Origin of the sequence: Haloprofundus salinisoli, assembly GCF_020097815.1 — an archaeon.
GTDB lineage: Archaea > Halobacteriota > Halobacteria > Halobacteriales > Haloferacaceae > Haloprofundus > Haloprofundus salinisoli.
The window spans coordinates 1256191-1308863 of sequence record NZ_CP083663.1 but is presented as its reverse complement, the minus strand read 5'-3'; the positions used below and the strand labels follow the sequence as shown (position 1 = coordinate 1308863).

63 protein-coding genes, 1 tRNA gene and 1 pseudogene (2 of these 65 only partly in view) are annotated in these 52673 nt (G+C 66.3%); 32 read left to right on the top strand and 33 right to left on the bottom strand.

Annotation, left to right across the window (positions count from 1 at the left end):
- Positions 1 to 77: the 5' portion of a threonine synthase gene (gene thrC / locus LAQ73_RS07030; protein ID WP_224270519.1), read on the bottom strand. It extends 1105 nt beyond the left edge of the window; the window shows 77 of its 1182 coding nt (coding positions 1-77); it begins with the start codon at positions 75 to 77; its stop codon lies off the left edge, out of view.
- Positions 78 to 178: 101 nt separating this feature from the next.
- On the opposite strand from thrC, the gene LAQ73_RS07025 reads away from it, so the two are divergent.
- Positions 179 to 661, top strand: coding sequence for a hypothetical protein (locus tag LAQ73_RS07025; RefSeq protein ID WP_224270518.1), 483 nt, complete (start codon positions 179 to 181; stop codon positions 659 to 661).
- A 7-nt stretch (positions 662 to 668) separates the two neighbouring features.
- Here LAQ73_RS07025 and sufS read toward each other — a convergent pair whose 3' ends face one another.
- Positions 669 to 1946 carry a bifunctional cysteine desulfurase/selenocysteine lyase SufS gene (gene sufS, locus LAQ73_RS07020; protein WP_224270517.1) on the bottom strand — a complete coding sequence of 426 codons (1278 nt, stop codon included), beginning with the start codon at positions 1944 to 1946 and terminating at the stop codon, positions 669 to 671.
- A 164-nt stretch (positions 1947 to 2110) separates the two neighbouring features.
- Here sufS and LAQ73_RS07015 point away from each other — a divergent pair, with 164 nt between their 5' ends.
- The gene (locus LAQ73_RS07015) at positions 2111 to 2512 is read left to right on the top strand and encodes a CBS domain-containing protein (protein ID WP_224270516.1); all 402 of its coding nucleotides are present in this window, start codon (positions 2111 to 2113) and stop codon (positions 2510 to 2512) included.
- A gap of 38 nt (positions 2513 to 2550) precedes the next feature.
- On the opposite strand, the gene LAQ73_RS07010 is transcribed toward LAQ73_RS07015, so the two are convergent.
- The 3 genes from LAQ73_RS07010 to uvsE are packed head-to-tail and all read right to left on the bottom strand — an operon-like array spanning position 2551 to position 4621.
- Positions 2551 to 2853, bottom strand: a complete 303-nt coding sequence (locus LAQ73_RS07010) for a DUF424 domain-containing protein (RefSeq protein ID WP_224270515.1) — start codon at positions 2851 to 2853, stop codon at positions 2551 to 2553.
- The gene (locus LAQ73_RS07005; protein WP_224270514.1) at positions 2853 to 3593 is read right to left on the bottom strand and encodes a tetratricopeptide repeat protein; all 741 of its coding nucleotides are present in this window, start codon (positions 3591 to 3593) and stop codon (positions 2853 to 2855) included. Before LAQ73_RS07005 ends, LAQ73_RS07010 begins: the two co-directional genes overlap by 1 nt.
- A 50-nt stretch (positions 3594 to 3643) precedes the next feature.
- Positions 3644 to 4621: a UV DNA damage repair endonuclease UvsE gene (gene uvsE, locus LAQ73_RS07000; protein WP_224270513.1), complete on the bottom strand. Its 978-nt coding sequence runs from the start codon at positions 4619 to 4621 to the stop codon at positions 3644 to 3646.
- A 201-nt stretch (positions 4622 to 4822) separates the two neighbouring features.
- Here uvsE and radA point away from each other — a divergent pair, with 201 nt between their 5' ends.
- Together radA and thpR are read left to right on the top strand one after the other, a co-directional pair.
- Complete coding sequence (gene radA, locus LAQ73_RS06995) at positions 4823 to 5854, top strand: DNA repair and recombination protein RadA (RefSeq protein WP_224270512.1); 1032 nt, start codon at positions 4823 to 4825, stop codon at positions 5852 to 5854.
- 215 nt (positions 5855 to 6069) lie between these two features.
- Complete coding sequence (gene thpR / locus LAQ73_RS06990) at positions 6070 to 6624, top strand: RNA 2',3'-cyclic phosphodiesterase (RefSeq protein ID WP_224270511.1); 555 nt, start codon at positions 6070 to 6072, stop codon at positions 6622 to 6624.
- Between the two features lie 25 nt (positions 6625 to 6649).
- On the opposite strand, the gene LAQ73_RS06985 is transcribed toward thpR, so the two are convergent.
- The gene (locus LAQ73_RS06985; RefSeq protein ID WP_224270510.1) at positions 6650 to 6904 is read right to left on the bottom strand and encodes a hypothetical protein; all 255 of its coding nucleotides are present in this window, start codon (positions 6902 to 6904) and stop codon (positions 6650 to 6652) included.
- Between the two features lie 155 nt (positions 6905 to 7059).
- On the opposite strand from LAQ73_RS06985, the gene LAQ73_RS06980 reads away from it, so the two are divergent.
- The 7 genes from LAQ73_RS06980 to LAQ73_RS06950 all read left to right on the top strand — a co-directional run bounded on the left by LAQ73_RS06980 (position 7060) and on the right by LAQ73_RS06950 (position 11106).
- Positions 7060 to 7212, top strand: coding sequence for a 50S ribosomal protein L39e (locus LAQ73_RS06980; protein WP_058583304.1), 153 nt, complete (start codon positions 7060 to 7062; stop codon positions 7210 to 7212).
- Complete coding sequence (locus LAQ73_RS06975; RefSeq protein ID WP_224270509.1) at positions 7212 to 7490, top strand: 50S ribosomal protein L31e; 279 nt, start codon at positions 7212 to 7214, stop codon at positions 7488 to 7490. Before LAQ73_RS06980 ends, LAQ73_RS06975 begins: the two co-directional genes overlap by 1 nt.
- 3 nt (positions 7491 to 7493) lie before the next feature.
- A complete protein-coding gene (locus tag LAQ73_RS06970) occupies positions 7494 to 8159 on the top strand; it encodes a translation initiation factor IF-6 (RefSeq protein ID WP_224270508.1) in 666 nt (221 codons plus the stop codon).
- A 98-nt stretch (positions 8160 to 8257) separates the two neighbouring features.
- Entirely contained in the window at positions 8258 to 8434 is a 177-nt protein-coding gene (rpl18a, locus tag LAQ73_RS06965; RefSeq protein ID WP_224270507.1) for a 50S ribosomal protein L18Ae, read from the top strand.
- The gene (gene pfdA, locus LAQ73_RS06960) at positions 8434 to 8904 is read left to right on the top strand and encodes a prefoldin subunit alpha (RefSeq protein ID WP_425601129.1); all 471 of its coding nucleotides are present in this window, start codon (positions 8434 to 8436) and stop codon (positions 8902 to 8904) included. Before rpl18a ends, pfdA begins: the two co-directional genes overlap by 1 nt.
- Positions 8905 to 8919: 15 nt before the next feature.
- Positions 8920 to 10257 carry a signal recognition particle-docking protein FtsY gene (ftsY, locus tag LAQ73_RS06955; RefSeq protein ID WP_224270505.1) on the top strand — a complete coding sequence of 446 codons (1338 nt, stop codon included), beginning with the start codon at positions 8920 to 8922 and terminating at the stop codon, positions 10255 to 10257.
- A 69-nt stretch (positions 10258 to 10326) separates the two neighbouring features.
- Complete coding sequence (locus tag LAQ73_RS06950; RefSeq protein ID WP_224270504.1) at positions 10327 to 11106, top strand: hypothetical protein; 780 nt, start codon at positions 10327 to 10329, stop codon at positions 11104 to 11106.
- A gap of 65 nt (positions 11107 to 11171) precedes the next feature.
- On the opposite strand, the gene LAQ73_RS06945 is transcribed toward LAQ73_RS06950, so the two are convergent.
- Complete coding sequence (locus LAQ73_RS06945; protein WP_224270503.1) at positions 11172 to 11495, bottom strand: hypothetical protein; 324 nt, start codon at positions 11493 to 11495, stop codon at positions 11172 to 11174.
- A gap of 162 nt (positions 11496 to 11657) precedes the next feature.
- Between LAQ73_RS06945 and LAQ73_RS06940 the strand changes: the two genes are divergently transcribed.
- On the top strand, positions 11658 to 13040 hold the full coding sequence (locus LAQ73_RS06940) for a signal recognition particle protein Srp54 (protein WP_224270502.1): 1383 nt from the start codon (positions 11658 to 11660) through the stop codon (positions 13038 to 13040).
- 7 nt (positions 13041 to 13047) lie between these two features.
- Here the strand turns inward: LAQ73_RS06940 and LAQ73_RS06935 are convergent, their stop codons facing one another.
- Positions 13048 to 13440 carry a hypothetical protein gene (locus LAQ73_RS06935; protein ID WP_224270501.1) on the bottom strand — a complete coding sequence of 131 codons (393 nt, stop codon included), beginning with the start codon at positions 13438 to 13440 and terminating at the stop codon, positions 13048 to 13050.
- Between the two features lie 115 nt (positions 13441 to 13555).
- Between LAQ73_RS06935 and LAQ73_RS06930 the strand changes: the two genes are divergently transcribed.
- The 6 genes and pseudogenes from LAQ73_RS06930 to LAQ73_RS06905 all read left to right on the top strand — a co-directional run bounded on the left by LAQ73_RS06930 (position 13556) and on the right by LAQ73_RS06905 (position 17857).
- Positions 13556 to 14773: an MFS transporter gene (locus LAQ73_RS06930; protein WP_224270500.1), complete on the top strand. Its 1218-nt coding sequence runs from the start codon at positions 13556 to 13558 to the stop codon at positions 14771 to 14773.
- A gap of 127 nt (positions 14774 to 14900) precedes the next feature.
- A complete protein-coding gene (locus LAQ73_RS06925) occupies positions 14901 to 15479 on the top strand; it encodes a magnesium transporter (RefSeq protein ID WP_224270499.1) in 579 nt (192 codons plus the stop codon).
- Between the two features lie 42 nt (positions 15480 to 15521).
- Positions 15522 to 16040, top strand: coding sequence for a magnesium transporter (locus LAQ73_RS06920; RefSeq protein ID WP_224270729.1), 519 nt, complete (start codon positions 15522 to 15524; stop codon positions 16038 to 16040).
- An 84-nt stretch (positions 16041 to 16124) separates the two neighbouring features.
- Positions 16125 to 16295 (top strand): annotated as a pseudogene (locus LAQ73_RS06915) (alpha-hydroxy-acid oxidizing protein); the annotation flags it as partial.
- Positions 16296 to 16347: 52 nt separating this feature from the next.
- Positions 16348 to 16818, top strand: a complete 471-nt coding sequence (locus LAQ73_RS06910) for a hypothetical protein (protein WP_224270498.1) — start codon at positions 16348 to 16350, stop codon at positions 16816 to 16818.
- Positions 16819 to 16879: 61 nt separating this feature from the next.
- A complete protein-coding gene (locus tag LAQ73_RS06905; RefSeq protein ID WP_224270497.1) occupies positions 16880 to 17857 on the top strand; it encodes a nucleoside recognition protein in 978 nt (325 codons plus the stop codon).
- Positions 17858 to 17884: 27 nt separating this feature from the next.
- Here LAQ73_RS06905 and LAQ73_RS06900 read toward each other — a convergent pair whose 3' ends face one another.
- The 4 genes from LAQ73_RS06900 to LAQ73_RS06885 all read right to left on the bottom strand — a co-directional run bounded on the left by LAQ73_RS06900 (position 17885) and on the right by LAQ73_RS06885 (position 20217).
- On the bottom strand, positions 17885 to 18547 hold the full coding sequence (locus tag LAQ73_RS06900) for an AIM24 family protein (protein ID WP_224270496.1): 663 nt from the start codon (positions 18545 to 18547) through the stop codon (positions 17885 to 17887).
- Positions 18548 to 18635: 88 nt separating this feature from the next.
- Positions 18636 to 19232 (bottom strand): HPP family protein, encoded by a 597-nt coding sequence (locus LAQ73_RS06895; RefSeq protein WP_224270495.1) that lies wholly within the window; start codon positions 19230 to 19232, stop codon positions 18636 to 18638.
- Positions 19232 to 19639, bottom strand: a complete 408-nt coding sequence (locus LAQ73_RS06890) for an RNA-binding domain-containing protein (RefSeq protein WP_224270494.1) — start codon at positions 19637 to 19639, stop codon at positions 19232 to 19234. Before LAQ73_RS06890 ends, LAQ73_RS06895 begins: the two co-directional genes overlap by 1 nt.
- On the bottom strand, positions 19636 to 20217 hold the full coding sequence (locus LAQ73_RS06885) for an AAA family ATPase (RefSeq protein WP_224270493.1): 582 nt from the start codon (positions 20215 to 20217) through the stop codon (positions 19636 to 19638). Before LAQ73_RS06885 ends, LAQ73_RS06890 begins: the two co-directional genes overlap by 4 nt.
- Positions 20218 to 20307: 90 nt before the next feature.
- Here LAQ73_RS06885 and LAQ73_RS06880 point away from each other — a divergent pair, with 90 nt between their 5' ends.
- A complete protein-coding gene (locus LAQ73_RS06880) occupies positions 20308 to 20685 on the top strand; it encodes a YccF domain-containing protein (protein WP_224270492.1) in 378 nt (125 codons plus the stop codon).
- A 76-nt stretch (positions 20686 to 20761) separates the two neighbouring features.
- Positions 20762 to 20836, top strand: a tRNA-Arg gene (locus LAQ73_RS06875).
- Positions 20837 to 21171: 335 nt separating this feature from the next.
- Here the strand turns inward: LAQ73_RS06875 and LAQ73_RS06870 are convergent.
- The 3 genes from LAQ73_RS06870 to LAQ73_RS06860 form a co-directional block, all read right to left on the bottom strand.
- Positions 21172 to 22341: a zinc-dependent alcohol dehydrogenase gene (locus tag LAQ73_RS06870; RefSeq protein WP_224270491.1), complete on the bottom strand. Its 1170-nt coding sequence runs from the start codon at positions 22339 to 22341 to the stop codon at positions 21172 to 21174.
- Positions 22338 to 23120: an SRPBCC family protein gene (locus LAQ73_RS06865; RefSeq protein ID WP_224270490.1), complete on the bottom strand. Its 783-nt coding sequence runs from the start codon at positions 23118 to 23120 to the stop codon at positions 22338 to 22340. Before LAQ73_RS06865 ends, LAQ73_RS06870 begins: the two co-directional genes overlap by 4 nt.
- A 238-nt stretch (positions 23121 to 23358) precedes the next feature.
- Complete coding sequence (locus LAQ73_RS06860) at positions 23359 to 23568, bottom strand: dodecin family protein (protein WP_224270489.1); 210 nt, start codon at positions 23566 to 23568, stop codon at positions 23359 to 23361.
- Between the two features lie 161 nt (positions 23569 to 23729).
- Between LAQ73_RS06860 and LAQ73_RS06855 the strand changes: the two genes are divergently transcribed.
- Positions 23730 to 24056: a PepSY-associated TM helix domain-containing protein gene (locus LAQ73_RS06855; RefSeq protein ID WP_224270488.1), complete on the top strand. Its 327-nt coding sequence runs from the start codon at positions 23730 to 23732 to the stop codon at positions 24054 to 24056.
- An 83-nt stretch (positions 24057 to 24139) separates the two neighbouring features.
- Positions 24140 to 24697 (top strand): YciE/YciF ferroxidase family protein, encoded by a 558-nt coding sequence (locus LAQ73_RS06850; RefSeq protein WP_224270487.1) that lies wholly within the window; start codon positions 24140 to 24142, stop codon positions 24695 to 24697.
- A gap of 81 nt (positions 24698 to 24778) precedes the next feature.
- Here LAQ73_RS06850 and LAQ73_RS06845 read toward each other — a convergent pair whose 3' ends face one another.
- From LAQ73_RS06845 to eif1A, 9 genes are all read right to left on the bottom strand, one after another.
- A complete protein-coding gene (locus LAQ73_RS06845) occupies positions 24779 to 24943 on the bottom strand; it encodes a hypothetical protein (RefSeq protein WP_224270486.1) in 165 nt (54 codons plus the stop codon).
- A gap of 151 nt (positions 24944 to 25094) precedes the next feature.
- On the bottom strand, positions 25095 to 26735 hold the full coding sequence (thsA, locus tag LAQ73_RS06840) for a thermosome subunit alpha (protein ID WP_224270727.1): 1641 nt from the start codon (positions 26733 to 26735) through the stop codon (positions 25095 to 25097).
- A 183-nt stretch (positions 26736 to 26918) separates the two neighbouring features.
- Positions 26919 to 27458: a KH domain-containing protein gene (locus LAQ73_RS06835; RefSeq protein WP_224270485.1), complete on the bottom strand. Its 540-nt coding sequence runs from the start codon at positions 27456 to 27458 to the stop codon at positions 26919 to 26921.
- 72 nt (positions 27459 to 27530) lie between these two features.
- The gene (locus LAQ73_RS06830; RefSeq protein WP_224270484.1) at positions 27531 to 28460 is read right to left on the bottom strand and encodes a DMT family transporter; all 930 of its coding nucleotides are present in this window, start codon (positions 28458 to 28460) and stop codon (positions 27531 to 27533) included.
- A gap of 96 nt (positions 28461 to 28556) precedes the next feature.
- Positions 28557 to 29711: a tryptophan--tRNA ligase gene (locus LAQ73_RS06825; RefSeq protein ID WP_224270483.1), complete on the bottom strand. Its 1155-nt coding sequence runs from the start codon at positions 29709 to 29711 to the stop codon at positions 28557 to 28559.
- Between the two features lie 207 nt (positions 29712 to 29918).
- On the bottom strand, positions 29919 to 31238 hold the full coding sequence (locus LAQ73_RS06820) for an MFS transporter (protein WP_224270482.1): 1320 nt from the start codon (positions 31236 to 31238) through the stop codon (positions 29919 to 29921).
- A gap of 94 nt (positions 31239 to 31332) precedes the next feature.
- Entirely contained in the window at positions 31333 to 32229 is an 897-nt protein-coding gene (locus tag LAQ73_RS06815; protein ID WP_224270481.1) for a winged helix-turn-helix domain-containing protein, read from the bottom strand.
- Positions 32230 to 32277: 48 nt separating this feature from the next.
- Positions 32278 to 33135 (bottom strand): serine/threonine-protein kinase Rio1, encoded by an 858-nt coding sequence (rio1, locus tag LAQ73_RS06810; protein WP_224270480.1) that lies wholly within the window; start codon positions 33133 to 33135, stop codon positions 32278 to 32280.
- 100 nt (positions 33136 to 33235) lie between these two features.
- Positions 33236 to 33520 (bottom strand): translation initiation factor eIF-1A, encoded by a 285-nt coding sequence (gene eif1A / locus LAQ73_RS06805; RefSeq protein ID WP_117593569.1) that lies wholly within the window; start codon positions 33518 to 33520, stop codon positions 33236 to 33238.
- 119 nt (positions 33521 to 33639) lie between these two features.
- Between eif1A and LAQ73_RS06800 the strand changes: the two genes are divergently transcribed.
- Positions 33640 to 33816, top strand: coding sequence for a DUF7470 family protein (locus tag LAQ73_RS06800; protein WP_224270479.1), 177 nt, complete (start codon positions 33640 to 33642; stop codon positions 33814 to 33816).
- A 9-nt stretch (positions 33817 to 33825) separates the two neighbouring features.
- On the opposite strand, the gene LAQ73_RS06795 is transcribed toward LAQ73_RS06800, so the two are convergent.
- The 4 genes from LAQ73_RS06795 to rnz form a co-directional block, all read right to left on the bottom strand.
- Positions 33826 to 34821 carry a tyrosine--tRNA ligase gene (locus LAQ73_RS06795; protein WP_224270478.1) on the bottom strand — a complete coding sequence of 332 codons (996 nt, stop codon included), beginning with the start codon at positions 34819 to 34821 and terminating at the stop codon, positions 33826 to 33828.
- Between the two features lie 214 nt (positions 34822 to 35035).
- Complete coding sequence (locus LAQ73_RS06790) at positions 35036 to 36064, bottom strand: AI-2E family transporter (RefSeq protein WP_224270477.1); 1029 nt, start codon at positions 36062 to 36064, stop codon at positions 35036 to 35038.
- Positions 36065 to 36156: 92 nt separating this feature from the next.
- Positions 36157 to 38130: a DUF460 domain-containing protein gene (locus tag LAQ73_RS06785; protein ID WP_224270476.1), complete on the bottom strand. Its 1974-nt coding sequence runs from the start codon at positions 38128 to 38130 to the stop codon at positions 36157 to 36159.
- A gap of 86 nt (positions 38131 to 38216) precedes the next feature.
- Positions 38217 to 39146, bottom strand: coding sequence for a ribonuclease Z (rnz, locus tag LAQ73_RS06780; protein ID WP_224270475.1), 930 nt, complete (start codon positions 39144 to 39146; stop codon positions 38217 to 38219).
- Between the two features lie 106 nt (positions 39147 to 39252).
- Here rnz and LAQ73_RS06775 point away from each other — a divergent pair, with 106 nt between their 5' ends.
- Together LAQ73_RS06775 and LAQ73_RS06770 are read left to right on the top strand one after the other, a co-directional pair.
- Complete coding sequence (locus LAQ73_RS06775) at positions 39253 to 40311, top strand: AAA family ATPase (protein WP_224270474.1); 1059 nt, start codon at positions 39253 to 39255, stop codon at positions 40309 to 40311.
- A complete protein-coding gene (locus LAQ73_RS06770) occupies positions 40312 to 40941 on the top strand; it encodes a protein sorting system archaetidylserine decarboxylase (protein WP_224270473.1) in 630 nt (209 codons plus the stop codon). It begins immediately after the preceding gene.
- 32 nt (positions 40942 to 40973) lie between these two features.
- Here the strand turns inward: LAQ73_RS06770 and LAQ73_RS06765 are convergent, their stop codons facing one another.
- Complete coding sequence (locus LAQ73_RS06765) at positions 40974 to 41939, bottom strand: methyltransferase domain-containing protein (protein WP_224270726.1); 966 nt, start codon at positions 41937 to 41939, stop codon at positions 40974 to 40976.
- A 176-nt stretch (positions 41940 to 42115) separates the two neighbouring features.
- Here LAQ73_RS06765 and LAQ73_RS06760 point away from each other — a divergent pair, with 176 nt between their 5' ends.
- Positions 42116 to 42676 carry a TATA-box-binding protein gene (locus LAQ73_RS06760; RefSeq protein ID WP_117593554.1) on the top strand — a complete coding sequence of 187 codons (561 nt, stop codon included), beginning with the start codon at positions 42116 to 42118 and terminating at the stop codon, positions 42674 to 42676.
- On the opposite strand, the gene LAQ73_RS06755 is transcribed toward LAQ73_RS06760, so the two are convergent.
- Complete coding sequence (locus LAQ73_RS06755) at positions 42677 to 43147, bottom strand: hypothetical protein (RefSeq protein WP_224270472.1); 471 nt, start codon at positions 43145 to 43147, stop codon at positions 42677 to 42679.
- A gap of 120 nt (positions 43148 to 43267) precedes the next feature.
- Between LAQ73_RS06755 and LAQ73_RS06750 the strand changes: the two genes are divergently transcribed.
- Together LAQ73_RS06750 and LAQ73_RS06745 are read left to right on the top strand one after the other, a co-directional pair.
- Positions 43268 to 43639, top strand: coding sequence for a DUF7473 family protein (locus LAQ73_RS06750; protein WP_224270471.1), 372 nt, complete (start codon positions 43268 to 43270; stop codon positions 43637 to 43639).
- A gap of 260 nt (positions 43640 to 43899) precedes the next feature.
- Positions 43900 to 44880 carry a CPBP family intramembrane glutamic endopeptidase gene (locus LAQ73_RS06745; RefSeq protein ID WP_224270470.1) on the top strand — a complete coding sequence of 327 codons (981 nt, stop codon included), beginning with the start codon at positions 43900 to 43902 and terminating at the stop codon, positions 44878 to 44880.
- A 43-nt stretch (positions 44881 to 44923) separates the two neighbouring features.
- Here the strand turns inward: LAQ73_RS06745 and hisG are convergent, their stop codons facing one another.
- The gene (gene hisG, locus LAQ73_RS06740) at positions 44924 to 45784 is read right to left on the bottom strand and encodes an ATP phosphoribosyltransferase (RefSeq protein WP_224270469.1); all 861 of its coding nucleotides are present in this window, start codon (positions 45782 to 45784) and stop codon (positions 44924 to 44926) included.
- 98 nt (positions 45785 to 45882) lie between these two features.
- On the opposite strand from hisG, the gene LAQ73_RS06735 reads away from it, so the two are divergent.
- Positions 45883 to 46986, top strand: a complete 1104-nt coding sequence (locus LAQ73_RS06735; protein WP_224270468.1) for a hypothetical protein — start codon at positions 45883 to 45885, stop codon at positions 46984 to 46986.
- On the opposite strand, the gene LAQ73_RS06730 is transcribed toward LAQ73_RS06735, so the two are convergent.
- Positions 46983 to 47372 carry a hypothetical protein gene (locus tag LAQ73_RS06730; RefSeq protein WP_224270467.1) on the bottom strand — a complete coding sequence of 130 codons (390 nt, stop codon included), beginning with the start codon at positions 47370 to 47372 and terminating at the stop codon, positions 46983 to 46985. The genes LAQ73_RS06735 and LAQ73_RS06730 overlap by 4 nt on opposite strands.
- A 123-nt stretch (positions 47373 to 47495) precedes the next feature.
- Between LAQ73_RS06730 and LAQ73_RS06725 the strand changes: the two genes are divergently transcribed.
- The 3 genes from LAQ73_RS06725 (at position 47496) to LAQ73_RS06715 (ending at position 51517) form a co-directional block, all read left to right on the top strand.
- Positions 47496 to 48785: an amidohydrolase gene (locus LAQ73_RS06725; protein ID WP_224270466.1), complete on the top strand. Its 1290-nt coding sequence runs from the start codon at positions 47496 to 47498 to the stop codon at positions 48783 to 48785.
- A 147-nt stretch (positions 48786 to 48932) separates the two neighbouring features.
- A complete protein-coding gene (locus LAQ73_RS06720) occupies positions 48933 to 49994 on the top strand; it encodes a hypothetical protein (RefSeq protein WP_224270465.1) in 1062 nt (353 codons plus the stop codon).
- 236 nt (positions 49995 to 50230) lie between these two features.
- Entirely contained in the window at positions 50231 to 51517 is a 1287-nt protein-coding gene (locus tag LAQ73_RS06715; protein WP_224270464.1) for an adenosylhomocysteinase, read from the top strand.
- Positions 51518 to 51535: 18 nt separating this feature from the next.
- Here the strand turns inward: LAQ73_RS06715 and LAQ73_RS06710 are convergent, their stop codons facing one another.
- Positions 51536 to 52673: the 3' portion of a sensor histidine kinase gene (locus LAQ73_RS06710; RefSeq protein WP_224270463.1), read on the bottom strand. Its footprint extends 374 nt past the window's final position; the window shows 1138 of its 1512 coding nt (coding positions 375-1512); its start codon lies beyond the right edge, outside the window; the stop codon is at positions 51536 to 51538.

Here is a 52673-nt window from a genome sequence, read left to right as displayed (position 1 = left end):
AGCGGTTCGCCGCAGTCACAGTGCGTCGCGGGGGCGTCGGCCGTCGCGCCGCAGGCGTAGCAGGTGCGCTCGGTCATGAGTAATCGGTGTCGGGCGAGGCGGGATAAGCGACGCGTTCGAGCCAACTGCTGATCGACGAGGGCGGAACGCTCATTCTCCAGACGATTGTACCGAGCGTATGGTCCTCGAAAGTACGGTCCCCGCTCGCGGCGAGTCCATCTCCGTGTCGCGCGTCGTCGAAGAGGACCACCCCGAACGGTTCGACTACGACGAGGAGACGGGCGAGTTCCGGTATCCGGCGGCGATAGGTGGAGGTGGCCGTGTCGCCAGATACGGTACCACGTCGTACAAGACGTTAGCTGGCGGGAAGGCGGCCGAACTAGCACTGTGGAGCGCACTCGACGTGACGAAAAAGCGGCTTGGAGACGGCGTAGAGGGCCTGGGGAGTAGCGGCGTCGTGTACGTCGACGACGAACGAACCATCATACTCGCGCTCCAGTCGTCGCTGGACCGCGAGGGGAGAGTCGTCTTCGAACCGAACGTCACCCTCGACGAGGTAGTCGAAGTTGCACCCAGAGAAGTCCACTCAACCGTCGAGTGGTTGAGTCGAACCTACGAAGCGGTCGTCCCGGTCGTCGTAGAAGAGACTGCGATTCAGTGACCCAGAATCAGCCGAACAGCTGTCGCGCCTCGTCCACTGCGTTGACCAAGACGTCTATCTCCTCGCGCGTGTTGTACAGATAGAACGACGCGCGCGTGGAGGCCGCGATGCCGAGCGTCTGGTGCAGCGGTTGCGTACAGTGGTCGCCCGCGCGGATGGCGACGCCGTAGTCGTTGACGATGCTGGAAAGGTCGTGGGCGTGGACGCCGTCGAGGTTGAACGCGACGAGGCCGCCGCGGTCGTCGCCCGGCGGGCCGTAGATCTCCACGTCGTCGAACGCGGTCAGTTCGTCGTAGGCGTACTCGGCCAGTTGCTCCTCGTGGGCCTGGATGTTCTCCATCCCGATGTCGTCGAGGTAGTTGATGGCGGCGTGGAGGCCGATTCCCTGAGCGATGACGGGCGTGCCGGCTTCGAACTTCCACGGGAGGTCCTCCCACGAGGCGTCGTCGTAGCTGACGCGCCGAATCATGTCGCCGCCGTACAGATACGGCTCCATCGTTTCGAGAATCTCCTGCTTCCCGTAGAGGACGCCGATACCGGTCGGGCCGCACATCTTGTGCCCAGAGAAAGCGAAGAAGTCGGCGTCGATGGCCTGCACGTCGACCGGTCGGTTCGGCACCGACTGCGCGCCGTCGACGAAGATGTACGCGCCGTGGTCGTGCGCGAGGTCGGCGAGCTCCGAGACCGGGTTAATCGTTCCAAGCGTGTTCGAGACGTGGACGACGCTCACCATCTTCGTCGAGTCGTCGACGAGTTCGCGCGCGTGGTCCATGTCGAGTCGGCCCTCGTCGTCGACGCGGATGAATCGGACGTCAGCGCCCGTCTTCTTGCCGATCTGCTGCCACGTGACGAGCGAGGCGTGGTGCTCCATCTGCGTGAGGACGACGCTGTCGTCGGGGCCGAGTTCGTTCAGCCCCCACGCGTAGGCGACGAGGTTCTCGCTCTCGGTGGTGCTCTTCGTGAAGATGACCTCTTCTCGACCCTCCGCGCCGATGAACTCCGCGACGCGGTCGTGTGCTTCCTCGTACGCCACCGACGCTTCCTGACTGAGGTGGTGGATGCCGCGGTGGACGTTCGAGTTGTAGGTGCGGTAGTAGTCGGCGATGGCGTCGACGACCTGGTCGGGCTTCTGACTCGTCGCGCCGTTGTCGAGGTAGACCAACGGCGTGTCGTCGCCCTCGTCGGGACCGGGTATCGTCACGTCGCCGCCGACCTTCCGCTTCAGGATGGGAAAGTCCTCGCGGATCGCGTCGACGTCGATGGGGTACGACTCCTGCGTACTCATTGTCGGATTGCAGGGGACCGAGCACTAACATCCCTTCGGTCTGGTGGGGACGCGTAACCGTTCGTCGTTACGTTCCGGACCGTCGTGGCGGCCCCGTCGGCACGCGAGCCGTCGGGTGCTTCCGCCACGACAACTCTTATCACTTATACAACCGATGATACTTCATGGACGATATCTTCGCCGCTCGGCTGATGTCAACGTCGCTGTGCACGGTCACGCCCGACACGCTCGTCGAGGAGGCGGCCAAGACGATGATGGACAGCGACATCGGCTCGGTGCTCGTCGTCGACGAGGAGAACCATCTCGAAGGCATCCTCACCTCCACCGACTTCGTCCAGATCGTCGCCGAGCGACAACCGAAAGACGAGACTCCGGTGTCGGCGTACATGTCGCGCGACCCCATCACGACGACCGCGCAGACGCCGATCAGAGACGTCGCCGACAGTATGATCGAACACGGCTTCCATCACCTGCCGGTCGTCGACGGCGACGACCTCATCGGTATCATCACCACGACGGACTTCGCGGCGTACCTCTCGCAGGCTCGGACGCCGAGTCCGACGTAGTCGCGCGCGCGAAGAGTCGACTTTTCTCGGAACCGGCGTTACCGCATCCAGAGCAGCTGCGCGTGGCGCGTCTCGCCGACGTCCAACACCGTCTCTTCGTCGATGATACCGGCATCGACGGCGACGCCGACGGCCTCCTCGCCGACGATGTTCGCCACCGTCGCTCGGGTGAGGCTGTCGACGACGCCCTCGGCGTCGGTCTCTTCGGCGTCGTCGCCGCCGTAGAACTCCTCGGTGACGGTCAGCGACACGCGCCCGTTCTCGTACGTCTCGCCGATGCAGTCGGGGTCGCAGACGGAGACGAGCAGTCCTTCCGGCGTCTGGCGTTCGCGGACCAGCATCAGAACTCCTCGACCATCTCCTGTTCGACCTGCTCGCGGAGTTCGTCGGCCTCCGCTTGCACCTCTTCGGCTTCCTCCAACTGGCCGATCTCTTCGAGCGCCATCGCCTTCTCCTCTAAGATGTCGGCGTTGCGCATGCCGAGACGGAGCGCGTTGTCGTAGGCGTTGATGGCGTCCTCGTAGAGGCCGCGCTCCGAGAGGAAGAAGCCGCGGTTGTACCACGCCTGGGGGAACCGCGGGTCGATTTCGACGGCGCGCTCTGCGTGGTCGAGCGCGTCTTCGACCTCGCCGAACTCCCAGAGCGCGTACGCGAGGTTCGTCTCGGCGGTGGCGGCGTGTTCGGAGCGCTCGTCGATGCGGAGCGCCTCGCGGTACGCGCCGATGGCCTCGTCGAACTCCTCGAGTTCCGCGTGGGCGACGCCCTTGTTCACCCATGCCTCCTGAGCTTCGAGGCTCTCTTCCTCGGCGAACTGCGCCGCGCGGGCGAACGTCTCGGTCGCCTCCTCGAAGCGGTTGATCTGCATGTAGGAGAGGCCGACTTCCATCAGACTCGTCACATCGACGTCGTCGCGGTCGACGTTCCGTCGGTCGAGGATGTCTGAGAGGACGCGGGAGTCGACAGGGTCGACTTTCGAGGGGTCGACTTTCAACTCCGGCGGGTCGAGCGTGAAGTCGTCGTAGGCATCGTCGAACCCCTGGCCCTCGGAGTAGCGATGCTCTCGGTCGCCGTCGTCGGTCATAACCCGGCTTTGGCGACGGCGCTGGTTAAGCGCTACGTCCCGCCGGCGTCTCAGCGCGACACATCGCCGTCTCCGCTCGCCGCGGTACGTCGCTCCCGATACCGAAGCACCGCACGCTCTTTCATCTTCGCCTCTATCATCACGTCGGCACCGGTACCGTAGGTCCGAATCGGACCGCGGACGTAGTCGCTGTGGCTCTGCGGGCGGACCGTCGGGTCGCCCGCGTGGAGTCGTCGCGATTCGCTGTAGTGGATGATCGGCGTCGTCTCCCACGTGTCGGCGGCCAACCGCGCCGCTTCTCGCCGGCTCAGCCCGCGGTGCGTGAACTGGTGGTGGAGTTCGTCGTACGTCACCGGAATGCCGGCCTCGTCGGCGACGTCATCGGACGACGTCCGATGGGCTGTCGGGCTCCGTCCGGCGACGACGTCGACCAGTTCGGAGACGCTCCACAGCGACTCGGTGTCGTCGTTCTCGACGGTCAGCCGGCTCCGGACCGACTCCGAGAGACGGTCGAGGTTCTCGCAGAACCGTCGGCCGGTCGCCTCCTTGTCGCCGTAGTGAGCGCCGATGTGGACGTTGATCGCGTTGTACGGCGTCCGCGATAGCCCCATGGCGTCCATGAGCGCGCCGTGGTTTTCGAGGTCGACGACCGCGTTGTCGACGACGGAGCCGTCGGGACTCGCCAGTTTGACGAAGTGACTCGGATGGAAAGTCAACCGGACGTCGTGGTCGGCGGCGAGCGCGCCGACGGCCTCGAGTTCCTCGCGGACGGCGGCCGCGTTCGGGAGGTCGCCGAGGTCGTACTGGCTGTACCACGGCAGGAGGTCCGAGGTGATTCGGTAGAACCGGATGTCGTGGTCGAGATTCCACTCGACGATTCGCCGCAGGTCGCGGCAGTTTCGCTCGGCCAGCTCCCCGGCGTACGGGAGGCCGCGCTCCTCGAACGTCGCCTGTCGCATCCCGCGGTTCGCTCTGACGCCCTCCTCGCGGAGGGTCGTGTTCATCGCGGCGTAACCGTATCTGGTCATCGTGGTGGGTGCGGTCGAAGAACCGCTACACTCTCCAGTAGGGCCGCGCGCGGGTAAGTTCACTGTCGCCCCGAATCGAAAGTGAACCTCGACGCCGATTTCGGGCGATTTAGGCGCGGTAACGTGCGTCTCTCGACCGGCTCGTTCACTTTCACCCCCCAGTTACCGACGATTTATCCCCGGTGGGTGGTAACCGGTTACATGGCAGCGACGAACCTCGAACGGCTCCCGGGCGTCGGCCCGGCGACGGCCGAGAAACTGAACGCGGCCGGCTACGACTCCTACCGAACGCTGGCGGTTGCGAGCCCCGCCGAAATCGCTGGAGCGGCCGACATCGGCGAGACCGCCGCCGGCGACATCGTCCACGGCGCACGCGAGTTCGCAGACGTCGGTCGATTCGAGACCGGCGTCGAGATGCTCCGACACCGAAAGCAGGTCGGCAAACTCCGGTGGGGAGTGCCCGAGGTCGACGACCTCCTCGGCGGCGGCGTCGAAACGCAGTCCATCACCGAGGCGTACGGCGGTTACGGCGTCGGCAAATCGCAGGTCACTCACCAACTCACCGTCAACGTACAACTGGCGCGCGACCACGGTGGCCTCGAAGGCAGGGCCCTGTTCGTCGACACCGAGAACACGTTCAGGCCCGAACGCATCGACGAGATGGTCCGCGGGCTCGACGACCGGACGCTTTCGGCCGAACTCGACCGCCGCGGCATCGGCGGGTCGCCGACGGACGACTGGGCGATGGACGCGCTCGTCGGCGACTTCCTCGACCGAATCCACGTCGCGGAGGCGTACAACTCCGACCACCAGATGTTGCTGGCCGAGAACGCCCGGGAGCTCGTCTCGGAGGCCGAAGACACCGAGTGGCCGGTTCGACTGCTCTGTGTGGACTCGCTGACGGCACACTTCCGTGCCGAATATCTCGGGCGCGGGGCGCTCGCAGCGCGACAGCAGAAGCTCAACCGCCACATCCACGACCTGCTCCGTATCGCGCACCTCTACAACGTAGCGGTCGTCGTCACGAACCAAGTCCAGAGCAACCCCGACGCGTTCTTCGGCGACCCGACTCGGCCCATCGGCGGGAACATCCTCGGCCACGCCTCCTCGGTTCGCCTCTACCTGCGGAACGCCAGAGGTTCGAAGCGGGTCGTCAAACTGGTCGACGCGCCGAATCTCCCGGACGGCGAAGCGGTCATGCGTGTCGAGGGGTCGGGACTGTGCGCCGAGTGAGCCGACCGGCAACGACTCGTAGCGAACAGACGGTGCGTCGATATCGTGCCGTCCGCGGGGGGCGCACCGCGCTCTCGCCTCGACCGCCCCGCGGCCGCGCCTAGCTCACGGTCGGTGGTGGTCCCGTCACCGCGGATAAACGTTCGTCCGAAACGACGCCCGTCGTCCGCGCTCGGCCCCCGACGCTTAACGCGCTCCTCGTCGCACGTTCGCACATGCGACTGTTCGTCAGCATCGACCTACCTCGTTCGTTCGCCGACGCCGTCGCCACCGTCCAAGCCGACCTCCGCGACGCCGAGGGGTTGCGCTTCGTCGACCCGACGCAGGCGCATCTCACGTTGAAATTTCTCGGCGAAACCGACGAGAACCGGCTTGAGGAGGTAGAGGAAGCGCTCGAATCGGCCGTCGACGCCGCGGGCGTCGACCCGTTCGAGGCGACGGTCGGCGGGTTGGGCGTCTTCCCGTCGCTCGACTACATCAGCGTCGTCTGGCTCGGTCTCGAAGCGGGCGGCGAGGAGACGACGCGCCTCGCCGAGGCCATCGAGCGAGCGACGACCGCCATCGGCTTCGAACCGGAGTCCCACGAGTTCACGCCGCACGCCACCCTCGCGCGGATGGACGACGCCCGCGGGAAAGACGTCGTCCGCCGCGTCGTCCGCGAGACGGACCCGACGGTCGGCACGTTCCGCGTCGAGCAGATTCGACTGAAGGAGAGCGTGCTCGGCCCTGACGGTCCGGAGTACTCGACGGTGAGTCGATTCTCGCTCTGAGCGCGGCGTCGTGGCCGCTTGCCTCTCACCCGTGCCGTTCCTGCGGTTCTTTCAGGCGCACCTCCTCGTCGTTCATCTCCATGACGTGCTCGCGGTGGAGTCTGCTGTCGTCGTCGGACTCCCACCCGAGCATCTGCATCAGTCCCTCGGTGATGCTGCTCCCGCGCTCGACGTCCGCGTACTCGTCGTTGTCGCCAACGAGTTCGATAGTGCCGACGTCGTTGCCCTCGTGGTCGACGACGCGCTTTCCCTCGTCTTCGCCGCGGAAGTTACGCGACATATCGTGGGTTCGGTCGCGACCCAAATGTATCTAATGACATCGAATGACACACCGACGCTGGCAGCACATCGCACAGTTCGCCTCTCCGACGGATTCGCGGGAGGCGGGGCCAAAGGAACAAGATTTTATGTCGCGCAGCGGAATCCACTGCTACTATGAGTAAAAAATCGAAGGCCAAGAAGAAGCGGCTGGCGAAACTGGAGCGCCAGAACAGCCGCGTCCCGACGTGGGTCATGCTGAAGACGGACATGCAAGTCACGCGAAACCCCAAGCGCCGCAACTGGCGGCGAAGCGACACTGACGAATAATGAGCGCGAGTGATTTCGAAGAGCGGGTCGTCACCGTCCCGCTCCGCGGCGTCAAGAAAGTCGCCGTCCAGAAGCGCGCCGACCGCGCGATGAGCATCATCCGCCAGCACCTCGCGAAGAACTTCAACGTCGACGAAGACGCCGTCCGACTCGAACCCTCGCTCAACGAGGCCGTCTGGTCGGAGGGTCGACAGAACCCGCCGCGGAAGCTCCGCGTCCGCGCCGCGCGGTTCGACGAGGACGGCGAGGCCATCGTCGAGGCCGAACCGGCCGAGTAAACGGTGCTCCGCGCCTCCTTCGCCGGGTCGCCGTACGTCGGCGTTTTCGCGCGCGCGACGAACGACTGTCTGCTCGTCCGGCCGGACGCGGACGACGAACTCGTCTCGGCGCTGGCCGACGAGTTCGGCGTCCCCGCAGTGCCGACTACGGTCGGCGGGTCGGGCACCGTCGGCGCGCTGGCGATGGGCAACGAGAACGGCATTCTCGTCTCCGGTCGCGCGACCGACCGCGAACGCGAACGCATCGCCGATACCGTCGACCTCCCGGTCGTGCCGCTCCCCGGCCGCATCAACGCCGCCGGTAACGTCGTTCTCGCCAACGATTACGGCGCGTGGGTCCACCCCGACCTCGACGACGAGGCCGTCGCCGCCGTCGAAGAAGCGCTCGACGTGCCGGTCGAACGCGGCGACCTCGGCGACGTCCGGACCGTCGGGACGGCGGCCGTCGCCAACAACACGGGCGTGCTCTGTCACCCGAAATCCCGGGAACCGGAACTGGAGGCGCTCGAAGAACACCTCGACGTCTACGCCGACATCGGCACCGTCAACTACGGCGCGCCGCTGGTCGGCTCCGGCCTCGTCGCCAACGACGACAGCTACGTCGTCGGCGAGGAGACCACCGGTCCCGAACTCGGGCGTATCGAGGAGACGCTCGGCTACATCGACTGAGATCCGCCGACTTTTCGCGGCCGCGTCTCCGCCTTCGAGCGCCCCGCTCGACTCTCCGAGTAGGAAGATACTTCCCGCTCGCTACCCCACGCTTTTCCATGAGTCAGTTTACTGTACGCGGCCGCTTCCGAAGCCGCGACGGGTATCGAACGTTCAACAAGGAAATCGAAGCCGAGAACGAGAACGTCGCCCGCGAGTACGCACTCTCGCGGTTCGGCAGCGAGCACGGTCTCAAGCGCATGCAGATCGAACTCGACGAGGTGTCCGAACGATGATGGGCGGCGGCGGCGGACAGCAGCAACTTCAGCAGCTCTCACAGGAACTGCAGGCCATCGACGAGGAGATCGAGGAGCTGGAAGCAGACGTCTCAGACCTCGAACAGGAAAAGACCGAGATGGACGAGGCCATCGAGGCGCTGGAGACGCTCGAAACCGATTCGACGGTCCAGGTCCCGCTCGGCGGCGGCGCGTACGTCCGTGCGGAAGTTCAGGATATCGACGAAGTCGTCGTCAGCCTCGGCGGCAACTACGCGGCCGAACAGGAGCGCGACGGTGCCATCGAGGCGCTCCGCAGCAAGCAGGACGCCGTCGACGAGCGTATCGCGGGCGTCGAAGGCGAGATCCGCGACCTCGAAGACGAGAGCGGCGAGATCGAACAGCAAGCCCAGGAACTTCAACAGCGCCTCCAGCAGCAGCAGATGCAGCAGATGCAGCAGATGCAGCAGGAGGAAGGCGACGACCAGTAACTCACGATACCCCCCATGTTCGACGGACTCAAGAAGAAGCTCAACAGCTTCCGCGAAGACGTTGAGGAGACCGCCGAGGAGAAAGCCGAGGCCGAAGGAGTCGAAGCGGCCGACGCGGAGACGGACGCGGTCGATGCGGACGCCGCGGAAACGGCCGAACCGGCCGACGCGAGCGCGGAGTCCGTCGCCGACACCGAGACGAACGACGCAGTCGAAAACGGCGCGACGGAGACGTCGGACCCCGTGCGCACCTCGGCCCGAGGAGCCGAAGCAGACACCGTCGCCGAAGCGACCGAGACGGCCGAACCGGACGAGAGCGCACCCTCGGCGCAGGCGGTCGCCGCCGAGGCCGACGCCGCCGAGGCCGACGCCGCCGAGGCCGTCGCCGACGAGACCGCGGAGTCGTCTCCCGAACCGGTTCCCGACGAGTCCGTCGACGAACAGGAGGAAGAGCGCTCGGGTCCCGGTCGACTGAAGCGTGCGGCGGCGTTCGCCACCGGTCGCATCATCATCGAGGAGGAGGACCTCGAACAGCCGCTGTGGGAACTGGAGATGGCGCTGCTCCAGAGCGACGTCGAGATGGGCGTCGCCGAGCAGATGCTCGACACGATCCGCGAGAAGATGCTCGGCACCACACGCAAGCAGGTGCAGACGACCGCGCAACTCGTCGAGGAGGCGTTACACGACGCGCTGCTCGACGTCATCAGCGTCGGCCAGTTCGATTTCGACCAGCGTATCGCCGAGGCCGACAAGCCCGTCACCATCATCTTCACCGGCGTCAATGGCGTCGGAAAGACGACGAGCATCGCCAAGCTCTCGGAGTACTTCGAGAAGCAGGGCTACTCGACGGTGCTCGCCAACGGCGACACGTACCGCGCCGGCGCGAACGAGCAGATTCGCAAGCACGCCGAGAACCTCGACCGGAAGCTCATCGCCCACGAGCAGGGCGGCGATCCGGCGGCGGTCATCTACGACGGCGTCGAGTACGCCGAGGCCCACGACATCGACATCGTCCTCGGCGACACCGCCGGTCGGCTCCACACCTCCAACGACCTGATGGCGCAATTGGAGAAGATCGACCGCGTCGTCGGCCCGGACATGACGCTGTTCGTCGACGAGGCCGTCGCCGGACAGGACGCGGTCCAGCGCGCGAAGAAGTTCGACGAGACCGCCGAGATCGACGGTGCGATTCTGACGAAAGCCGACGCCGACTCCTCGGGCGGCGCGGCCATCTCCATCGCCTACGTCACCGGCAAGCCGATTCTCTTCCTCGGCACCGGCCAGGAGTACGACGACATCGAGCGGTTCATCCCCGAAGAGCTCGTCGCGAGCCTCCTCGAAGACGAGGAGTAGCGCTCGGCAGTCCTCTCTCGTTTCTCACCGGTGAGCAACAGCTATATGTAAATGAGGTGACCGTTCGGCATGGTCGCCCTCCCCTCGGTCTCGCGGACGACTGTCGTACTCGGGGCACTGTTGACGCTCACGCTCGGGTTCGACATCGCTATCGCAGTCGGCAACAGCGGTCCGTCGGTCGTTGCCGCTGCGAGTTCGCTCGTCGTGCTACTCGCACTCGCCGCGGTTCTCTACCGTTTCCTCGGCGTCTTCTCGCCCGTTCCGCTCGCCGTCGTCGCCGTCGCCGTCGGCTGGCTCGCCGACCCGGCGGTACCGGGGCTCTCGCTGTTCACAGCGCCGCTCTTAGTCGCCGTCGCCGGCGTCGAGTACGCGGTTCGTCGGGCGAGCGGTCGCGGCCGCCGTCGACTCGCCGCGCGGACCGAGCGGTCGCTCCTTGTCGGCGTCGCCGCGGGCGTCGCGTGGACGGCGCTCGCGTGGCTCCTCCTCCCGGCGTCGGACGGGTTCGGGGTCGTCTTCGAGCAGGCTGGAACTGAGACCTGGACGACGGTCCAGACCGCGCTGTACGTCCTCGGCGGCCCAGTGATGCTCGTCGGCGTGCCGGTCGCACTCGCGCTCTCGCGCCGACTCGTCGCGCCGCTGTCGCTCGCGGCGTTCGAGGTGTTCTTCTTCCTCCGGAGTCCGGGCGCGGGCGACTCCGTCGGCACGCCCGCGTCGCTTCTGTGGCCGTTCGGTCTGCTCTTCGTATTCGCGTTCGCGTTGGCCGAGTGGTCCGTCCGCCGGTGGGTTCGACGGCGCTTCGGGGGCGGGTTCGACGCCGACGCGGCGACTGACGCCGGGTCGTCGGGATAGCCTACCCGTACCTCGTTCGGCGGCTACTTCGTTCGGCGGCTCCCCGTTCGACGGGTGTTTGGCGGCTACTCCGGTTCGCCCTCGGACTTCCACGCGAGTTCGACGCGCAGCAGCGCGCTACACTGGACGGTGTCGCCCCGGTACCCGTCGCAGCGGCCGGTCTCGGCGATCCGCATAAACGGCGTCTGCGACCCGCACTCGGGACACTCGATGGCGTAGCCGTCCTCGGCTTCGAGGAAGGCGTCCGGGTTGAGCTCCATCCGCCCGGCCTCCTCCCATCCCGTCGTGCTGTCGCCGCCGACGGACTGCTCCTCGTCGTGCGTCGCGTCGGCGCCAGTCGGTCGGTCGTCGTCGGCCACTTCGCGGCCAGCGTCTTCGTCGTTCGCCATAGGGAAGATAGCATCGCCCTCGGGGATAAATCTCGGTTCGAGTCGGTTCTCGTGAGTGTTTTCCCCCGTCGTCTCCGGCCGCGTCCCGCGACCTCTATCGACCCGAGTCGGCGCGGCGCGACGAATAAAGCCTTTACCGGTTCGGTGGCGTACTGTGAGCAAATGGTACTCGACAATCTCGGAAGCTCCCTCCGCGGCACGTTGGAGACGCTGCGAGGGAAGACCCGCCTCAGCGAGGAGGACGTGGAGGCGGTCGTCAGGGAGATTCAGCGGTCGCTTCTCCAAGCGGACGTCGACGTGTCGCTGGTGATGGAGCTCTCGGACAGCATCAAGACCCGCGCGCTGGAGGAGGAACCGCCGGGCGGCACCTCCGCGCGCGACCACGTTCTCAAGATCGTCTACGAGGAGATGGTCGCCATCGTCGGCGAGTCGACGGAGATCCCGCTCGAACCCCAGACGATTCTCCTCGCGGGGCTGCAGGGGTCGGGGAAGACCACCTCCGCCGCGAAGATGGCGTGGTGGTTCTCAAAGAAAGGGCTGCGCCCGGCGGTTATCCAGACCGACACCTTCCGCCCCGGCGCGTACGACCAGGCCAAGCAGATGTGCGAGCGCGCCGAGGTGGAGTTCTACGGCGACCCCGACGAGTCCGACCCCGTCGCCATCGCCCGCGAGGGATTGGAGGCGACCGAGGACGCCGACGTCCACATCGTCGACACCGCGGGTCGACACGGCCTCGAAGACGAACTCATCGCCGAAATCGAGGAGATAGAGGGGCTCGTGAACCCCGACCTCAGTCTTCTCGTCTTCGACGCGGCCATCGGCCAGGGCGCCAAAGAGCAGGCCCGCCAGTTCGAAGAGGCCATCGGAATCAACGGCGTCGTCATCACGAAGCTCGACGGGACAGCGAAGGGTGGCGGTGCGCTGACCGCCGTCAACGAGACGGACTCCTCCATCGCCTTCCTCGGGACGGGCGAGACGGTCCAAGATATCGAGCGTTTCGAGCCGAACGGCTTCATCTCGCGGCTGCTGGGGATGGGCGACCTCAAACAGCTCTCCGAGCGCGTCGAGCGCGCGATGTCGGAGACCCAGGCCGAGGACGACGACTGGGACCCCGAGGACATCATGAAGGGGTCGTTCACCCTCAAGGACATGCAGAAGCAGATGGAGGCGATGAACAAGATGGGGCCGCTCGACCAGATTATGGATATGATTCCGGGTCTCGGCGGCGGCCTCATGGACCAACTGCCCGACGACGCGATGGACGTCACGCAGAACCGGATGCGGAGCTTTGAGATAATTATGGACTCGATGACCGACCCCGAGATGGAGAACCCCCGGAGCGTCGGCGCGAGTCAGGTCCGCCGCATCGCCCGCGGCAGCGGCAGGGACGAGGAGACCGTCCGCGAACTGCTCGAACAGCACAAGATGATGGAGCAGACGCTCAAGCAGTTCCAGGGGATGGGCGACGGCGACATGCAGCGGATGATGAAGAAGATGGAGAATCAGGGCGGTGGCGGCGATATGGGCGGGTTCGGCCCGTTCTGAGCGACGGTTACGCCCCGGCCCGCACTCTGATCCGATCTCTGAGGACTACGCCGAGCGCGCCGGCGAGCATCCCGCCGAGGGCGAACGACGGCACCAACATCACCACGCTCGGGACCGAGAAGTACGCACCGACGCTGCCGGCGATTTCGGCGTCTCCGAGGAGAAAGTACACTTCGAGCGCGTAGAAGCCGACGACCGCGAGCACGCCTCCGACCGCGCCGACGAGGCCGGCGAGCGCCCCGTCGAAGAGGCCGTCGGTGGCGTCGCGGGCGCGGAGCGCGACGACCGCTCCGGCGAGGATACCCCACGGCGCGGCGGCCTGGGGTCCGTAGAGGACGACGGCGACGACGGAGGCGACGGCGCTGAGCGCGCCGCCGAGTGCGACCGATGTTCTATCCATAACTGTGTCAATAAATAGTAGAACTATAATCATTTCTCTCGCTCGTCCGGAATACTCGCGTCCTGAACCGCCGCTTTCCGTTTCCTTTTACCGCTCGCAGACAACTCCTGCGTGAATGTTTCCCCGTCTGCGTTCGCTCGTTCGCTTCGACGCGCTCGTCTTGACGGCCTTACTCTGGTTTCTCGCCAAGTTCCTCCGCTACGCGTTCCCCCCGCTTTTCGGCACGCTCCAGGCGGAGTACGGCGTCTCGAACGCCGTCGTCGGAACCGCGTTCACCGCGCTGATGCTCGTCTACGCGCTGATGCAGTTCCCCTCGGGTGCGCTCGCCGACCACGTCGGCGCGGTGACGGTCATCACCGCCGGTGCCGTCGTCGCCGCCGTCGGGGCGCTCGCGCTCGTTCCCTCGGTTCCGTTCGCGTTCGTCGTCGCCGCGATGCTGCTCGTCGGTATCGGGACGGGTGTGCACAAGACCGTCGCCGTCCGCCTGCTCTCGCAGGTGTACCCCGCCCAGACCGGTCGGGCGCTCGGATTTCTCGACACGGTGGGCGCGTTCGGCGGCGTCGCCGCTCCCGCCGCCGTCGTGGCGCTGAGCGCCGGCGCGTACACCGACTGGCACGCGGTGTTTCTGCTCGGCGGCGGCGTCGGCGTCGCTCTCGCCGGCGCGTTCGCGTTCCGCGTGCCGAAGCGCGTCCCCGACAGTCGCAACGTCGCCGCCGACGGGAGTGTGGGCGTCCGCGAGTACGCCGCGCTGTTTCGTCGCCCGCGCTTTTTCGTCTTTGTGCTCGTCACTATCTGTTTCTCCTTCGCGTACAACGGCGCAGTCGCGTTTCTACCGCTGTATCTCGAACAGAGCGCCGGCCTGTCGACGGTCGCCGCCAGCGGCATCTACAGCGTGTTGTTCGTCGTCAGCCTCGTGCAACTGCTCACCGGCGAGGCCAGCGATCGGGTCGGCAGGCTCCCTATCATCGGATTCACCCTCGGCCTCGCGGCGCTCGCGCTCGTCTCGCTCGTCGCCGTCGGCGAGGCGACCGTTCTCACCTTGGGTGCCGTCGTCGTCGCGTTCGGCCTCGGTTCCCACGGTTTTCGCCCCGTGCGGGGCGCGTACCTTGTCTCTGTCATCCCCGACAGCGTCGCCGGCGGCGGCCTCGGCGCGGTGCGGACCTTACTGATGGGCGCGGGAGCGCTCGCGCCGGCGGCCGTCGGAATCCTCTCGGACGTCGCCGACTTCCGCGTGGCCTTCTCGGTGCTCGCCGTCTCGATGGGTGCGGCGGCGGCGCTGACGGCTGTGCTCGTCTTCGTCGGCGACGACGCCGACGGTCGAACCGCGGCGTGATCCCGGTCGGCGCGTGCCGTCGCACGCCGTCCTCTCTCGACGCGCTCTCCCCATGCCACCGTGACACACAGCCGTTCCGTACACTCTCGCCGCCCGATTTTTACCGCCGCCGCGCGTCTGTGTTCGTATGCCCGTCCGCGACGTCGCCGTCGAAGCGTACCGTGAGGCGCTGCCGGTGCTGCTCTTGAGCGCCGTCGGCGGTCTCTTCGCGGGCGTCGTTCTCGGAGGGATGGAGGTGGAGCTCGAACGGGTCGCCGGCCTCATCGTGCTCGTCCCGGCGCTGTTGGCGACGCGCGGAAACGTCTACGGCTCGCTCGGCGCCCGCCTCGCCTCCGGCCTCCACCAGGGTCTCATCGAACCGTACTTCACGCTCTCGGACCGGCGTATCCGCAACGCGCTCGTCGCCGCACTCGCGAACGGAATTCTCGTCAGCGTCTTCGCGGCCGTACTCGCCTACACCGTGTTGGTCACTCTCGGCCGGCCCGTGGCGACGCTCTGGACGCTCGTCGGCATCGCCGCTATCGCGGGCGTCATCTCCGGGATTCTGCTGACCATCGCGGTACTGAGCGTCGTCTTCTACGGCTATCGACGGGGGATGAACCCGGACACGCTCGCCGGTCCCGTCGTCACTACCACCGGCGACGTGGTCGGTATCGCGACGATGCTGTTCGCCGCCCGCGTCATGCTCGCGTTGGGGGGTGGCTGAGTGCCCGACACCCAGTGGACCGTCCGCCGAATCACGCGGACGATGCTTCCGGTTCTCCTCGTGTTGACGACGGTCGAACTCGCCAGCGGCCTCGTGCTGGACACGTTCGAGTCGACGCTGCTGCGATATCCGTCGCTTCTCGTGCTCGTGCCGGTCACTATCGGGATGGCGGGTAATCTCGGGAGTATCCTCGCCGCGCGTCTCTCGACGGCGTTCCACCTCGGTCTGCTCGACTTCGCGCCGGACGACGACCTGCTGTTGGGCAACGCCATCGCCACTATTGCGCTCTCGTTGACGTTGTTTCCGCTCGTCGGCGCAGGGGCGTGGGCGATTCAGGCGCTCGTCGCCGGGGCGGCGCTCGACCTGCTGACCGTCGTTCTCGTCGCCACCGCCAGCGGGGCCGTGCTCGCGGTTCTCGCTATCGCCGTTACGCTGGTCGCGACGTACGCCGCCTACCGCCTCGAACTCGACCCCGACGACGTGGTGATTCCGGTGGTGACGAACACCTGCGACGTGCTCGGCGTGCTCGTGCTGTTCGGCGTCGTCCGGGTGCTCGTGTGACCGGTGCTCGCGTCGTCGTTTCTGTATCCAATACTCGCATTGCCGTTCGTGTAACTCGGCGGACGTCGACGGCTCGCGCTCGGCGCGGAGGCGGTCCTGCTCGGTCGTCCCTACGCCTACGGCTTGGCGCTCGACGGGCAAGATAGGGTCGAAGCGGTCTGTGCGAACGTGCTCGCCGACCTCGATATGATGCTCGGTCTCTGCGGCTACTCGGCGATAGAAAACGTCGAGCAGTCGTTGCTGAGGCGGGTGTAGCGGTGAACTGACTCCCACAAGACATTTAGCCGCCACCTGCAACTCGACGGTCATGCCTCTGTCCTCCGCCCGAAGAGACGCCCTCCGGGTCTGCGGCGTCGTACTCGGCCTCGGAATCGCAGGCTGTACGCAGACCACGCCGACCGACGCCGCTGGGAATCAGTCGGCCCGCGACGAGTCGTCCGTCGGTGACCCCTCGACGACCGAACCGACGGCGGTTCCCGCGTCCGTCGTTTCCGACGAGGAGGCGAAGGAACGCGCGCTCGAAGCCGAGAAGGCGCACATTACGGAGCAACTCGAAAACGCCTCCTGTGTGAGTGGGTGGGGACCCACCGCGCCGACGGGCGTCGAGAAACGGGCCGTGGTCATCGACCGAACCGCCGACGGCGTCCACGTCGAGGTGACGCACCCGTACTGGTACTCGACCGACGACACCGAGGCCGACGTCGGCTCGGACGCGCGGTACGCCGTCACCGACGAGACCGTTCGGCGCGTCAGCGGCGACGACGTCGCTCCCTGCTGAACTCGCCTGCGCTCCGCCGTCGACCGACGCCCATTTGCCCGTACGCTTCTGACATTCGACCGTGCAGTCGGTCGTACAGGTAGTTGACTGGCCCTTCGTCGCCGAGGTCGCCTCCCGCGTCCTCACAATCGCCGTCGCCATCGGCGTCGGTGTCTTCCTCGCCAACGTCGCCGTCGCCTTCGGCGCGGTCCGCTACATCACCGTCCTCGCCTACCCGCTGACGAAGCCCGCGAACCTCCCGCGAGAGGTGGGGACGGCGATTCTGACGACGACGGCGTCGACGACAGCGGGCTATGGAATGCTCGCGGAGTTCCGCGACTCGGGGATGTTGGATGACCGAGCGACGCTCGTCTCCGTCACCATCAACACGTTCTTCGGCTTCGTCCAGCATATCTTCACGTTCTACGCGCCGGTGCTGATCCCCATTCTCGGTCTCCGCGTCGGCCTGATGTACGTCGGTGCGCGAGCGGCCATCGCGCTCGGCATCACGCTCGTCGGGATTCTGGCGGGCGCGCTGCTGCTGTCGGAGCGAAACGTGAATTCCGAGGCGCTGCCCGACGAGATCGACGCGCCGGACCGCGAGACGCAGTCGACGCCGGCAAAACTCCGCGGCGCGGCGGAGAGTACGTGGAAGAAACTCCGCAGAATCGTCCCCCGCCTCGCAGTCGTCTACGCGCTCGTCACGTTACTCGTGGAGACGAACTCGCTGCGGGCGTTGACGAGCGTGGCGGACCCGCTGGCGGCGCTCGTCGGTCTTCCCGGCGCTGCGGTCCCGGTCATCGCCGTCTTCGCCTTCGACACGACGACGGGCGCGGTGACCATCGCGCCGCAGATCGGCGAGGTGTTCACGCCGCGGCAGGCGGTCGCGACGATGCTTCTCGGCGGCATCGTCTCCTTCGCCGTCTCAACGTTCAAGCGCTCGATTCCCTTCCAGTACGGCATCTGGGGGGCGAGTTTCGGCTCGAAAGTCGTCGCCGTCAACACCGCGTTGAAAATCGTCTTCATCGGCGGTGCCGTCGCGGTGTTGCTCGTCCCCTGAACGGAGCCGGTTCGATTTCGGCTACTACTACTGCTGCGGCGGTCGTTCCTCGTACGGCTGGACGATGACGAATCCGCCCTCGCCGGCGAACTGCAGCTGGAACGTCTCCCCGGACGACCGCCCGAGGAAACTCTTGATGTTCAGGTCCCGCTTCGTGCTGGGCGAGACGTTGCTGCTCCAGGCGACGGTGGCGTTGGGGTCGGTGCTGACGGGCGTCGACAGCACGAGCGGTTCGCCGTGCGTCGTGATGGCGACGTGACCGGGTCCCTGCAGGTAGACGTTGAACAGTCCGCCCGTCGACGCTCCCGCGATGCTGTTCAGCATCTTGATGTCCCAGGTGACGCTCTCTTCGAACGCCAGCACGTCGTTGCCGTTGACGCTTATCTCCTCGTCGGCGTCGAGTTCGAGAATCTGGACCTCCTTTCCCTGGTCGGCCAGGTAGAGGTGACCCGTGCCCGTCGCCTGCATCATCACGGCCCCCTCGCCGGTCGCTTTCTTTTTCAGCATGCCGGTCAGTCCGCCGCCGGATTTTCGCTCGAAGGAGATATCGCCGGTGTAGCCAACCATCGACCCCGCTTTTGCCATGACGCTCCCGTCTACCGCGACGTCGAGCATCTTCGAACTCTCCTTCTCGAAGGCGTTCCCGCCCTCCTTCGGTCCGTGTGTTTCGAGGAACTTGTCTAGATCCATAGTTTCTCCGAGCCGACAAGAGTCAGCTCTGGGTGAGTATATACTGTCCGTGTAATAACCGTTTGCTAGTGTGTCCCGAACCACCGCGTCAGTAGTTCTCACTGTCGGGACGGCTCTCGTCAGCGACGCTGCGGTCCCCCTGCGGTTCCGACGCTTCCGGCGTGCACTTGTCCGACGGGACGGTCAACGGCCCCGTCGCACGGCGGATTGTCAACAACCCCTGCTGGACGACCAGTAACAGCACGATGGCGGCCATGATGATGGCCGCCTCCTCGACGCTCGTCAACAGGCCGAGGCCGACGATGAGCGTCGTCGCGCAGGCCGGCGGATGTCGGAGGTCGGTGGCGAGCATCGCTGCCGTCGTCAGGCCCACCGCGACGGTGGCGCTGGCCATCAATCGGATCCCGGCCATCGAAAAGGGGGGGACGGGTTGGGTGGCGACGAGTCCGTCGGCCAACAGATGGTACGTTAACATCCCGGCGACGACGCCGATGAAGTGGCCGCCGACGACTCGCGTCGGCGCACTGTCCTCGTCGCCGATGCCGGTGGCTAACACGTACGCCGAGGGGCCGAGACTGGGAAAGAGAAACGCCCGCCCGGTGACGAGCGCGGTCAGTCCGAGAACGGTCATCAGCGCCGCCGCGTGGACGCTCGCCGGCCCCGGCTTATCCCGTCGCCAGGGCATCAGTCGGTGATGGGGCGGCCGTCTCTCGTCGGCGGTACGACGTGGTCGATGAACTCGTCGACGCTCGGATCACGGACGGTGACGTGAACCTCGATGTCGCCGAGTTCGTCGGGGTTGCCGACGGCGAAGTTGACGACGCCTTTCAGCGCCGCCTGCTTCTTCAGCGCGAACGAAAAGCCCGACTCGTCTCCCCGCTTCGTGAACTCACGGCGGGCGGTGTCGAGAATCTCCTGTTCGTGCAGGAGGTCCGAGAACTCGTCGAGCGAGTGCGTCTCGGCGACGAGTCGACCGGACTCGTGTTCGAGTTCGGCGTTCGGAAAGAGGTTGGCGACGGCGTCGGTGACGCGGTCGGTCACCTCGGTCGGTCTGACGGGCGCTTCGATGCGGACATCGATGCTGTATATCATTGCGTTCGGTCCCTTTCGGCTTTCAGTTCCGACGCTTCGCCGCGGATAATCGACTGTATCTGTTCGCGGAACGCCTCCAGCGTGTCGGTGTTTTCGACGTGTACGTCGGCGCGCTCCATCGCCTCGCCCATCCCGAAGCCGAGTTCGCGCTCGTCGCGGGCGCGGAGCCCCTCGCCGCCGTCGCCCTCGCCGAGGTCGCGGCCGCGCTCGGAGATGCGTTCGACGCGCACCTCGAACGGCGCTTCGATGCTCACGAGGTAGAAGTCGTCGCCGAACGCCTCCTCGAATCGGTCGACTTCGACGCCCGAGCGGATGCCGTCGACGAGGACTGCGTCGTGGTTCTCCAACCGGTCTCTGATGAGCGGCAGCGACCGCGCGGCGATGGCGTCGGGGCCGTTCTCCTCGCGGAGCGCTTTGGCGATTTCGCCGTGGTGCTCGGCGGGGTCGAGCCCGCGGGCGCGACACTCGGTGCGGATGACGTCGCCCATCGTGACGACCGGAATCCCTGCCTCGCGTGCGACGTTCGCGGCCTCGCCCTTCCCGCTTCCGGGCAGGCCGACGGTACCGATGACTCTCATTCGTCTCCCGATACTTGCAGGGCGGACTTAGATGTGCTGTTCTCGTCGACCGCCAGCACGCTTTTCGCCCGGTAGCGCCTTCGTTCACGTATGAACGACCGTTCGCTTCTCGCCCGGGCGCTGTGGTTCCTGCTCGTCGGCTGGTGGGCGACGCCGCTCGTCGTCAACCTCGCGTGGTTCCTGACGGCGACGGTCGTCCTTCTCCCGCTTGGTATCAAGCTCACGAACCTCGTACCCACCGTGCTGAGCCTGAAAGAACCACGCTCGCGCTCCGAACCGGAAGCCGCACGCGGCCAGCACTCGCTTCTCGTCCGGGCGGTGTACTTCGTGCTCGTCGGCTGGTGGCTGAGTTGGCTCTGGGCGAACGTCGCTGCCTTCCTCGCGGTGACCATCGTCGGTCTGCCACTGGCGTACTGGATGTTCAACCGCCTGCCGCACGTCACCTCGCTGTACCGCTTCGACGGGTGACACACACTCACGCGGCTGTTCAGTTGATGCGATGAACCACAATCGCTTTTTGCTCGGACCGAATCGTCGTAATCGAGGGCACGTAGCTCAGTCTGGATAGAGCGTCGGACTTCTAATCCGACGGCCGTGGGTTCAAATCCCATCGTGCTCGCTCGAACTCGCTACGCTCGTTCTCGCTCGCACGATGTAGTCTCGTTCGCTGCGCTCACGAGACTCCCATCGTGCTCTTTGAGACCGTCGAGCGCAGCGAGGCGTATCGGAACAGATTCACGTAGGATTTAAATCACGGAACAAGTGAAACGAAGTTCAGATGGTTCAGATCCCATTGTGCTCGCTCGCTGACGCTCACGAGACTCCCATCGTGCTCTTTGAGACCGCCGAGCGCAGCGAGGTGCCCCGGAACGCCTTCTCGATGGATTTGAGGTAGACGGCGGCGAACGAAGTGAGCCGACGGCGTAGTTCACATTCTCTCGCGCTCGCAGCACCCTACGGCTCGAACACCGCCCGAACGCACCCATCTTCCTTCTCCTTGAACATCTCGTACCCTCGTGGGGCGTCTTCGAGCGACATGGTGTGGGTCGCCAGGTACGACGGGTCCATCTCGTCTTCGACGATGTGGTCCAACAACCGCGGGACGTAGCGCTGGCCGTGCTGTTGGGCGGTGCGAACGGTGAGGCCCTTGTTCATGATGACGCCCAGCGGGAACTTGTCCATCAGGCCGTAGACGCCCAGAATCGACAGCGTCCCGCCCTTTCGACAGGCGCGGATGGCCTGTCGGAGCGCGTCGCCGCGGTCGGTGTGGAGCTTCATCGACTGCTTCACGCGGTCGTATCGGTGACCGATGCCGGTGCCGTGCGCCTCCATTCCCACCGCGTCGATGCAGGCGTCGGGGCCGCGGCCGCCGGTCAGCCGCTTCAGTTCGTCGACGACGCTGTCGACCTCGGTGTAGTCGATGGTCTCCGAGCCGGCGTCGCGCTCGGCCATCCGGAGCCGTTCGGGGAAGCGGTCGATGCCGATGACGTGCTCTGCGCCCATGAGCGCGGCGCTCTGTTGGGCCATCAGTCCGACGCCGCCGCAGCCCCAGACGGCGACCGTATCGCCGGGTTCGATGTCGCAGAAGTCCGCGCCCATGTAGCCGGTCGGCCAGGCGTCCGAGGCGAAAAGCGCCTGCTCGTCGCTCAGTTCGTCGGGGACGACGAAGCAGTCCTCGTCGGCGTGCGGCACGCGGACGTACTCGGCGTGGGACCCGGCGTAGCCGCCGAAGGCGTGCGTGTAGCCGTAGATGCCGGCGGTCGGGTAGCCGAGCACCGGTTCCTGAAGTTCCGGATTCGGATTCGTGTTGTCGCAGAGCGACCACTGGTCGCTCTGACAGTAATGGCAGTTCCCGCAGCCGATGAACGACGGGACGACCACCCGGTCGCCCTCCTCGACGGTCTCGACCTTGCGGCCGACTTCGACGACCTCGCCCATGAACTCGTGGCCGATGACGTCGCCCTCGCGCATCGTCGGGAGGTAGCCGTCGAGGAAGTGGAGGTCCGACCCGCAGGTCGTCGACAGCGTCACGCGGAGCACCACGTCCCGCGGGTTGACGAGTTCGGGGTCGGGAACGTCCTCGACGCGGAGGTCGTTGACGCCCTCCCAGCAGAGCGCTCTCACACCAGATCACCCTTCCCGCGGGCCGACGGATTTCGGTCGAGCGTCGGAATCTCGCCGGTCTCCGCGAGGCTCTTGAACCGGTAGAGCATCTTCGAGACGAGCGTTTCGGGGACGACGCCCAGGAGATTCATCGCCGCGCTGCCGACCGACCCGCCGGGTGGGTCGAAGCGGAGGTGAAGCGTCACCTCCGTCCCTCGGTCGGCGGGCGCCGGTCGAAACCGAAGCGAACCCTCGGCGGCGACGCTCGAACCGTCGACGGAGGTCCAGCGCAAGAGTTCGCCGGGGCGGTCTTCGACGATGCGGGTCTCCCACGTCAGGGTGCGTCCGAGCGGCGCGTCGACGCGCCAGCGGTAACGGCCCTCCTCTTCGTCCTCGAGAGTCACTTCGGCGACGCCGCTGGCGACCCGCGTCAGCGTCTCGGGGTCGCGCCACAGTTCGTCGAGTTCGTCCGCGGATTTCCCGACGGTGGCGGAGCGTTCGACGTCCATCGGTCCCGCCGACTGCTCGCCGTCTCGGTGCACCGAGCGTTCGGAACTGACGGGACTCGACGTCGTCGCCCGAGGGCGACGCTGTCCGCTGCCGCCGCGATAGACGAGCCATCCGCCGATGAGCGCCATCACTGCGCCGACGAGCGAGCGACGCCTGAGGCCGAAAAACACGAGCGCCCCGCCGACGACCGCGGAGGCGATCCGACTTGAGACACCGAGTTCGGCGTTCGATGGGTCTGGCGCACCGGTGACGACATCGCCCGAGGCCGCCGCCTCCGACTCGGCGGTCATTCCGGCACCTCGTCGCGGTTTCGAGGGTCGGTGTCGTCTGCTCGGTCTCCGGCTCGGTCGTCGAGGGCGCGCCGTCCGTCTCCGAGGACGGTAGCTGTGGTGAACATGCGTTGATAGAACCCGAGTAACATACCCTCGTCTCGGCATTAGCTTTGGAGCACGTAAATGAAAGTTCGGGGGTCGACGACGCAGCCGTTCGACTCTCCGCCGTCGTTTCGCCGCCTTCGAGCGGTCCTCGTTACTCCTGGCCGTGTACCGGGAACGCTACCTCCGCCGTCGCGTGGTACTCGACGATTTCGTCGTTCTCGACGTTGGCCGTCCAGTCTTCGATCTCGAGGCCGCTGATATCGTCGATGGTCTTGTTCGCCTCCCGGAACGCCTCCTCGGCGGCGTCCTGCCACGATTCCTCCGACGTGCCGAGCACTTTCACGATTTTCACTGCGGTCATGCGGGTCATCGTACCACGAGTGTCGGAATGTGATTTTTGTCGGCTGCGACTGTCTCTCACCTCCGAGAGAAGGTCATCTTCGACCGTCCGATTCGCCGAAGCGAGTCTCACCGAAAGCCCACCAAAGCGACTTCCGCGTCGGTGACGCATTCTCGCCCGTCATGAAGGACGAACCAGATACCACCGGAAAACTCCGCTCGCTGGACATCAACCGAATCTTCGACCTGCTGGACGACCAGCCGTTTCCGGTCGACACCGACGAGCTCTGTTCGACGTACGACGACGTGACGGTCAGCTACCCCGGCGGCGGAGGCGACTCGCTGGCGCGCGTGCTCCGGACCTCCGGCAGACAGACGTACGAGACGATGGACGACCTTCAGCTGTCGATACTCAACGGCGTCCAGCGCAACGCTGTCGGTCGGCCGCGCTACAGCGACCGCGACCCGCCGGTCGCCGGGGACGAGCACGACCACCAGCAGTCGTTCTGACCCGCTCGCTCCGTCTTCGTGACGTACGCCGACGCACGACCGCCAGCGCACGACCATCCCGGCCCCAAATCGATCCACGACCCATGAACATCGAAACACTCCACGACCTCTTCACGTACCGCCTCCAGAGCGCTTACGCCGTCGAAACCGAACTCGTCGACGTCCTCGACGAACTTGCGACCGCCGCGGACGTCGATGCACTCGACGACGTGGCTGACTCCTCGGTTCGCGCGGACCTGCTCGACGCCTTCGAGACCCACCGCGAGGAGACCGAGACCCACGTCGAGCGCGTGGAGACGGTGTTCGAGGTCATCGAGCGCCGACCGGAGACGAGGGACGTACCGATGCTCGACGGACTCGTCGACGAGACGCAGCGCTTCAACAACATCGTGTTGAACGACGCGCTCAGAGTCCCCTACTACCTCAACGCCGCCGCGACGGCCGAGGAACTCGAAATCAGGCTGTACGACCAACTGCTCGAACTCGCGGCGGCGCTCGACCTTCCCGAGGAGGCGACCGACGCGCTGGAAGCGAACCGGTCGGACGACCAGGAGGCGCTCGACCGCCTCGAAGCGCTCGCGGCCGCTGACGAGTTAACGGCAGCGTTCGAGGAGTTGGCCGCCCAGAGCCCCGAGACCTGAGGCCGACCGACCTGTACGCTATGGCCGGCGGTGCTCACTCCATCGTCACCTGCAGGGCTTTCACTCCCTCGCCGTCGACGGTCAGCCGGAGCACCTGCACGCTGAGTTTTCCCCCGTGTTCTCGACCGTTATCGAAATCTCCACCGGCGTCCCGACTTCGGCCTCTCCCGGGACCGAGAAGCCGCTGTAGTCGGAGACCCAGAACTCCGCAGAGGGCCGTTCGACCGCCGTCGGCTTCGACAGCATCGGAGAGTACGAACTGGCGGGCGCAGAAAAGAGTAGCGCCGCTGACGGGAGTTCCGGGCGGGTCAAAAAAATCGGATTCGGCGAACGGGCCGACGGTCGGAAAGCGGTGCGAAGCGGTTGCGGTGAGCGGGTGTGACCTATCCGGGGGCGCTCACATCGCGCCGCCCATACCGCCCATGCCGCCCATACCGCCCATGCCGCCGCCCGGCGGCATCTCGTCGTCGCCGCCGTCGTCGGTGGACGCGCGGAGGTCGCCCGCCGCGATGACGTCGTCGATGCGGAGGATCATCACGGCCGCCTCGGTGGCGGACTCGATGGCCTGCGTCTTGACGCGGAGGGGTTCGACGACGCCCTCCTCGTTCATGTCGATGACGTCGCCGGTGTAGGCGTCGAGACCCGCACCGAACTCGCCGCCGTCGTGCCGGGAGCGGAGGTCGACCAGCGAGTCGATGGAGTCGAGACCCGCGTTCTCGGCGAGGGTGCGTGGGATGACTTCCAGCGCGTCGGCGAACGCCTCGATGGCGAGCTGTTCGCGGCCGCCGACGGAGTCGGCGAAGTCGCGGAGCTGCAGCGCGAGCTCCGTCTCGGGAGCGCCGCCGCCGGGCAGCACTTTGCCGTCTTCGAGCGTCGTGCGGACCACGCCGAGGGAGTCGTCGATAGCGCGCTCGACCTCGTCGACGACGTGCTCGGTGCCGCCGCGGAGGATGAGCGTCACGGATTTGGCCTCTTCGACGTCCTCGACGAAGATGCGCTCGTCGCCGCCGACGTCCTTCTGGGCGACGGAGCCGGCGAAGCCGAGGTCCTCGGCCTCGATGTCGTCGATGTTGGAGACGATGCGGCCGCCCGTCGCGCGGGCGAGGCGCTTGAGGTCGCCGCTCTTGGCGCGGCGCACGGCGAGGATGCCTTCCTTGGCGAGGTAGTGCTGGGCCATGTCGTCGATGCCGTCGCCGACGAACACGACGTCAGCGCCGACGTCGACGAGCTTGTCGACCATCTCGCGCAGCTGTTTCTCCTCTTGGTCGAGGAACTGCTGGAGCTGGTCGGGGTCGGTGACGTTGACTTCGGCGTCGATCTCGGTCTCCTTCACTTCGAGCGCGCCATCGAACAGCGCGACGTTGGCGTCTTCGACCGCGTACGGCATGTTCTCGTTGACGCGCTCTTTGTCGACGATGACGCCCTCGACGAGCTCGGAGTTGTCGATGGCACCGCCGACGACCTTCTCGACGCTGACGTTCTCGGTGTCGATGTCGTCCTCGTCCGCGACCGCGAGCACGGCGTCGACGACGAGTTCGGCGAGCTGGTCTTTGGCGCTCTCTGCGCCCTTGCCCGTCATCGCCGTCGCGGCGATTTTGACGAGCGTCTCGCGGTCGTCCTCGGAGACGTCGATGGCCTGCTCGTTCAGAATCTCTTTGGCTTTCTCGGCGGCCTGTCGGTACCCCTGCGCGACCGTGGTCGCGTGAACGTCGGAGTCCAGAAGCTCCTCGGCCTGGTCGAGAAGCTCACCGGCGACGACGACGGCGGAGGTGGTGCCGTCGCCGACTTCGTCCTCCTGGGTCTCGGAGACTTCGACGATCATGTTCGCCGCGGGGTGGTCGATGTCCATCTCTTTGAGGATGGTCACGCCGTCGTTCGTGACGACGACGCCGCCCGAGGAGTCGACGAGCATCTTGTCCATCCCTTTCGGGCCGAGCGTCGTGCGGACCGACTCCGCGACGGCTTTGCCCGCGGTGATGTTCATCGACTGCGCGTCCTTTCCGGACGTCCGCTGACTGTCCTCCGAGAGTACGATCATAGGCTGGTTGCCCATCCGGCGTCGCTGAGACATAATCACGCCATGATTGTTTGTGATTCTATAAAAAGATTTCGAACACTGCTATGGCAAAACGACACACTGTGTGGGGTTTGACAGCGGAATCGAACGTTCATCGACTGTGGGTATAAGTAGTCGATAGGCGACAGAAGGTGGCGTCGGCGCTCAGTCCGAGGAGATGTCGAACCCTCGGCTGAGCTCGTTGTGCTTGCGTTCGAGGAACGAGTACACCGCGCCGTGAGGGGCACCGTCGAGCAGCATTCCGGCCGCACGGCGGACCGCCTCGACTTCCTCGGGTTGCCCGATGATGCCGAGCGTCGACCCGTAGATGACGACGTCCGCGCCGCTGAGCTCCTCCATCAGTTCGCGCGTCCGGCCGTTCTCGCCGATGAGGCGGCCTTTCTGACGCTGGAGGTCGTTCTTGTTTCGTGTCTGTTCGTCGAGATCGATGAGGTCGAACATCCGCATCTCGTCGTTCAGAAGCGACAGCGCGGTCTCGGGCGAGAACCCGCGGCCGATCGCCTGGACGATGTCCGGCGCAACGAGACCCGTGACGGGGTCGCCGACCGAGTCGATGGCGACCGACCCGGACTCGGAATCGATGTCGAGGCGGACCTCCGCCTGACTCTCGATTTCGCGCATGGTCTCGCCGCCGTCACCGATGAGAACACCGATGCGGTCCTGCGGAACCTTCACGTGTTGCATGCCCCCTGCTACCCATCGGAGCCGTTTAAGCGTTCCTTCGGCGGCACGTCCCTCGGTTCTCGGTATCGACACTCACGCGGCGGAACGCTCTCGGAACTTCCCGAACCCTCGCCGCAGCATCGGCGCGAGGTCGTCGCCGCGCAGGAGCGCGAACCCGGCGACGATGACTGCGAAGCCGACGAGCGTGAGCGCCGTGATGGGTTCGTCGAGGAACAGCCACCCAACAGTGACCGCGACGACCGGGATGAGATACGAGACGAGGTTCACTTGCAGCGGTCCCAACGTCTCCAGGAGGTGGAAGTAGACCGCGAAGCCGACGCCGCTGGCGAACACCGCGAGGTAGAGTAGGAGCAGGAACGCCGTCACCGTCGGCCGAACCGCCGCGAGCGACTCGCCGAGCGCGAGGCTGAACGCGACCAGAATCAGCGCGCCGGGCAGCATCGCCCACCCGGTGAGCGCGACGACGGACATCGTCGGCCGGTACCGCCGGACGAGAACGCTGCCGAGCGTCACGCTCGCCGCCGCCGTTAGGACGAGGCTCTCGCCGACGACCGATTCTCCGAGGAGATTCGACGGGTCCGGCCGAATTACCAGTGCGACGCCGACGAAGCCGACGAACAGCCCCAGAACGTACCGCCGCGAGAAGCGCTCGTGCGGCAGCAGCCCCCACGCGACGACCGGCGTCAGAATCGGGATGAGACTGTAGATGATGGCGGCGACGCCGCTGGTGGTGAACTGCTGGCCGAGATAGAGGAGTCCGGTCCCGCCGATGAAGAACACCCCCGCACCGAGGACGGCGGCCCAGTCGCTCCGCGTCCGCGGCAGCCACGCGTCGGTCGTCGCGGCGGCGAACCCGAGGAGCAACGCAGCCGACAACAGGTAGCGCCCGGCGGCGAAAAGCAGCGGCGGGACGTAGTCGAGGCCCGCCTTGATAGCCGGGAAAGCGGCCCCGAACAGCAGCGGTAGCAGGAGAAACAGCCCTATCGTTCGCGCGCGACTCATAGCGTCGATAGACTATCAGACGGATTAACCTTCGTCGTCGATTCCGCGGACTGTCCGACGGGCGAGCGTCTCGGCCCTGCCGGCCCTCACCACACCTCACTCGCCGCCGAACACGTCGGGCCGCACTTTCGCTCGTTCCTCCTCGGTCAGACGGTACGGCTCTACGGCCTCTCGAATCTCGCCCTCGGGTCGCCGGGACTGGTGCGCCTCCAGGAAGTCGGCGATTCGCTCGGCGGCGAACTGCTTCAGCTCGCCGCTCAGCAACTCCCCGGCGCGGTACTCTCGGGCCAGTCGCTCGATCGTCTCGTCGTCCGTCTCGAAGAACGAGAACAGCAGCTGGTAGGCGATGTCCACCTCGGGGTCGCCGCCCTTCTTGCGGTGCTCGTCGATATCCGCTCGCCCGCCCGAGAAGGCGTACTTCGACACTTTCTGCTTCACTGTCTCGCGGTCGTCGGTGAGGTAGATGCTCGGCTCGTCGCCGGAACTGCTCATCTTACCGCCTCCGCCGCCTAGTCGAGGTAAGAACTTCGAGAGCAGTGCCCCCGGTTTCTCCACGTCGTAGCGCTGCTTGCCGGCGATGTCGCGGCAGACGCGGATGTGGGGGTCCTGGTCGACGGCGATGGGGACGAGCGTCGGGTGCCGCCCGTAGAGCAGTTGCGGCAACAGGAGGTGTGTCGCCTGCACCGCCGGATAGAATCCCAGGCCGACGTTCGGCGGGTCGCCGTAGGTCGCTTCCACCGTCGCGGGCGTGATGTCCCTGGCGAACTCGGCGGCGAGCGGGTAGACGACGTCCGCGTCCGCGGTGTCGACGACGAAGCGCGTCCGATCGGGATCGAAACCGACCGCGACGAGGTCGCGGAGGTTCTCGCGCGTGTGTTCGTGTATCTCCTCGAAGGAGAGGTCCTTCGAGAAGTACTTCTCGTCGTCCGAGAGCGGAACGTAGACGTACGCACCCGTCTCCTCTTGCATCCACTTCGCGAAGTAGAAGGGGAGAACGTGGCCGAGATGCATCGGTCCGGATGGACCGCGTCCCGTCACGAGCGAGACGGTCTCACCCCGAGTGGCGGCGCTCGTGAAGCGCTCTACGTCGCGGCCGGCGTAGAAGACACCGCGGCGAAGGAGCGGGTGCGGCGGCTGCGGAAAGGTCGATAGCTGTTCGTCTGTCAGTCGGTCTGCGCCGAACTGGTCGAGGAGGCGGTCGTAGTCGACTTCGCCCTCGACGCTGTACGGCGTGACGGTGAACTCTGGCATGTGTGCTGGTGGTTTCGTGTACTGGTCGAATGCGATGCGACCCAGGAGAACGAAGTGAGCGCCCGCGTCGCGGTCGCCGGGTTACGCCGCGGCGACGACGACGGCGGGACTGTCCGCTCCCGAGAGAGGCGACCACCAGCGCCAGGGAGCGGTTGTCATCGAGCGAGAGTAGACCCGGGACTGAAAAAAGCGTGTCGCCGAGTCGACTCAGACGTTCAGCGTCTCGGTCTCCCCGACGGACGGCATCCGGCGGAGCGTCGGCACCGCGGCCCAATACCCGCCGAGACACACCATTGCGACGCCAGCGGCGTAGAAGAGGACGACCGGGGAGGACGCCCCCGCGACGCCGCCGCCGACGAGCGACCCGAGTGGCACTGCCACCGACGCGACGCTACCGAGTACCGCGGAGACGCGCCCGAGGAGACTCTCCGGCACTATCGACTGGACGAGCGCCGCCATGAGCACGTTGAACGCGCCGACGGGTATCGACGCGAGCGCGAACAGAACCACTGCCACCGTGACGGAGCCGAACACCGTGGCGGCGACGACCGAGGCGAGCCACAGTATCCCGGCCAGCGAGAAACTGGCGACGCTGAGTCGTCCGAAAGGGATGGCCTCTACTTTCGACGCACCGACCGCGCCGACGAACATTCCGCCAGCGAGCGCCGCCATGAGCGCTCCATAGACGCTTGCACCCCCGAGCGCGTCCGCATAGGCTGGCATGGAGGCGAGCGCCGCGCCGGAGGCGAAGTTGACGCCGACCGCGCCGACGAGGATGTAGGTCACGACGGTTCCCCGGAGGTAGTCGACGCCCTCTCGGAGCGAACTGACGTAGGAGGGTGAGTCGCCCCCGTTCGCCTCCTCTCCGGCTTCCGTCTCCTCGTCGCCGCCGTCGGCGACGGCGGTTCCGTCGGAGTCGTTCGTTTCGGAGGCGGATGCGTCGTCGATCTGTTTCGACGGCGGAATCACGACGCCCCCAAACAGCGCCGCGGCGACGGCGAACGTGACGGCGTCAACCAGAAACAGCGTCACCGCGCCGACGACGGCGATGAGCACGCCCGCGAGCGCGTTGAATCCGGCGTCGACGCCCTGATACGCCAGCGAGAACAGCGAGTTCGCCGAGACGAGCTCGTCGCGCTCGACGAGGCGCGGCAGCGCCGCCGACTGCGCGGGGTAGACGAACTGGTTCGTCAGCGAGAGCAGCGGCATCACGACGAGCACGAGGGGCGCGGAGAGGTAGTCGAGCGCGGCCGCGGCGGGAATCGCGAGAATCAGCAGACACTGGACGAGCTGCGTCCCGACGAGCACGCGCCGGAGGTCCCAGCGGTCGACGAGCGGCCCAGTGAGAAACTGCAACCCGGAGGGTGCGGCGGAGAGAAACCCGGCGACGCCCGACATCGCGGGGTCGCCCGTCAGATCGTACACCAGCCACATCGCAGCGATGTAGTAGACGCTGTCGCCCGCGTTCGTCACCAGACGGCCGAGGAAGAGTCGACGGAACGGGACGTTACGGAGGAGCTGTCTCATACCTCACCGTCTCACCTGTCCGAGTTAACTGATAGCAGAATGACTGTTCTGTAACGGTGAGGACAGAACCGTGGTTCTGTTCGAAGTTCGACCGTTAGGCGTCCGACCGCTCGACGTCGACGACCTCACCGGAGTCGTCGACGACGAGGGCGACGGACTCGCCGCCCACGCCGACCGTGGACCGAACGCGCGGCGGGTCTCTCGAAAGCATCTCCGTTTCGTTCGCATCCAGAACCTGGTCGAGTTCCCACGAGGGGACGTCGTCGAGGTCGATACCGCGGTCGGCGAGAAACGCGACGACCGTCGAGTGGTTCGTCGCCAGCGTGTCGACGCTGGCGAGCATCTCGTTCCCGCATCGGCCGCAGCGGTACCGGAGGTACGCCACCTCGTTCCGGAAACTGCGGTTTCTGTCGTGGCCGTCCTCGTTGAGTTCGAGACTCGCGTCGAGTCGCCCCGAGCAGTTCGGGCAGAACCCGCGGGTCGCCTGTGCGAACTCCGAGAGCACCCACCGCTCGAACGCCAGCGGGAGCTCCTCGCGGTCGTACTGCTCGATGGTCCCCGGCGGGAACGTAAAGGACATCCTGACGGTACCGCACTCGCAGCACCGAATCTTGGCGTGTTCGTCCTCGTAGACGGCGACGAGCGACGCCCCGCACTCCCGGCAGTCGCCGTCGATCTCGATGGGTTCGAGAGAGACGGACGCGGTGTACGTCCCCGCCAGCAGTGCGCCGACGACCTGCGTTCCGGCGAGCGTGAGTTCGTAGCCGCCCTCATCGCGGCGGACGAAGGAGTCGAGCAGTTTCTTCAGATGGTAGTTGAACTTCCCCGAGTCGCGGACGCCGACGCGCGCTCTGAGTTCCGAGAAACTGAGAGAATCGTCGGCATCCGACAGTTCGCGGAGGATGGCGAGACGCGTCTCGTCGGCTAGAAGCGAGAACGCCTGTTCGGGCGGGTGGTGTTCGACGGTTCGCGACTCCGACTCGTCGCTCATACCGCAGGTGGCGTCGCGGGACGGCTTGATTCTGTCGTCGGAGAGAGACTACGGCTCGGGTTCGACTTCGGTGACGTACTCGTGCAGTTCCTCGCCGGTCACGTCGAGGCCCTGCCGCGAGAAGAAGTTCGCGACGTTCTCGCAGTCGCGGTCGAGGAACTCGTCGGCGTTGGGGTGGTGAACCGTCACCGCTTGTCCGAGGTCGATGATGACGAGTTCGCCCTCGTGGATGATCATGTTGTACTCCGAGAGGTCGCCGTGGACCAACCCGGCGCTGTGAAGACGCCGCATGTACTCGCGGACGACTTCGTACGCCGTCTGCGGGTTCTCGACGTTCACCTCCGCGAGCCGGCGGGCGCGCTCTTCGACGAGACCGACGAGTTCCATTACGAGCACGTTGCGCTCGACGGCGATGGGCGTCGGCACGCGGACGCCCGCCTTCTGGGCGCGTTCGAGGTTGGCGAACTCCTTTCTGACCCACGCGAGCACGATTTTGCCTTTGTCGTTGCCGATGCCCCGGAAGCGGGGGTCACCTTCGAGATACTCGCGCATCTGCCGGAAGTTCGAGGCGTTGATTCGATAGATCTTCACCGCGACGTCGGTGTCGTCGGCCCCGAGCGCCTCGTAGACGTTAGCCTCCTTGCCGGTCGAAATGGGGCCGCCGAACGCGTCGATGTGGCCGTCCTGAACCAGTTTGTAGATGGCCGCGAAGGTGGCGTCGTCGAACACCGACTGCTCGACTTTGAACTGGTCGGCGTCCTTGATGCGCTTTCTGAACTGGCTGAACTCGCGGTCCCGGCGGCGTGCGATACGGTCGGCCTCCGTGTCGGAGACGTCTATCTCCTCCCACTCGTCTCCGAAGCCGTCGACGGCGTCGAGCTCCACCAGGCCGAACTCGTCTGTCATTCGTAGGAACGTACGGGCGGGGACACTAAAAGACTCGCAGGTGTGCCCCGGCGGTCGCTCCGCGCTTCGGTCCGTCGACCCCGGCATCCGCAAAACGAAGCTACTGAATGTGGCCTTCCTCGCGCAACTGCTCGGCTTCCTGCTTCTTGTAGCGCCAGGTCACGTCGGCTTTCTCGTCCTGCCAGTCCCACGGTTCGACGAGGACGACGTCGTCTTCGCGTATCCAGATGCGTTTCTGCATCCGACCGGGAATGCGAGCGGTCCGTTCCGTGCCGTCCGCGCAGCGGACCTTCACGCGGTTTGCGCCGAGCATGTTCGTTACGACCGCGAACTCCTCGTCGTCGTTCGGCATTCGAAGGTTGTTGCGCCCTTCGTTCTCGCTCATAGGGGGGCGTTCGTCGCCCCAACTGTTAAAACCGCCGTTGAACACCGAACGCGCGACAGAAGGACTTCTCCCGCGAGACGACCGGTGGTTTTACCGGACGCACGCGAGGAGTACAGCGTATGCTCGACAAACTCGGTACGGCCGGTGTTTTCGGTATCGTTCTGCTGCTCGCCGGAATAGGTATCGTGGCCTATCAGGCACCCATCGTCGCTGCCGGTCTCGCGCTCGTGTTGGCAGGCGTCGGTCTCGTCGCGCAGGGTATCGTCAAGAGTACGATGCGGGCGTTCGGATTCTAAAGGGCCCCGCTACTGCTTCGCCTGTCGAATCTTCTCGCGGCCCGGTGCGACGAGTTCGTCGAGGTACGTCGCCAGCGCGCCTTTCGCGTCCGCCGGGTGTAGTTCGCCGGATTCGAGGTCGCCCGCCAGCGACGCGTAGTCGTCGTACTCGAGGTTGCCGCCGTACTTCTCGGGCCGCTCGACGACCACCGTCTCGAAGCGCGGGAACACGTGGTACTCGAAGATCTGGAGCACGGGGTTCTCGCGTTCGTTCCCCTCTTCATCGGGGTCGGGATCGGCCGTCGGCGGGCAGTACGCGCCGTTGACCTTCTCTCGGATATCTTCGGTCGAGTCCTCCATCGAGATGGTGACGCCCTTCGAGGAGGACATCTTGCCGACGCCCGACCCGAGGTCGGCGATGAGCGGCGTGTGCAGGCAGGTCGGCGACTCCTCGCCGATGCTCGGCAGCGTGTCGCGCGCGAGCATGTGAACTTTGCGCTGTTCCATCCCACCGATGGCGAGGTCCACGTCGAGGTAGACGATGTCGAGCGCCTGCATCAGCGGGTACACCGCCTGCGAGACTTTCACCGCCTCGCCGCTCTTAATCTCGGCCATCGCCCGTTCGGCGCGCGACATCGAGGTGTTCAGTTCGAGCGCGTGGAGGTCGAGGACGTACTCGCGGTCGAACTGGAACTCCGAGCCGAGGACGAACTCCGTCTTCGACTCGTCAAGGCCGTAGGCGATGAACTGTTCTTTCATCCGCTCTGCCGTCCGGCGAATCTCCTCGAACGTCCCTTTGTCGTTGAGGTAGGCGTGGACGTCGGCGAGCAGGACGGTGACCTCGAAGCCCGCTTCCTGCAGGTCGATGAGCTTCGTCGCCGTCAACATGTGACCGATGTGGAGGACGCCGGACGGCTCGTAGCCGACGTACGCCCGCTTGCCCTCGGGTGATTCAGCTAGCGTGCGTACCTCGTCCTCGGTGACCACCTCGGCGGCGTTCCGGGTGATGCGCTCGTAGACGTCCATACTCGTACCGAGCGTGGGGTGTGGGATATGACTTCTGGAAGTGTGTCAGGGCGTCCGAGTGTTGAAATACGGCGACGGGACCGCCCCTCTGCGTGCATTGAGAACTGCGCGGAGCGAGTCGAGGCGGGTGTCCGGGAAGCCGCTCCGCGAAGTCACTCCCGGCTGTCAGCCCCATCGCTTCGAGCGAACGCTCCGAAATCGCGCGTCGGACGTTTCAGGGTTGCTCCAGCACCTCGTAGTAGTCGTCGAACACCTCGATGGTCGCCTTGAACAGCCCGAGCAGGATGGGCCCGTAGAACAGTCCCATCGGACCGATGACGTATATCGCGCCGAAGACGCCGACGAGGATGACCGCCGAGTTGAGCGCCGACCCGCGGTCGATGAGGTACGCCCGGAGGTAGTCGTCGATGAGCGCGACGATGGTCAGTCCGTACAACGCGAGCAGGACGGCCGCGAGGACGCGGTTCGCGAGTGCGAGATACACCACCGCCGGGCCGAGCACGACGCCGACGCCGAGAATCGGGACGAGCGCGACCACCATCATCACGACCGTCCAGAACCCGGCGTTCGGGACTCCCGTGACGAAGAGGCCGACGCCGGCGACGACGCCCTGGACGACGGCCACGAGGACGTGTCCCTTGAGCACCGCCCACGTCATCGCGTTCGTCTTCGCGTAGAGTTCGTCCTGCACCGTGTGCGGCAGCGGCGTGACGTACTTCAACCACTCGACCAGGCTGTCGCCGTCCTTCAATAGGTAGTAGAGGACGAAGACGAGCAGTAGCAGTCCGAGCGTCGCGTGAACTCCCGCGCCAACGATGCCGGAGCTCTGCTCGGCGAGTATCGACGAGAGCTGTCCGAGGGCGGCGTTGATCTGCGAACGAATCGACAGTTGGACGCCGAAGTACTGCTCGACGAGTCGCTCGACGGTTTGGAGCTCGGGGAGCTGTTCGAGCTCCCGCGGGACGAGGCGGCCGCCGCTCGCCAGCCCGTACACCAGCAGGGCGACCGGAAGGAGGACGCCGAGAATCGCCGTCCCCACGAGAAACGCGGCAGATAGCTGCGAGCCGATACGCCGGGCCAGTCGCTTCTGCAGCGGGTAGAACACGAACGCGAGCAGCGTGGCGGCGAGCAGGTAGGTGAGAAACGGGAGTAATATGAGCCCGGTGACGACGGCTAGCGCGGTCACCAGCACCCCGGCGAAGACGACACGAACGTTGGGAGCTCGAAGCTCGGGCGAAGACATACCGTGAACTCAACGTCGGGATGAATGTCTCTTGGGCTACAGTCGTCCGTTGGGCGGACGGTTCTCCGTCCGGTGGCGTCTCGGCCCGCTTCTCACTTCCCGCGGTTCTCCGCGCGGTGTTCGGAGATGATCTGGTCGACCATCGCCGAGTTCTGATCGCGGCGACGCTCCTCGGCGCGCTCGCCCCAGTCGTCGACGACGGCTTCCACGTCACTCTCGCGGGCGACGGCGAGTTCGTCGACTTCCTGCATCGACACGTCCTCGGCGGGACCGACCGGAATCTCGGCTTCGAACAACACCTCGTCGGCGGCGTCCGAGAGGCCCCCCTCGCGGAGGACGACGCGCGGCTCGGTCTCCGCCAACAGTTCGGCGGTGCGTTGGCCCGCGCCGCTGGCGTCGCGGAGGTACACCACATCGCCGGCGACGAGGCCGAACTGCTCTTGGGCCGTTTCGATGGCGTCGCGCGTGAACTGCTCGACGACTTTCACCGCGACGAGGTCTCTGTCGGCCGCCACGTCCGAGAAGTTCGAGTGGTCGAGCTTCCACAGCGTCTTCAGGCGGTCGAGCTTTCGGTCCAGTTCGTCGGCTCGCTGCTCGGCCCGGTCGCGCTCGCGCTCCAGTCGCTCGTTCTCGCGTTCGAGCCGGTTGACCTCGCGGCGTTCGCGGGCCTCGCGGCGTTCCTTGCGCCGGGCGTCGGAGAGCTCCCGCTCGTACTCCGCGATAGTCTCGTCTTTCGTCTCCAGACGCGTCTTCAGGTCGTCGGCGTGTTCTTCGAGGCGTTCGACCCGCCGTTCGAGGCGCTTGATGCGCTTTTCCTCCGCGGTGAGCTCGCGCGGTTCGTGCGTCGACTCCGCCTCCTCGTCGTCTTCGACGGTCGGGTCGAGTTCTCGGAGCACCGCTTCGACGGACTCCTCCTCGGCGAGAACGCGGGCGATGACCTCGCTTCGGTCGACGTTCGGCGGCACCTTCCGCGTGATGCGGGCGAACTGGTCCTCGTGGGCGTCGTAGGCGAACAGCGCCGCCGCCAGCGCGTCGCGTTCGTGGTCGTTGTCGTAGTCGACGTTCCGAGTTCGGTGGAGCTTCTCGTCGACCGGGAGGTCCGCCGACGGTGCCCAGCCGACGGCCTCGAAACTCCGGCGGAACTTCTCGACCGTCTCGGGCATCGGCTGCACGTCGGCGGCGACGATAGTCGGTCGGCCGCGCTCGATGAGCCACTCGATGACGCCCGCGGTGTCGTCGGTCCGCGTCGAGTAGACGTCGAGGACGTTGCCATCGAGGTCTGCGACGGCGACGGCGGTGGTCGTCCCGGGGTCGATGCCGACGATGACGCGGTCGCGTCGCTTCACGAGCGGTTCGAACTCGACGCCGTCGCGTCGCTCGCGCTCGATTTCGACCCGCACGTCGCCGGAGCGGTTCGCCGAGACGGGGATGTCCTTGGGACGTGCTTCGACGGTGAAGATGGCGTTCGAAAAGCCGCCGTACTTCTCGGTCACATCGCGTTCATACTCCAGTCCGGCTTTGTCGAGTTCCGACTCGATTTCGCGGGCGCGGCGCCTGACGTTGCCGTGGATGCGGCGAGTGTAGCGGTCCTGGCTCCACCCGCCCTTGCCGGTCGACCGCCCGCGAGAGACTTTCACCGTCGTGGTGTTGGTGAATGCGCTGACTTCGTAACCGACGTTACCGAGCGCGAGGCGGGCGGCCGCCTCCGCTTCCTTCATCGGTTTCTTGCCGTAGGGGACGCCGTGACGGGAGGCGACCCGCGAGAGCGGTTCGGGGCGCTCCGCGCCGGTCACCTGGACGAGTTTCGTCGCTTCGGGGAGCCACCGCAGAAAGTGGACGAGCGCGTCCTTGTCGGCGGCGAGTTCGTACATGTTGTCCGTCGCCAGCATCGCCGGTTCTCGCGCTTCGACGAGTCGTCTTAGCTTTCGCAGCGACACTACGTCGCGTTCGACCTCGTCGCCGTCGAGGACGACGAGCGCGTAGGAGGGAGCGTCGCCGCGAACGTCACCGCTCTGAATGTCGACGCCGAAGACGACGGAGTCGAGCGCACGCGTCCGAGCGTTCACGCTGACAGAATAAGTGGTCAGTCAGTAAATACCCCACGCCGGAGTCGAAACCGTCCTTCTGGACGCGACCGCCCGTTCGACGGGCGCTACTCCGCGTCGGGGTACGAAATCTCGATGCGCTGGCCGTCCTCGGCGACGAACGACTCGCCGTCGAAGGCGCTCTCGGCTTCCTCGGCCAACTGTGAGACGTCGCCGGCGTAGCGCGAGGAGATGTGCGTCAACGCGAGGCGCTTCGCACCCGCGCGCTGGGCGACGTCGGCCGCCTCCCTCGCCGTCGAGTGCGCCGTTTGGCGAGCGCGTCCGGCGTTGTCGGAGGCGAACGTCGCGTCGTGAATCAGCAGGTCCGCGTTCTCGGCGATGTCGACCGTCGCCTGCACCGGTCGGGTGTCGCCCGTGTAGACGAACGTCCGGCCGGGTCGCGGTTCGCCGACGACCGCTTCGGGTTCGACGACCCGGCCGTCGTCGAGTTCGACGGGCTCGCCCTCGTGGAGTTTACCGAACTTCGGCCCGACCGGGACGCCCAGCGACTCGGCCTTCTCGCGGTCGAACCGCCCGGGTCGGTCGTCCTCCACGAGCGCGTAGCCCATCGAGCGCGTCCGGTGGTTGGTCTCGAACGTGCGAACCTCGTACTCCTCCGCTTCGAGCGCCGTCGCTCCGACGCTCACCTCGTGGACGCGAACGGGGTAACTGGGCTGGTAGCCGCCGGCGTGGACGAGGTTCTCGACGTGTCCTCTCGACCCGCGTGGAGCGTGGATAGCCAGCGGCTCCTCGCGGCCGTTGAAGTCCCACGACTGTATCAGACCGGGAATGCCGAGGATGTGGTCGCCGTGGAGGTGCGTGACGAACAGGTGAGAGACGCCGAATCCGGTTCCGAAGCGCATCATCTGCCGCTGAGTTCCCTCGCCGCAGTCGAACAACAGGCGCTCGCCCTCTCGATTGAGGAGGACGGCGCTGGGGGCCCGCTGGGTCGTCGGGACGGCCCCACTGGTCCCTAAAAAGGTCACGCGCATCGACATACACGGTGTGAGACGGGGGCAGACTAAACCCGTGTCGGATACGCCGTAGGGCCGACGACCGACCGAACCGACCGATTCTTACGTCGTTGCCGACAATATTGTGCCAATGAACGCCCCCCTGTGGACCGATGCATACGCACCGGACCTCGCCGACCTCCCGCAGGCGGCGGTTCGAGAGCGACTCGCCCGCACCGTCGACGAACCGATGAACCTCGTCGTCCAGGGACCGCCGGGCGCGGGGAAGACGGCGGCGGTTCGGGCGCTCGCCCGCGAGACCCACGGGGTCTCCGCGTCGGAAGACTCGGTGACTCGCCGGACGAACTCCGGCGGTGACGTCGACAACGACCTCGTCGAGATAAACGTCGCCGACTTCTTCGGCCGGACGAAGAAAGAACTCCGCGAAGACCCCCGATTCGAGTCGTTTCTCTCGGGTCGCAGTCGGATGGCCAAACGCGACATGATAAACCGCGTGCTCAAGGAGTCGGCGAGCTACGCGCCCGTCTCCGGCGAGTACAAGACCATCGTCCTCGACAACGCCGAAGCCATCCGCGAGGACTTCCAGCAGGCGCTGCGCCGGGTGATGGAACGGCACCACCGGACGACCCAGTTCGTCATCACCACGCGGCAACCGACGAAACTCATCCCGCCGATTCGCTCGCGCTGTTTCCCGGTACCGGTTCGCGCGCCGACGACCGACGAGACGGTCGAGGTGCTGCGCCGTATCGTCGACGCCGAGGGCGTCGACTACGACGAGGACGGCCTGGAGTACGTCGCGGGCTACGCCGGCGGCAACCTTCGCAAGGCCGTTCTCAGCGCCCAGGCGACCGCCGTCTCCGCCGACGAACTGACGATGAACACGGCGTTCGAGACGCTCGGCGACGTCGGCGACGACGAGACGCTCCGCGGCGTCCTCGCGGACGCGGAGGCCGGCGAGTTCAAAGCCGCCCGCAAGACCGTCGACGACCTCCTCGACGAGGGGTACGGCGGCCAGGAACTGCTCGGCGAACTGCTCCGCGTCGCCCGGACGGACTACAGCGGCGACGACCTCGCCCGTCTCCACCGACTCGCGGGGCAGGTCGACCTCGACCTGTCGACGGGGACGGACGACCGAATCCACGTCTGTCACCTGCTGACCGAGTGGTCGCCCGCGGGCGGAGTCGCGTAGATGGCTCGCGCGCTCGGACGCCTCGCGGCGGTAGTTCCGAAACAGTTCGCGCCCTCGACGCGGCGCTACGCGCTCCCGCCGGCGCTTCTGGCCGTCCCCCTTTCGGTGCTCGCGCCGCCGCTGGGGCTTCTCTGCGTCTCGGTCACGCTGTTCGTCCTCTGGTTCTTCCGCGACCCCGACCGCGTCGCCCCCGAGTCGGGGTTCGTCTCGCCCGCCGACGGCCGCGTCTCGGTGATTCGACGCGAGGGCGACCGCGTCCGCGTCGGCGTGTTCATGAACGTTACCGACGTCCACGTCAACCGCGCGCCCGCAGACGCGGCGGTCGAGTCGGTGACGCACCGACCCGGCGCGCACAGACCGGCGTTCTCGAAGGATTCGGTGCGAAACGAGCGCGTCGACGTCGACTGCGGCGAGTACGAGGTGTCGCTCATCGCGGGCGCGTTCGCCCGGCGCATCCACCCCTACGTCGAGGGGGGGACGACGCTCGAACGCGGGCAACGGATCGGCCACATCGCCTTCGGTAGTCGCGCGGACGTGTTGCTGCCGGAGGGGTACGACGCGACGGACGTCCGCGTCGAGAAGGGCCAGCGCGTGCGGGCGGGCGAGACGGTCGTCGCTCGGAAACGGTGAGGCAGGCCCATCGAACGGCGCGTCGGCGCGCCCTACTCGTCGCTTCGTAACACGTGGACGTGTCTGACGAGCGAGCGGTGGACCCGCCGCTCGAACGTCGCGTCGACGGTCCACCCGGCGTCTTCGGCCTCGTCGCACCACGAGCGGTCGGCCACGAGGACGCCCTGCGGCGCGACGCGGCGCGCTTCTTCGAGCGCACCCGAAACGAGGTCACGGAGCGTGTGGCGCGCAATCTTCGACTGCCGACCGTACGGCGCGTCGAAGACGACGCCGTCGACGGCGTCGTCGCGGAAGGGTAAGGCCGTGGCGTCGCCGCGGACGACGTGGGTGTCGCCGTCGAGGTAGGCGTCGAGGTTCGTCCGCGCGCCGGCGGCCATCTTCGCCTGCGCGTCGACGCCGACGGGCGCCGCACCGACGAGACCCGCTTCGATGAGCGTCCCGCCGGTGCCGCACATCGGGTCTAAAATCCTCGCGCCCGGCTTCGCCCCGGCGATGTTGGCGAACGCGCGAGCGTCGAGCGGAGCCATGCTCCCCGGTTGGAAGAACGGTCGGTCGGTCGGCTTTCTGCTCCCGTAGTCGCGGACGCTCTCGACGAGTAGCCACCCCACGAAGCAGCGCTCGCCCGCGAAAATCACGCGGAGGACGTTGTCGGGGTCGTCCAGGTCGACGGCGTAGCCGCGGTCGACGAGCACGCCACCGAGTTCGCGCTCGGCGTCGCCCGTCGAGACGCCGCTCTCGCCGCGAACGTCGCGGGCGCGGACGGCGACAGTTCCCTCGCGCGACAGCGACGCCGCTTCGAGGAGGGTCCGCGCGCTCTCGACACTGGCGGCGGTGTGGCCGACGACGTCGCTGACGCGACGGGTGTACGCGAGCGTTCTCGCGCGCGCCGCGTCAAGTGTCCGCGCGAGGGCGACGCCGGGGGCGGCTAGTTCCGGTTCTCCGGCGGCCGCGCGGGCCTCGTAGGCCGCGAACGCGTCGTCCTCGCCGGCGAGTTCCAGACAGTACACGGTCGAATCTGTCTGGGCCGACGTATGAGCGTGTCGAACGGTCCGAGCGAGCGGCTTCTCGGCTGCGACCCCCGAGCGCCGCAAAATCGGCCGAATCCACTAGAATCGAACCTATCAGCCTCTGCACCAACCTTTTTAAACCTTAAATACGATACTTAAACCGTTCCATGAGTGACCCCAAGGACACTATCAACATAGAGAACGTGGTCGCCTCCACGGGAATCGGGCAGGAACTCGACCTTCAGAGCGTCGCGATGGACCTCGAAGGCGCTGACTACGACCCCGAGCAGTTCCCCGGTCTCGTCTACCGCACGCAGAACCCGAAGTCGGCCGCGCTCATCTTCCGGTCCGGCAAAATCGTCTGCACGGGCGCGAAATCCACCGACGACGTCCACGAGAGTCTCGGAATCGTCTTCGACAAGCTCCGCGATCTCCAGATTCCCGTCGACGAAGACCCCGAAATCACCGTCCAAAACATCGTCACGAGCGCGGACCTCGGACGAAATCTCAATCTGAACGCCATCGCCATCGGTCTCGGTCTCGAGAACATCGAGTACGAACCCGAGCAGTTCCCCGGCCTCGTCTACCGCCTCGACGAACCGAAAGTCGTCGCGCTTCTCTTCGGTTCCGGCAAGCTCGTCATCACGGGCGGCAAACAGCCCGTCGACGCCGAACACGCCGTCGACAAAATCGTTAGCCGACTCTCGGAACTCGGCCTCCTCGACTGATTAGCCCTCGACGCGGCCGATGAGCGTCCACCGCGTTCGACGCTCGCCGCTCGGCATCTTCTCTTCGGTGACGTGATAGGCGTACGGTCCGTGCGGGCAGTCTTCGCAACCCTCACCGCACGGTTCGCGCTTGACGACGAGCGTGTAGCCGTCGCGGTCCTCGACGCGGACGAACTCCTCGCCGGGCCGCGGCTCGATGCGCGGGGCCGTCTTCTGCTGGAGCTGTAACAGCTCTTGGCCGTACAGCACGGCCTCCCGAAGGTCGTTCGCCGAGAGCCGTCGGAGCGTCTCCACCACCTCCGTCGAGAGATTCTGCGGTGGGTTCGGTTCAGTCGTTTCGGCCGTCGACCGACCCGACTTCGACTCGGAACCGTCGCCTTCGTCGCGTCGATCGGCCTCGTCGTCCCTGTCGCGCCCGGCGTTCAGGCCGCCGTCGCCCGATCCGGCGTTCGGGTCGCCATCGGTCGGCATACCGAGAGTTCGACACCCAGTGACAAAGTCGGTCGGGCGGCGCGCTTCGTCTCGGCACCGTCGCATGCGGCGGCCGTCGCGTTCGGAAAACACCATACGGTCGGCTCCCGAAACCCGACCATGGTCGTTCCGCTGCAGACGACGCTCGGGAGCCCGGTCGCCATCGCCGGAACCGTCGGCCTCTTCGCACTGCTTCTCTCCGCGACGGCGCACATCGCCGCTCGCAACGTCCTCGGCGACGTCGCCGTCCGAAACGCGTTCGGCGTCGGCCCGCTCCCGGCCGGCGTCGCGGTTCTCTCGACGGCGCTCGGTCTCTCGGCGGCGCTGGCGCTCCCGGTGGCGCTCGCGCTCGACGCCGCGGCGGTGAAGTACCTCTACGACCGGTCGTGGCGTTTGACGGCTTACATCGTCGTCATCCACGTCGTCGTCACCGTCATCCTCGGCGCGCTCATCTTCAGCCTGCTCGCGCTCTGGCAGAGCGCACCCGGCTAATCGCCGTCTATCGGCTCGACGCTCGCCGGGTGTCCACCAGGATACTTCACTATCCGGTCGACGGCGAACGTTTCTTCGTCCGCGGGACTCCGGCGAGCGCCCGTCCATCTGGCGACGGATAGATACAAATAGGACGTTCGTGAGTACAAGAACGATATGGACGTCCTTCGTCGTCCGCCGCGGTGTTCGTCCGCGCGGACCGGGTCGCACGCGCCGGATCCCTTCGGGTCCCCGGTCGGTTCCGGGCGGGTGAGCGTTCGGTGAACGGTCTCGTCCCGAAAGTGCTGTGGAACCTCGACGAGCGCCGTCTGCGCGCGCCGTGGCGCATCGCGGCGACGACGCTGCTCATCGGGGCGCTGACGCTCACCGGGTGGTTCGTTCTCGTCGCGTTCGTCGCACCGACCGGAGAGGGGGAGACAGTCGTCGACGGGAGCGTCGCGCTCCTCTCGGAGTTCGCGCCGCTCGCGCTCCTCGGTGCGGCGACCGTCGCGGCCGTCTCGTTCAGCGGAACCTTCCTCGACCGGCGCTACTTCGCGGACTTCGGCCTCCACGTCGACCGCGACTGGTGGACCGACCTCGGCGTCGGCTTCGGCCTCGGGACGGCGCTGATGACGCTCGTCTTCCTCGCCGAATATAGCGCCGGGTGGGTGAGCGTCGAGACGGTGTTCAGCGCGCCGCTCCCGACACTGCTCCCGCAACTGCTTTTGTCCGTTGCGTTCGTCGTCTTCGTCGGCTTCCACGAGGAGCTGCTGTTTCGCGGCTACGTCGTCACGAACCTCGCCGAAGGGCTGTTCGGCCACGCCGACTTCGACGCCGACCGGGCCGTCGGCGGTGCGATTGTGGCCTCGGCGGCCGTCTTCGCGCTGTTGCACGCGGTGAACCCCAACGCCACGGTCGTCAGCACGCTCGGCGTCGCCTTCGCGGGCGTCCTCCTGGCGTTCGCCTACGTGCTCACCGGCGAAATCGCGCTGCCGGTCGGCTTTCACGTCTCGTGGAACCTGTTTCAGGGACCGGTGTTCGGCCTGCCGGTCAGCGGCGTCGACCCGTCGGCGTCGCTTCTGGTGTTGAATCGACACGGTCCCGAACTGTACACCGGCGGCGCGTTCGGCCCCGAGGCGGGGTTGCTCGGCGTCTCCGCGCTCTCGGTCGGCTGTCTGCTCGTCGCGGCGTGGGCGAAGAAACGCTACGGCCGGGTGGTGCTCTATTACGGCCTCACCGAACCGGACCTGCGGCAGCGGTAAACGGCGTCTCGGTGGTTCTAAACGGCTTTTCGGCGGCGCTGCGCTACTCGACTAGCCGCTCGATCTCGGTGACGAGGATGTCCGACGCGCCGACCTCCCGGAGGTTGCCGATGGTCTCGAACACCTTGCGTTCGTCGACGACGACGTGGACGGCGACGGTCGCGTCGCCGTCGGCCTCCTCACCCGCTATGTCCATCACGGTCGGTCCGCCCATCCCGGGGATGACCTCGCGCACGTCGTCGAGTTTCGACTTCGGCGCGTTCATCATCAGGTAGCGCTTGCCGTCGGCGGCCAGCACCGACTCGAACGCCATCGTCACCTGCTGGACTTTGTCGTCGGCGGTGACGTCGGGCCGGGCGAACAGGCGGACTGAACTCGACAGCACCTCCTCGACGACGGCGAGGCGGTTGACCCGAAGCGTTGTCCCGGTGCTCGTGATATCGACGATGGCGTCGGCCATCTCGACGTGCGGGGTGAGCTCCGTCGCACCCGTCACCTCGACCACGTCGGCGTCGACGCCGCGCTCTTCGAAGAACGAACGCGTGACGTGCGGGAACTCGGTGGCGACGGTCTTGCCCTCGATGTCGCTGACGGTGTGAATCTCGCCGTTCTCGGGCGCGGCGAGCACGAGACGACAGTTCCCGAATCCCAGGTCGAGCAGTTCGGTCAGGTCGTGACCCGACTCCCGAACCTGGTCGAGGCCGGTGATTCCCATGTCCGCCGCGCCGTCGCGGACGTAGCCGGGGATGTCGGCGGCGCGGACGAACAGGACGGTCACGTCAGGGTCGACCGTCTCGGCGTACAGTTTCCGCGCCGCGCCGTTCTCGACGTGGAGTCCGGCGCGTTCGAGAAGTTCCATCGACGGGTCGTGCAGGCGGCCCTTGTTGGGCACGGCGATTCGCATACCGGATGCTCGTGAGCGCGGGAGAACTGTCTTTCCCTCTCCCGGTACGGCGTCGGAAACCAGTGCATAACTATCTCGACACGCTCTAATCAGAAATTATGAATTTCGCAGACATTGCCGTTTTTGTCATCGTCGTCCTGTTTCTCTCGGGGTGCGCCGCCATAGGGTTCTGGCTGGTCGGGGCAGTTGCCAAACGACTCCCGAATCCGCTGGGTGCACTCGGGGTCGTCACGTACGTCGGGTTGATTCCGACCGGGTTAATCTCCACGTTCGTCCTGTTGGTGACCGACTTTCCCGCCGCCGTCTCGACTGCCGCTCTGGGGACGACGAGCGGACTTGCGGCGACACTACTGATTCGACTGACCGCCGCGTTCGGAGCCGTCGTGGTCGTCACTACCGGATCTCTCGGACTGGTCCCCGCAGTTCGGGACGTCCGGGACGTCGAAATGGGGTTCCGAGACGCCGGTAGACGGATGGGAAGATACGCCACCTTCGTCACTGTTTTCGCAGTTGTCCTGTTCACATTGCTGAATACACTCGTCGCCAACTCGATCTCACCACTCACTGTCGTTGTTGGCATCGTCGTCTCTGCCTTCGGCCTCTGGGTCGTGAGCCCGTTTCTTGAGCTCGTCTCGAAGGATATGCGTCCTCCGACAGAGACGGAACGCGAACGCCTCGAATCGCTCTGCATAGATGCCAATCTCGATGTCGACAGTTTTCGGGTCTACGATGATGGCGATGCCCGAGTCGCAGCGCGATACGTGAGAGGGTCCACGTTTCACCGGCGATTGGTAGTCACGCAGACCTTTTTCGATGCATTCGACGAGCACCAGTACTCGTTCTTCGTACTCACTGCGAGCAGACTGCGCGTCCCCCGATTGGAGTTCCTCTTCGGGTATCTCGTCGGACTACTCGTCTTCGCCGCTCTCGCTCTCTTCGACCTCGTCTCGCTCGGAGTCGTGCTCGTCGTTGTACTGGTGAGCGCCCCGGTCGCACTCGCCGTCGCACGGCGCCTTCTACTCCGCGCCGACGACAAGGCCGTCGAGCGAGTCGGTGTGGCGATGCTCGTGGACGCGCTCGAACACACCGTCGAGTTTCACGGGCTTGATGAGTCGAAAGGCGGTATCCGGACCCTTTTCTCGCCGCAAGTCCCGGTCGGTCGCCGAATCGAACGACTCCGACGCCAAGCTAACGAAGCTTAGTCTCGCATCGCCAGGCCGACGGCGAACCCGACCGCACCGAGACCGATGCCGGCGATGACGCCGACGCTCGCCATCGTCGCTACGTCGACGCCGAGCGGTGCCTCGCCGCTCAGCGCCAGTTGCAGGCCGGAGACGGGCGCGAGCCCGAGCACGACGCTCCCGAAGAGACCGCCGCCGTTAGCCGCGCTCAGCGCCGAGGGAACGACCATCAGCGCCAGGGTGACCAGCGCACCGGGGACGACCATCAGCGGAAACAGGCCGAGGATGCGACAGGCGACGACGCCCATACACTCGGCGGTGAAGAGGAGGGGGATGAGGGCGAGCCACTCGACGGCGTCCTCGTCGCCGACGACCAGACGCCGAAGCGGAGAGGCTGTGACAGCCATACCGGTATGTCACTCACCACATATGATAAGTGTATCCCGCAGACATTTTATTTCACGTCCGAGGCGAGCGATTCCGCCCCCGGAACCGGACCGCCTTTGGTCGCTTCGTCTGTACGATGGGTCATGACGACGCTCCAGATTACCGGCGGGAAGCTACTCCGTCCAGATCTGTCGGTCGAACGCGGCGACGCGTTGGTCGACGCCGAATCGGGCGAAATTCTCGCCGTCGGCGACACCGAACAGGGAGACGAAACGCTCGACGCCGACGGCGGCCTCGTGATGCCCGGCCTCGTCAACGCCCACACGCACGTCCCGATGACGCTGCTGCGCGGCGTCGCCGACGACAAACCGCTGGAGACGTGGCTCAGAGAGGATATCTGGCCCGTCGAGGGCGCGCTCACCCCCGACGACGTTCGCGTCGGCGCGGAACTGGCGATGGTCGAGATGATTCGTTCCGGAACGACCGGCTTCGCCGACATGTACTTCCACGTTCCCGAAATCGTCGATGTCGTCGAACGAGCGGGTCTGCGCGCACGCCTCGGCCACGGCGTCGTCACCGTCGGCAAGGACGACGAGGCGGCGCAGGCCGACATCGACGAGAGCCTCGATGTCGCCGCCGAGTTCGACGGCGCGGCGGGGGGACGAATCTCGACGGCGTACATGCCGCACAGCCTCACGACGGTGAGCGAAGACGAACTCCGCGAGTCGGTCGCCCGCGCCCGCGAGCTCGGCGTTCCCGTCCACTACCACGGTAACGAGACGGCCGAGGAAGTCGACCCCATCGTCGACGAACGCGGCGAACGACCTCTCGAATACGCCGACGACCTCGGGATGCTCGGCGACTCCGACTTCGTGGCCCACGGCGTCCACGTCGACGACACCGAGATCGCACTGCTCGCAGAGCGGGGGACGAGCGTGATTCACTGCCCGGCGTCGAACATGAAACTCGCCTCCGGCATCGCGCCGGTCCAGCGGATGCTCGACGCGGGCGTTCCCGTGGGACTGGGTACCGACGGCGCGGCGTCGAACAACGACCTCGACCTGTTCGACGAGATGCGCGACGCGGCGATGGTCGGCAAACTCGCCGCCGAGGACGCGAGCGCCGTCGCAGCAGAGACGGTCGTCGAACTGGCGACGCGCGGCGGGGCTGACGCCTTAAACTTCAACTCCGGTCGCCTCGAAGCGGGCGCGAACGCCGACCTCGTCGTCGTCGACTTCGACGCGCCGCATCTCACGCCCGCGCACGACCTTGTGAGCCACCTCGCGTACGCGGTTCGCGGGTCGGACGTCCGACACACCGTCTGCGACGGTGAGGTACTGATGCGGGACCGCGAGGTGCTGACGCTCGACGTGGACTCGGTGATGGAGCGGGCGGCCGACCACGCCCGCGAGGCGCTCGCCCGCGCCAAGTAAGCGTTCGTGAGTGTCACTTCAGACTGAGAAAACAATGCCTTAGAAATCCGTTTGAACGATTATAAACGGTTCTCGTCCGTTTTCAACGAACCGAATCGGGTGAACGACAGCCCCCCTTTATCTATCACCCAGTTATCGGGCAAGTTGATGAGTTCAAACAAAGTGACTCTCACGTTCGCGCTAATGCTCCTCTGCACGGCGTTCGCGCCGGGCGTCGCGGGCGCACTCGCGGCGGACACGCCGCTCGACGTGGGCGTCGAACAGAACGACGACAGCGGCGAAACGACGGTCACCGTGACGCAGAACGCCACGGAAGTGCAGAACGCGGCGATCAACGTGACCGCCAATGGGAGCTACGCTGGCGTCGGTAACTACACGACCGACGAGAACGGGGCGGTAGTCCTCCCCGCACCCGAGACGCCGGTGAACGTGACCCTGAGCGTCACCGTCGGTTCGCTTACGACGACCGAGTCGGTCGAACTCACCCCGTCGACCGGAGAAGGTCTCTCCGTGTCGGTTTCGCAGGGTAACGATGGTGAGGCTACGGTTTCGGTGACTGAAAACGGCACCGCCGTCGAGAACGCCAGCGTCGAGGTGACTGCCGAGGGCAACTACTCGGGCGTCGGTAACTACACGACCGGCGAGAACGGCAGCGTCTCGCTGCCCGAACCTGAGGAGAACGTCTCGGTGACCGTCACGGCGACGACCGACAACGACTCCGTGACCACGACGGCGACGCTCACCGTCGCCGACGACGAACCGATGTCGTTCGGCCAGCTCGTCTCCTCGTTCGTCCAGAGCATCCTCGGCGACGAGAACCGCGAAGGCGGCATCGGGCAGGTCGTCTCCGAGTTCGTCCGCGGCAACAACCCCGGGAAAGCGGACGAGAAGCGACCTGACCACGCCGGCCCGCCGGCCGACAAGGGGCCGAACGCCGACCGCGCTAACGCCTCGAACGGGAGCAACGGCCACGGGGCGGACAAAGGCGAGGACCACCCGGGCAACGCCAACGGCAAGAACGCCTCCGACGACGACACCGACGGCGACAGCTCCACGGAGACGGAGGAGGCGTCCGGTAACGAGCGCGACGGCGCTCGCGGAAACGGCAACGGAAACGGAAACGGCAACGGAGGCGACTCGCCCGCCATCGACAACGGCCCCGCGGTGACGGGTCCGAGCGTCTCCGACGACGAGACCCCGGCCGCGTAATCCCCACCTGACGCATCGAACCGGCTCTCCTCCTCGGTCCTCCTTCGAGTGACCGACCGCGGTCCGGCCGCGCGGAGGCACTCGATTCACGCCCGACAATCGATTCTTTTCGACCGCCCGAGAGCGACGGCGTCTGGTTTCGGACGGACCCGCCTCCCCCGGCAGCCGGTCGGCGGTCGGCTCCGACGGCCGCCGCCTTCGGTATCGTTTTGGGCGCGGTGAGCAAAGCCCCAGCCATGAGTACCAGCTACGCTCCCGTCAGCGAGCACCTCGACGACGTCGAGGCCGCCCGCACGGAGGGCCGACGCAAGATGGACTGGGCGCTGCAGCATATGCCGATTCTCACCGCCCTGCGCGGGGAGTACGAGGCCGAGAAACCCTTCGCCGGCCAGACCATCGGGATGGCGATGCACGTCGAGGCGAAGACGGCGAACCTCGTCGAACTGCTCGCCGACGGCGGCGCGGAAGTCGCCATCACCGGTTGCAACCCGCTGTCGACGCACGACGACGTGAGCGCGGCCCTCGACACCCACGAGAACATCACCTCCTACGCCGTCCGCGGCGTCGACGACGAGGGCTACTACGCGGCCATCCACTCGGTCGTCGCCCACGACCCGACCATCACCGTCGACGACGGGATGGACATGGTCAAAGTCGTCCACGAGGAGTACCCCGAACTCATCGACTCCATCGTCGGCGGCTGCGAGGAGACCACGACGGGCGTCCACCGCCTGCGCGCGATGGACGCCGACGGCGAACTGAAGTACCCCATCTTCGCCGTCAACGACACGCCGATGAAGCGGCTATTCGACAACGTCCACGGCACCGGCGAGTCCTCTTTGGCGACTATCGCCATGACGACGAACCTCTCGTGGGCGGGAAAGAACGTCGTCGTCGCCGGTTACGGCTACTGCGGGAAGGGCGTCGCCAAGAAGGCCGCCGGCCAGAACGCGAACGTCATCGTCACCGAGGTCGAACCCCGCCGCGCGCTCGAAGCCCACATGGAGGGCTACGAGGTGCTGCCGATGGCCGAAGCCGCCGAGAAAGCCGACGTCGTCCTCACGACGACAGGCAACCGCGACGTCGTGACGCGCGAGCATTTCGAGGAGATGAAAGACGGCGTGCTGCTGGCGAACGCGGGGCACTTCGACATCGAAGTGAACTTAGACGACCTCGACGACCTCGCGGTCGACCGATACGAGGCCCGCGACGGCGTCGAGGCGTTCGAGATGGCCGACGGTCGCCGCCTCAACGTCATCGCCGAGGGCCGTCTGGTCAACCTCGCCGCGCCTATCGCGCTCGGTCACCCCGCCGAGGTGATGGACCAGAGCTTCGGCGTGCAGGCCGTCTGCGTCCGCGAACTCGTCGACAACGGCGACGCCTACGAGGCGGGCGTCCACGACGTCCCCGACGAGCTGGACCGCCGCGTCGCCGAGATAAAGCTCGACGCAGAGGGCGTCGACCACGACTCGCTCACCGACGAGCAGCGCGAGTACATGGGTAGCTGGCAGCACGGGACGTAAGCGCCGGAACACTTCGGTTCAGGCGGCGAGCACGCCCGAAAACTCGAAGCGCGCGCCGCCGTCTTCGCTCTCCGTCACGGTGACCGTCCAGTCGTGGGCTTCGGCGATGGTCGAGACGATAGAGAGCCCGAATCCGGTCCCACCGTCGGCCGTCGAAAAGCCGTGTTCGAGCACGTTGTCGCGCATCTCCGGCGGGATACCGTGGCCGTCGTCGGCGACGAAGAAGCCCGGGCGGTCGTCGAGTCGGCCGGCCGTTATCGCCGCGGCCGAATCGCCGTGTTCGACACTGTTCCAAAACAGATTCTCCAGCAGTTGTCTGAACCGGGCTTCGTCGGCTTCGACGGTGAGGTCCGTCTCGACCGACAGGGTCGCGTCGGGCGCGTCGATGCCGAACCACGCCGCGTCGGCGACCGACGAGAGCGAGACGGGTTCGGTCTCGCCGAGTACCTTCCCGGCCCGTGCGAGGTGCAGCAGTTTCGACAGCAGGTCGTCCATCTGTCGGACGGCCCGCGCCGCCGCGTCGAGTCGCTCCAGATCGCCGGTCTCCCGCGCCAGTTCGACGTTGCCCGCGACGACGTTCAGCGGGTTTCTGAGGTCGTGGGCGACGACGGAGGCGAACTCGTCGAGACGCTCGTTCTGCTGGCGGAGCGTCGCCTCGGTGTCGATGCGGACGAGCGACTCCGTGGCATGCGAGAGCAGCAACTCCGCCAGTTCGAGGTCGGCTTCGTCGAACGCGTTCGGTTCGGTGGCGACGGCCTGAAACACCGCGCCGTCGCCGAAGGGGATGCTCATCCCCGACCGAAACGTCTCCTTCGCCGGCTTCGAGATGTCGTCGGTGGCGACGTCGGGGACCAGGTAGGACCGTCCGGTGCGGAGCGTCTCGCCGACCAGTCCCTCGTCGGATCGCCTCACGCGGTAGTCGTCGTTGCTCGACACCGACGACTTCGCCCGCGGGACGACGAAGCCGTCTTCGAGCACGCCGATGTAACACCGCTCGAACTCCAGGACCTCCTCGGCGGCGGCCACGGTTCGTTCATACACCACCGTCGGCGAGTCGCTCGACTCGAGGTCGGTCGCCACGTCGTGTAGCGTCTCTATGGTCGCCTGTCGGTTCTCCAGTGCTCGCTGTGCGTGGATACGGTCGGTGATGTCTCGG

Coding starts and splice junctions, on each gene's coding strand:
- LAQ73_RS07025 (WP_224270518.1), top strand. CDS start 179: ATGGTCCTCGAAAGTACGGTCCCCGCTCGCGGCGAGTCCATCTCCGTG.
- sufS (WP_224270517.1), bottom strand. CDS start 1,946: ATGAGTACGCAGGAGTCGTACCCCATCGACGTCGACGCGATCCGCGAG.
- LAQ73_RS07015 (WP_224270516.1), top strand. CDS start 2,111: ATGGACGATATCTTCGCCGCTCGGCTGATGTCAACGTCGCTGTGCACG.
- LAQ73_RS07010 (WP_224270515.1), bottom strand. CDS start 2,853: ATGCTGGTCCGCGAACGCCAGACGCCGGAAGGACTGCTCGTCTCCGTC.
- LAQ73_RS07005 (WP_224270514.1), bottom strand. CDS start 3,593: ATGACCGACGACGGCGACCGAGAGCATCGCTACTCCGAGGGCCAGGGG.
- uvsE (WP_224270513.1), bottom strand. CDS start 4,621: ATGACCAGATACGGTTACGCCGCGATGAACACGACCCTCCGCGAGGAG.
- radA (WP_224270512.1), top strand. CDS start 4,823: ATGGCAGCGACGAACCTCGAACGGCTCCCGGGCGTCGGCCCGGCGACG.
- thpR (WP_224270511.1), top strand. CDS start 6,070: ATGCGACTGTTCGTCAGCATCGACCTACCTCGTTCGTTCGCCGACGCC.
- LAQ73_RS06985 (WP_224270510.1), bottom strand. CDS start 6,904: ATGTCGCGTAACTTCCGCGGCGAAGACGAGGGAAAGCGCGTCGTCGAC.
- LAQ73_RS06980 (WP_058583304.1), top strand. CDS start 7,060: ATGAGTAAAAAATCGAAGGCCAAGAAGAAGCGGCTGGCGAAACTGGAG.
- LAQ73_RS06975 (WP_224270509.1), top strand. CDS start 7,212: ATGAGCGCGAGTGATTTCGAAGAGCGGGTCGTCACCGTCCCGCTCCGC.
- rpl18a (WP_224270507.1), top strand. CDS start 8,258: ATGAGTCAGTTTACTGTACGCGGCCGCTTCCGAAGCCGCGACGGGTAT.
- pfdA (WP_425601129.1), top strand. CDS start 8,434: ATGGGCGGCGGCGGCGGACAGCAGCAACTTCAGCAGCTCTCACAGGAA.
- ftsY (WP_224270505.1), top strand. CDS start 8,920: ATGTTCGACGGACTCAAGAAGAAGCTCAACAGCTTCCGCGAAGACGTT.
- LAQ73_RS06950 (WP_224270504.1), top strand. CDS start 10,327: ATGGTCGCCCTCCCCTCGGTCTCGCGGACGACTGTCGTACTCGGGGCA.
- LAQ73_RS06945 (WP_224270503.1), bottom strand. CDS start 11,495: ATGGCGAACGACGAAGACGCTGGCCGCGAAGTGGCCGACGACGACCGA.
- LAQ73_RS06940 (WP_224270502.1), top strand. CDS start 11,658: ATGGTACTCGACAATCTCGGAAGCTCCCTCCGCGGCACGTTGGAGACG.
- LAQ73_RS06935 (WP_224270501.1), bottom strand. CDS start 13,440: ATGGATAGAACATCGGTCGCACTCGGCGGCGCGCTCAGCGCCGTCGCC.
- LAQ73_RS06930 (WP_224270500.1), top strand. CDS start 13,556: ATGTTTCCCCGTCTGCGTTCGCTCGTTCGCTTCGACGCGCTCGTCTTG.
- LAQ73_RS06925 (WP_224270499.1), top strand. CDS start 14,901: ATGCCCGTCCGCGACGTCGCCGTCGAAGCGTACCGTGAGGCGCTGCCG.
- LAQ73_RS06920 (WP_224270729.1), top strand. CDS start 15,522: ATGCTTCCGGTTCTCCTCGTGTTGACGACGGTCGAACTCGCCAGCGGC.
- LAQ73_RS06910 (WP_224270498.1), top strand. CDS start 16,348: ATGCCTCTGTCCTCCGCCCGAAGAGACGCCCTCCGGGTCTGCGGCGTC.
- LAQ73_RS06900 (WP_224270496.1), bottom strand. CDS start 18,547: ATGGATCTAGACAAGTTCCTCGAAACACACGGACCGAAGGAGGGCGGG.
- LAQ73_RS06895 (WP_224270495.1), bottom strand. CDS start 19,232: ATGCCCTGGCGACGGGATAAGCCGGGGCCGGCGAGCGTCCACGCGGCG.
- LAQ73_RS06890 (WP_224270494.1), bottom strand. CDS start 19,639: ATGATATACAGCATCGATGTCCGCATCGAAGCGCCCGTCAGACCGACC.
- LAQ73_RS06885 (WP_224270493.1), bottom strand. CDS start 20,217: ATGAGAGTCATCGGTACCGTCGGCCTGCCCGGAAGCGGGAAGGGCGAG.
- LAQ73_RS06880 (WP_224270492.1), top strand. CDS start 20,308: ATGAACGACCGTTCGCTTCTCGCCCGGGCGCTGTGGTTCCTGCTCGTC.
- LAQ73_RS06865 (WP_224270490.1), bottom strand. CDS start 23,120: ATGACCGCCGAGTCGGAGGCGGCGGCCTCGGGCGATGTCGTCACCGGT.
- LAQ73_RS06860 (WP_224270489.1), bottom strand. CDS start 23,568: ATGACCGCAGTGAAAATCGTGAAAGTGCTCGGCACGTCGGAGGAATCG.
- LAQ73_RS06855 (WP_224270488.1), top strand. CDS start 23,730: ATGAAGGACGAACCAGATACCACCGGAAAACTCCGCTCGCTGGACATC.
- LAQ73_RS06850 (WP_224270487.1), top strand. CDS start 24,140: ATGAACATCGAAACACTCCACGACCTCTTCACGTACCGCCTCCAGAGC.
- LAQ73_RS06845 (WP_224270486.1), bottom strand. CDS start 24,943: ATGCTGTCGAAGCCGACGGCGGTCGAACGGCCCTCTGCGGAGTTCTGG.
- thsA (WP_224270727.1), bottom strand. CDS start 26,735: ATGATCGTACTCTCGGAGGACAGTCAGCGGACGTCCGGAAAGGACGCG.
- LAQ73_RS06835 (WP_224270485.1), bottom strand. CDS start 27,458: ATGCAACACGTGAAGGTTCCGCAGGACCGCATCGGTGTTCTCATCGGT.
- LAQ73_RS06830 (WP_224270484.1), bottom strand. CDS start 28,460: ATGAGTCGCGCGCGAACGATAGGGCTGTTTCTCCTGCTACCGCTGCTG.
- LAQ73_RS06825 (WP_224270483.1), bottom strand. CDS start 29,711: ATGCCAGAGTTCACCGTCACGCCGTACAGCGTCGAGGGCGAAGTCGAC.
- LAQ73_RS06820 (WP_224270482.1), bottom strand. CDS start 31,238: ATGAGACAGCTCCTCCGTAACGTCCCGTTCCGTCGACTCTTCCTCGGC.
- LAQ73_RS06815 (WP_224270481.1), bottom strand. CDS start 32,229: ATGAGCGACGAGTCGGAGTCGCGAACCGTCGAACACCACCCGCCCGAA.
- rio1 (WP_224270480.1), bottom strand. CDS start 33,135: ATGACAGACGAGTTCGGCCTGGTGGAGCTCGACGCCGTCGACGGCTTC.
- eif1A (WP_117593569.1), bottom strand. CDS start 33,520: ATGAGCGAGAACGAAGGGCGCAACAACCTTCGAATGCCGAACGACGAC.
- LAQ73_RS06800 (WP_224270479.1), top strand. CDS start 33,640: ATGCTCGACAAACTCGGTACGGCCGGTGTTTTCGGTATCGTTCTGCTG.
- LAQ73_RS06795 (WP_224270478.1), bottom strand. CDS start 34,821: ATGGACGTCTACGAGCGCATCACCCGGAACGCCGCCGAGGTGGTCACC.
- LAQ73_RS06790 (WP_224270477.1), bottom strand. CDS start 36,064: ATGTCTTCGCCCGAGCTTCGAGCTCCCAACGTTCGTGTCGTCTTCGCC.
- rnz (WP_224270475.1), bottom strand. CDS start 39,146: ATGTCGATGCGCGTGACCTTTTTAGGGACCAGTGGGGCCGTCCCGACG.
- LAQ73_RS06775 (WP_224270474.1), top strand. CDS start 39,253: ATGAACGCCCCCCTGTGGACCGATGCATACGCACCGGACCTCGCCGAC.
- LAQ73_RS06770 (WP_224270473.1), top strand. CDS start 40,312: ATGGCTCGCGCGCTCGGACGCCTCGCGGCGGTAGTTCCGAAACAGTTC.
- LAQ73_RS06760 (WP_117593554.1), top strand. CDS start 42,116: ATGAGTGACCCCAAGGACACTATCAACATAGAGAACGTGGTCGCCTCC.
- LAQ73_RS06755 (WP_224270472.1), bottom strand. CDS start 43,147: ATGCCGACCGATGGCGACCCGAACGCCGGATCGGGCGACGGCGGCCTG.
- LAQ73_RS06750 (WP_224270471.1), top strand. CDS start 43,268: ATGGTCGTTCCGCTGCAGACGACGCTCGGGAGCCCGGTCGCCATCGCC.
- hisG (WP_224270469.1), bottom strand. CDS start 45,784: ATGCGAATCGCCGTGCCCAACAAGGGCCGCCTGCACGACCCGTCGATG.
- LAQ73_RS06735 (WP_224270468.1), top strand. CDS start 45,883: ATGAATTTCGCAGACATTGCCGTTTTTGTCATCGTCGTCCTGTTTCTC.
- LAQ73_RS06730 (WP_224270467.1), bottom strand. CDS start 47,372: ATGGCTGTCACAGCCTCTCCGCTTCGGCGTCTGGTCGTCGGCGACGAG.
- LAQ73_RS06725 (WP_224270466.1), top strand. CDS start 47,496: ATGACGACGCTCCAGATTACCGGCGGGAAGCTACTCCGTCCAGATCTG.
- LAQ73_RS06720 (WP_224270465.1), top strand. CDS start 48,933: ATGAGTTCAAACAAAGTGACTCTCACGTTCGCGCTAATGCTCCTCTGC.
- LAQ73_RS06715 (WP_224270464.1), top strand. CDS start 50,231: ATGAGTACCAGCTACGCTCCCGTCAGCGAGCACCTCGACGACGTCGAG.